46 protein-coding genes and 2 pseudogenes (2 of these 48 only partly in view) are annotated in these 57,671 nt (G+C 61.6%); 17 read left to right on the top strand and 31 right to left on the bottom strand.

Annotated elements, in window-relative coordinates; all coding sequences use genetic code 11:
- From HX812_RS04415 to tssA, 14 genes and pseudogenes are all read right to left on the bottom strand, one after another.
- Positions 1-1,055 (bottom strand): annotated as a pseudogene (locus HX812_RS04415) (RHS repeat domain-containing protein) (its annotated part extends 128 nt beyond the left edge of the window); the annotation flags it as partial.
- Between the two features lie 98 nt (positions 1,056-1,153).
- A complete protein-coding gene (locus tag HX812_RS04410; protein WP_038848487.1) occupies positions 1,154-2,023 on the bottom strand; it encodes a tetratricopeptide repeat protein in 870 nt (289 codons plus the stop codon).
- Between the two features lie 232 nt (positions 2,024-2,255).
- The gene (locus tag HX812_RS04405; RefSeq protein WP_038848490.1) at positions 2,256-2,873 is read right to left on the bottom strand and encodes a hypothetical protein; all 618 of its coding nucleotides are present in this window, start codon (positions 2,871-2,873) and stop codon (positions 2,256-2,258) included.
- Between the two features lie 5 nt (positions 2,874-2,878).
- Complete coding sequence (locus tag HX812_RS04400) at positions 2,879-7,282, bottom strand: RHS repeat-associated core domain-containing protein (protein WP_177128196.1); 4,404 nt, start codon at positions 7,280-7,282, stop codon at positions 2,879-2,881.
- A gap of 12 nt (positions 7,283-7,294) precedes the next feature.
- The gene (locus HX812_RS04395; RefSeq protein WP_038847803.1) at positions 7,295-7,729 is read right to left on the bottom strand and encodes a DcrB-related protein; all 435 of its coding nucleotides are present in this window, start codon (positions 7,727-7,729) and stop codon (positions 7,295-7,297) included.
- A gap of 15 nt (positions 7,730-7,744) precedes the next feature.
- Positions 7,745-9,685 carry a type VI secretion system Vgr family protein gene (locus HX812_RS04390; RefSeq protein ID WP_038847802.1) on the bottom strand — a complete coding sequence of 647 codons (1,941 nt, stop codon included), beginning with the start codon at positions 9,683-9,685 and terminating at the stop codon, positions 7,745-7,747.
- Between the two features lie 3 nt (positions 9,686-9,688).
- A complete protein-coding gene (gene tssH / locus HX812_RS04385; RefSeq protein WP_038847801.1) occupies positions 9,689-12,352 on the bottom strand; it encodes a type VI secretion system ATPase TssH in 2,664 nt (887 codons plus the stop codon).
- Positions 12,345-13,388 carry a type VI secretion system baseplate subunit TssG gene (gene tssG, locus HX812_RS04380; RefSeq protein ID WP_038847799.1) on the bottom strand — a complete coding sequence of 348 codons (1,044 nt, stop codon included), beginning with the start codon at positions 13,386-13,388 and terminating at the stop codon, positions 12,345-12,347. The genes tssH and tssG overlap by 8 nt, the downstream gene beginning before the upstream one ends.
- Positions 13,352-15,211, bottom strand: coding sequence for a type VI secretion system baseplate subunit TssF (gene tssF / locus HX812_RS04375; protein WP_038847798.1), 1,860 nt, complete (start codon positions 15,209-15,211; stop codon positions 13,352-13,354). The genes tssG and tssF overlap by 37 nt, the downstream gene beginning before the upstream one ends.
- On the bottom strand, positions 15,208-15,723 hold the full coding sequence (tssE, locus tag HX812_RS04370; protein ID WP_005792513.1) for a type VI secretion system baseplate subunit TssE: 516 nt from the start codon (positions 15,721-15,723) through the stop codon (positions 15,208-15,210). Before tssE ends, tssF begins: the two co-directional genes overlap by 4 nt.
- A gap of 78 nt (positions 15,724-15,801) precedes the next feature.
- A complete protein-coding gene (locus HX812_RS04365) occupies positions 15,802-16,290 on the bottom strand; it encodes a type VI secretion system tube protein Hcp (protein ID WP_005792512.1) in 489 nt (162 codons plus the stop codon).
- A gap of 151 nt (positions 16,291-16,441) precedes the next feature.
- Positions 16,442-17,938: a type VI secretion system contractile sheath large subunit gene (gene tssC / locus HX812_RS04360; protein ID WP_010207548.1), complete on the bottom strand. Its 1,497-nt coding sequence runs from the start codon at positions 17,936-17,938 to the stop codon at positions 16,442-16,444.
- A gap of 2 nt (positions 17,939-17,940) precedes the next feature.
- Positions 17,941-18,447, bottom strand: coding sequence for a type VI secretion system contractile sheath small subunit (gene tssB / locus HX812_RS04355; RefSeq protein ID WP_010207547.1), 507 nt, complete (start codon positions 18,445-18,447; stop codon positions 17,941-17,943).
- A gap of 54 nt (positions 18,448-18,501) precedes the next feature.
- Positions 18,502-19,512: a type VI secretion system protein TssA gene (gene tssA / locus HX812_RS04350; protein WP_038843485.1), complete on the bottom strand. Its 1,011-nt coding sequence runs from the start codon at positions 19,510-19,512 to the stop codon at positions 18,502-18,504.
- A gap of 394 nt (positions 19,513-19,906) precedes the next feature.
- Between tssA and tagH the strand changes: the two genes are divergently transcribed.
- The 13 genes from tagH (at position 19,907) to HX812_RS04285 (ending at position 37,339) form a co-directional block, all read left to right on the top strand.
- Positions 19,907-21,202, top strand: coding sequence for a type VI secretion system-associated FHA domain protein TagH (gene tagH, locus HX812_RS04345; protein ID WP_038843487.1), 1,296 nt, complete (start codon positions 19,907-19,909; stop codon positions 21,200-21,202).
- A gap of 57 nt (positions 21,203-21,259) precedes the next feature.
- The gene (tssJ, locus tag HX812_RS04340) at positions 21,260-21,769 is read left to right on the top strand and encodes a type VI secretion system lipoprotein TssJ (RefSeq protein WP_038843488.1); all 510 of its coding nucleotides are present in this window, start codon (positions 21,260-21,262) and stop codon (positions 21,767-21,769) included.
- Between the two features lie 18 nt (positions 21,770-21,787).
- Entirely contained in the window at positions 21,788-23,122 is a 1,335-nt protein-coding gene (tssK, locus tag HX812_RS04335; RefSeq protein WP_038843489.1) for a type VI secretion system baseplate subunit TssK, read from the top strand.
- Positions 23,123-23,128: 6 nt separating this feature from the next.
- Complete coding sequence (locus tag HX812_RS04330; RefSeq protein WP_038843490.1) at positions 23,129-24,418, top strand: DotU family type VI secretion system protein; 1,290 nt, start codon at positions 23,129-23,131, stop codon at positions 24,416-24,418.
- Positions 24,415-27,915 carry a type VI secretion system membrane subunit TssM gene (gene tssM, locus HX812_RS04325; RefSeq protein WP_038843492.1) on the top strand — a complete coding sequence of 1,167 codons (3,501 nt, stop codon included), beginning with the start codon at positions 24,415-24,417 and terminating at the stop codon, positions 27,913-27,915. The genes HX812_RS04330 and tssM overlap by 4 nt, the downstream gene beginning before the upstream one ends.
- Positions 27,912-28,565 (top strand): type VI secretion system-associated protein TagF, encoded by a 654-nt coding sequence (tagF, locus tag HX812_RS04320; RefSeq protein WP_038843493.1) that lies wholly within the window; start codon positions 27,912-27,914, stop codon positions 28,563-28,565. The genes tssM and tagF overlap by 4 nt, the downstream gene beginning before the upstream one ends.
- Entirely contained in the window at positions 28,566-29,285 is a 720-nt protein-coding gene (locus HX812_RS04315; protein WP_028618488.1) for a PP2C family serine/threonine-protein phosphatase, read from the top strand.
- Positions 29,282-32,242 (top strand): serine/threonine-protein kinase, encoded by a 2,961-nt coding sequence (locus tag HX812_RS04310; protein WP_038843496.1) that lies wholly within the window; start codon positions 29,282-29,284, stop codon positions 32,240-32,242. The genes HX812_RS04315 and HX812_RS04310 overlap by 4 nt, the downstream gene beginning before the upstream one ends.
- Positions 32,242-32,946, top strand: coding sequence for an ABC transporter ATP-binding protein (locus HX812_RS04305; protein WP_038843498.1), 705 nt, complete (start codon positions 32,242-32,244; stop codon positions 32,944-32,946). Before HX812_RS04310 ends, HX812_RS04305 begins: the two co-directional genes overlap by 1 nt.
- Positions 32,946-34,130: an ABC transporter permease gene (locus HX812_RS04300; RefSeq protein WP_038843500.1), complete on the top strand. Its 1,185-nt coding sequence runs from the start codon at positions 32,946-32,948 to the stop codon at positions 34,128-34,130. The genes HX812_RS04305 and HX812_RS04300 overlap by 1 nt, the downstream gene beginning before the upstream one ends.
- Positions 34,123-35,832, top strand: a complete 1,710-nt coding sequence (locus HX812_RS04295; protein WP_038843502.1) for an SUMF1/EgtB/PvdO family nonheme iron enzyme — start codon at positions 34,123-34,125, stop codon at positions 35,830-35,832. Before HX812_RS04300 ends, HX812_RS04295 begins: the two co-directional genes overlap by 8 nt.
- An 84-nt stretch (positions 35,833-35,916) precedes the next feature.
- Positions 35,917-36,840 carry a type VI secretion system-associated lipoprotein TagQ gene (gene tagQ, locus HX812_RS04290; RefSeq protein WP_038843504.1) on the top strand — a complete coding sequence of 308 codons (924 nt, stop codon included), beginning with the start codon at positions 35,917-35,919 and terminating at the stop codon, positions 36,838-36,840.
- Positions 36,841-36,964: 124 nt separating this feature from the next.
- A complete protein-coding gene (locus HX812_RS04285; protein WP_010207528.1) occupies positions 36,965-37,339 on the top strand; it encodes a hypothetical protein in 375 nt (124 codons plus the stop codon).
- A gap of 132 nt (positions 37,340-37,471) precedes the next feature.
- On the opposite strand, the gene HX812_RS04280 is transcribed toward HX812_RS04285, so the two are convergent.
- The 6 genes from HX812_RS04280 to exbB all read right to left on the bottom strand — a co-directional run bounded on the left by HX812_RS04280 (position 37,472) and on the right by exbB (position 44,246).
- Entirely contained in the window at positions 37,472-38,872 is a 1,401-nt protein-coding gene (locus HX812_RS04280; protein WP_038843506.1) for an aminoacyl-tRNA deacylase and HDOD domain-containing protein, read from the bottom strand.
- Positions 38,873-38,949: 77 nt separating this feature from the next.
- The gene (gene recG, locus HX812_RS04275; RefSeq protein ID WP_038843570.1) at positions 38,950-41,025 is read right to left on the bottom strand and encodes an ATP-dependent DNA helicase RecG; all 2,076 of its coding nucleotides are present in this window, start codon (positions 41,023-41,025) and stop codon (positions 38,950-38,952) included.
- A gap of 8 nt (positions 41,026-41,033) precedes the next feature.
- A complete protein-coding gene (locus tag HX812_RS04270; protein WP_038843507.1) occupies positions 41,034-41,954 on the bottom strand; it encodes a hydrogen peroxide-inducible genes activator in 921 nt (306 codons plus the stop codon).
- A 142-nt stretch (positions 41,955-42,096) separates the two neighbouring features.
- Positions 42,097-42,846 (bottom strand): energy transducer TonB, encoded by a 750-nt coding sequence (locus tag HX812_RS04265; RefSeq protein WP_016975935.1) that lies wholly within the window; start codon positions 42,844-42,846, stop codon positions 42,097-42,099.
- Positions 42,843-43,268 (bottom strand): TonB system transport protein ExbD, encoded by a 426-nt coding sequence (gene exbD, locus HX812_RS04260; protein ID WP_003195519.1) that lies wholly within the window; start codon positions 43,266-43,268, stop codon positions 42,843-42,845. Before exbD ends, HX812_RS04265 begins: the two co-directional genes overlap by 4 nt.
- Positions 43,269-43,274: 6 nt before the next feature.
- Positions 43,275-44,246, bottom strand: a complete 972-nt coding sequence (exbB, locus tag HX812_RS04255; RefSeq protein ID WP_038843510.1) for a tonB-system energizer ExbB — start codon at positions 44,244-44,246, stop codon at positions 43,275-43,277.
- A gap of 187 nt (positions 44,247-44,433) precedes the next feature.
- On the opposite strand from exbB, the gene HX812_RS04250 reads away from it, so the two are divergent.
- A complete protein-coding gene (locus HX812_RS04250) occupies positions 44,434-45,291 on the top strand; it encodes an SDR family oxidoreductase (RefSeq protein WP_038843512.1) in 858 nt (285 codons plus the stop codon).
- A gap of 31 nt (positions 45,292-45,322) precedes the next feature.
- Here HX812_RS04250 and HX812_RS04245 read toward each other — a convergent pair whose 3' ends face one another.
- The 6 genes from HX812_RS04245 to HX812_RS04220 all read right to left on the bottom strand — a co-directional run bounded on the left by HX812_RS04245 (position 45,323) and on the right by HX812_RS04220 (position 50,617).
- Positions 45,323-46,066, bottom strand: coding sequence for a hypothetical protein (locus HX812_RS04245; RefSeq protein WP_038843514.1), 744 nt, complete (start codon positions 46,064-46,066; stop codon positions 45,323-45,325).
- A 56-nt stretch (positions 46,067-46,122) separates the two neighbouring features.
- Entirely contained in the window at positions 46,123-46,503 is a 381-nt protein-coding gene (locus HX812_RS04240) for a RidA family protein (RefSeq protein ID WP_003176922.1), read from the bottom strand.
- Positions 46,504-46,525: 22 nt separating this feature from the next.
- Positions 46,526-48,631, bottom strand: coding sequence for a bifunctional GTP diphosphokinase/guanosine-3',5'-bis pyrophosphate 3'-pyrophosphohydrolase (gene spoT / locus HX812_RS04235; protein WP_016975931.1), 2,106 nt, complete (start codon positions 48,629-48,631; stop codon positions 46,526-46,528).
- Between the two features lie 60 nt (positions 48,632-48,691).
- Positions 48,692-48,955 carry a DNA-directed RNA polymerase subunit omega gene (gene rpoZ / locus HX812_RS04230; protein ID WP_003176920.1) on the bottom strand — a complete coding sequence of 88 codons (264 nt, stop codon included), beginning with the start codon at positions 48,953-48,955 and terminating at the stop codon, positions 48,692-48,694.
- A gap of 167 nt (positions 48,956-49,122) precedes the next feature.
- Entirely contained in the window at positions 49,123-49,743 is a 621-nt protein-coding gene (gene gmk / locus HX812_RS04225; protein ID WP_033901130.1) for a guanylate kinase, read from the bottom strand.
- A gap of 10 nt (positions 49,744-49,753) precedes the next feature.
- Positions 49,754-50,617: a YicC/YloC family endoribonuclease gene (locus tag HX812_RS04220; RefSeq protein WP_038843515.1), complete on the bottom strand. Its 864-nt coding sequence runs from the start codon at positions 50,615-50,617 to the stop codon at positions 49,754-49,756.
- Positions 50,618-50,802: 185 nt separating this feature from the next.
- Between HX812_RS04220 and rph the strand changes: the two genes are divergently transcribed.
- On the top strand, positions 50,803-51,525 hold the full coding sequence (gene rph, locus HX812_RS04215; protein ID WP_016975928.1) for a ribonuclease PH: 723 nt from the start codon (positions 50,803-50,805) through the stop codon (positions 51,523-51,525).
- Positions 51,526-51,547: 22 nt separating this feature from the next.
- Entirely contained in the window at positions 51,548-51,916 is a 369-nt protein-coding gene (locus HX812_RS04210) for a DUF4870 domain-containing protein (RefSeq protein WP_038843516.1), read from the top strand.
- Between the two features lie 58 nt (positions 51,917-51,974).
- Here the strand turns inward: HX812_RS04210 and HX812_RS04205 are convergent, their stop codons facing one another.
- Positions 51,975-52,754 carry an exodeoxyribonuclease III gene (locus HX812_RS04205; RefSeq protein ID WP_003195493.1) on the bottom strand — a complete coding sequence of 260 codons (780 nt, stop codon included), beginning with the start codon at positions 52,752-52,754 and terminating at the stop codon, positions 51,975-51,977.
- Positions 52,755-52,836: 82 nt separating this feature from the next.
- Here HX812_RS04205 and pyrE point away from each other — a divergent pair, with 82 nt between their 5' ends.
- Positions 52,837-53,481: an orotate phosphoribosyltransferase gene (pyrE, locus tag HX812_RS04200; protein ID WP_010168197.1), complete on the top strand. Its 645-nt coding sequence runs from the start codon at positions 52,837-52,839 to the stop codon at positions 53,479-53,481.
- Between the two features lie 94 nt (positions 53,482-53,575).
- Here the strand turns inward: pyrE and HX812_RS04195 are convergent, their stop codons facing one another.
- The 4 genes and pseudogenes from HX812_RS04195 to HX812_RS04180 form a co-directional block, all read right to left on the bottom strand.
- Positions 53,576-54,445 (bottom strand): hypothetical protein, encoded by an 870-nt coding sequence (locus tag HX812_RS04195; protein WP_033902217.1) that lies wholly within the window; start codon positions 54,443-54,445, stop codon positions 53,576-53,578.
- Entirely contained in the window at positions 54,433-55,491 is a 1,059-nt protein-coding gene (locus tag HX812_RS04190; RefSeq protein ID WP_177074908.1) for a type IV toxin-antitoxin system AbiEi family antitoxin, read from the bottom strand. Before HX812_RS04190 ends, HX812_RS04195 begins: the two co-directional genes overlap by 13 nt.
- 195 nt (positions 55,492-55,686) lie before the next feature.
- A complete protein-coding gene (argB, locus tag HX812_RS04185) occupies positions 55,687-56,592 on the bottom strand; it encodes an acetylglutamate kinase (protein WP_016975925.1) in 906 nt (301 codons plus the stop codon).
- 19 nt (positions 56,593-56,611) lie between these two features.
- Positions 56,612-57,671 (bottom strand): annotated as a pseudogene (locus HX812_RS04180) (phosphomannomutase/phosphoglucomutase) (its annotated part continues 356 nt past the right edge of the window); the annotation flags it as partial.

The raw sequence follows: 57,671 nt of genomic DNA, 5'->3' as shown, positions 1-57,671 counted from the left end.
TGTAGTGAAGCCCCGTCTCCCGATCCAGGTACTGCCCCTGGAACCGCAGGTTCTGCTCTTCAATGTAATAAGGCTCACGCACCTCTTCCAGCGTGTTGCCCCACACCCGGTAAGTCGCCTGCCAGACGCTTCGCCCATCGGCCTCTGTCAGTTGTTCCGGCAACCCATTTAGATCGTTGTGGTAGTAACGAATCTTCTGCAACGGGCCCATGCCGTCGACGCGGGCCAGCGGTTCATAGCCGTCATCGTCGTATACATAGAGGCTGGTCTGGCTGTGTTTATGCTCCTGCAACAATCGCAGTCCATCCCACACAAACTGCGTTTCTCCCAGCGGATACCCGTCACTGCCATGCTCGGTTTTTTCGATGCGTCGGCCCAGCGGGTCGTAGGTCATTCGCACGACGCTGCCGTCATCGTTACGCACTTCAATCAAGCGGCTTTCAGCATCGTAGGCAAACCGCTGCACGCCCCGTTTGGCGCTGCGTTTTTCGATCATCCGCCCAAACGCATCGTAGCGATAACGCTTGTCCTGATAGGTCAGCAGCTTGTTATGCACCACCAGCCCGGCACCCGCCTGCGGGCCGTCCAGCAGGTTGGCGGTGCTGCGCGGCGGGTTGTTGGTCGAGTTTGCCGATCAGGTTGTCGGCGGGGTCGTATTCGAACTGCTTTTGCGCAGCCGCCGGCATCAACGATGGCTGACTTGCCAAGCGGCGTTGGCGCGAACGCAGGCGGCCACTGCGGTCGTATTCGCTGCGGGTGCTGAGCTGACCCTGGGTACGTAGTACTTCGCGGTGCAGGCTGTCGCGTTCGAAATCGCTGATGACCTGACCATCGAGGTTGATCTGGTGCAGATGGCCGCTGACGTAATACAGGCGGTTGAGCCACCGGCCGTCCGGCAGTTGGGTTTGGATCAGGTTGGCGAGTTCGTCGTAGCGGTACTCGGTGTGGCCATCGTCCGTGGTTTTGGCTACCAGCCGGCCAACCGCATCACGTTCGAGTCGATGCACGATAGGCGCGGGTGGCATGTCGGGCACCAGCGCCAGGCCATTGCCGTAAAATAGTCAAAAAAGCGCTCGTAATTTTCCGCGCCCAACAACGGGCTGACTTCCTTGTTGAGTAGCTTCACAAACTTGCTGGAACGCTCATCTTTTTGCTATTTCTTGCTATTCATAACAGGATCAGCCAGGTTTTCATCACCGTTAAGCATACGTTGCAAAAGCTTGACCGCCCGCGAGAAGCCTTGAGCGGCAGCACGCTCCAGCCACAGTCGGGCTTGTTCAAAGTCTTGTTCGACTATCCATCCATCAATGTACATTTTTGCCAAATCAAACTGACCATGAGCGTCATTGGACTCGGCTCTAGGATAGTGGAATATCACTTCTCGAGAGCTTGTATCAATTTCCCAGTAGTCACGTTTGTTTGTCTGATAGAGACGGACAGTTTTTTCGTTGACCCATTCAACTGGGCCTAACAGGGACTCGAAAAGTCCGAGGGAGATGCCGATGCGTGTAGCAGTGAAAAACTCGTGAGGGGTGTCTTTGGAGCGTTGGACCAGCACGCCTATATTGATGTACTGGTCCGTGTTCCAGGCTGCCGACGCGGTGAGCGTGTTAGACGGGTTTTTCAGTGGGCGTCCTGACGTACCTGAAAACTGATACTCACGTTTGACGATTTCTGCGTGAAGCTTATGTATTGGATCGGTATCCCAACCCTTGAGCGTCGCCAGTGATATGAGCGATTCATTGATGTCGTCGATTAAGCACTCGCGGATAGTGGCGTCTGTGGCCCCCGCTGGAAGGCTCTGCAAGCGCTTGAACGGATGAGCGTAGGAGCAAACATTTGTGTGTGTTTGCTCTGCTTCCACGGGCGCTTGCTGGAGAATCACTTTGGCAATTCCACCGGTAAGCAGCTTGCACTTGGTGGTAAGCAGATAAATGTAAAGTACCGCGGCCTTTCGAACGCGGTGAGCCTGTAGGTGTTCCGTGGAGGGCACGATTTCCAATGTTGTCAGATATTTGCTCATCAGAATCTCTATCTCGTCGCGTTTGGCAGTGAGTTGCCCACGGGGTTAATCCCGGCTTTTGAAAGCGAAGGAGTTTGACCGGCCCTCTGAGCGGCCACTGAACAGCCATTGACTCTACCCTGTTCTACTTTGAGAGCCTTAGACCTTGTGACATTTTTTCTGATTACGACCTAAGGGGTCAGATTTATTTGTAGTCCCTATCCGGATTAAATAGATCCGTCCCCCTTCATCCTTAACTCAATATGTTGCTCGCTAACGCCAGATCGAACTGCTTGTTTCCAAAAATAGATTTGGTTGCGAGTGTTTTTTTGAATACGCCCGAATCCAGGCTGATATTGTTTTTATAGGCCGCAAAGACGATGGTGAGAAACGGGAATGCGTAATTGTCAGGCTCAGCCAATACATCATCAATTAGTGCAGTTCTGCCAAGAATGCAGTTCTCCGCCTTTGACAGATAAAAAGTTTTCAACCGGTCAGATATTTTTTTTACAGCCTGGTTTGTTTCTTGCGGTGCCGGCGTTTTAATGATGCCACCCAGCTCGTCGCCGAACTGTTTTGTCTCTTCTGATAAGGATGTCTTCGAACAAAATGACGCGTTCAACAGTCGGCTCTTATAGGGGGGGGATTGGCTTAGGCAGAAGCTGAATGCCTCACACGTATAAATTTCCATTCCCGCGTAGTAACCGTCGGCTTTGGTCAAATGTTGGAGGTAAATTTCTGCAAGTTTCTCCTTCGCTGAAAATAGGCTAAGTTTGTTTCTGCTCACCTTCATGTCGACATGGGGAGACGCAATTTGCTTCAGCTCCGTCAGTAACTCCACTTCCAAATTTTTACGAATTTCTAGGCTCATGTTATTCACTTGTAGATCAGAAGATTGAAGGTTGCGTTGTGCTTTGCGCCTTTTCCGCCTAACGGTACCCCTGGCTTTCCTTTGGTATCAACTTTGAACGATCCTTTTGTTCCGGCGGAGGGCTTGATTGTGCCTCCGCCTAAGTGTTGAGTGGTATTGGCTGGCTTAGTCATGTCGAAGACCCCAGAGCCAGTTTGGTTCGGGGTCAGCTTTCCGGTTCCGTGCTTCACTTCAAATACATGTAATTTCCCGTTGCGGTCCTTGGCTACGAAGTCGGCCCGGATACGTTTTCCGTTCACCTTCATAGTGACTTCTTCGGCGACGACCTTGAACCCATTCTTCTTCAGGTCATGAATCGCCTTGGTTCGGCCTTTATTGCCACTGACTGCACTTTTGCAAGCCCAGCCCCATGGGTCAATCCAGGTCAGGGGATTTGGTGCGTATTGATAGAGGTTCAGGCCACCCAGCAACCCAATCGGATCGGGAGTCGTGAAGCGTCCGATATCCGGATCATAAAACCTGAACGTATTGAAATGCAGCCCCGTCTCCCGATCCAGATACTGCCCCTGGAACCGCAGGTTCTGCTCTTCAATGTAATAAGGCTCACGCACCTCTTCCAGCGTGTTGCCCCACACCCGGTAAGTCGCCTGCCAGACGCTGTGCCCATCGGCCTCTGTCAGTTGTTCCGGCAACCCATTTAGATCGTTGTGGTAGTAGCGAATCTTCTGCAACGGGCCCATGCCGTCGACACGGGCCAGCGGTTCATAGCCGTCATCGTCGTAAACATAAAGGCTGGTCTGGCTGTGTTTATGCTCCTGCAACAATCGCAGGCCGTCCCACACAAACTGCGTTTCTCCCAGCGGATACCCGTCACTGCCATGCTCGGTTTTTTCGATGCGTCGGCCCAGCGGGTCGTAGGTCATTCGCACGACGCTGCCGTCATCGTTACGCACTTCAATCAAGCGGCTTTCAGCATCGTAGGCAAACCGCTGCACGCCCCGTTTGGCGCTGCGTTTTTCAATCATCCGCCCAAACGCATCGTAGCGATAACGCTTGTCCTGATAGGTCAGCAACTTGTTATGCACCACCAGCCCGGCACCCGCCTGCGGGCCGTCCAGCAGGTTGGCGGCGGCGTCGTAGGCGAAGGTTTCGCGCTGGCCGTGCAGGCTGTCCTGGCTGGCGATGATGCGGCCGGTGGCGTCGTAGTGCAGCAGTTGGCGGTGCTGCGCGGCGGGTTGTTGGTCGAATTTGCCGATCAGGTTGTCGGCGGGGTCGTATTCGAACTGTTTTTGCGCAGCTGCCGGTATCAACGATGGCTGACTTGCCAAGCGGCGTTGGCGCGAACGCAGGCGGCCACTGCGGTCGTATTCGCTACGGGTGGTGAGCTGGCCCTGGGTGCGCAGTACTTCGCGGTGCAGGCGGTCGCGCTCGAAATCGCTGATGACCTGGCCGTCGAGGTTGATCTGGTGCAGGTGGCCGCTGCCGTAATACAGGCGGTTGAGCCAGCGGCCGTCCGGCAGTTGGGTCTGGATCAGGTTGCCGAGTTCGTCGTAGTGGTGTTGCAGGTTACCCGCCGAACTCTGCTCGCAAAGCAGTTGGCCGAGGGCGTCGTAGGCAAAACCCAGGGCTTGGGAGTTGCCCTGCGAGTCGGTGAAGGTGACCGCCGTGAGCTGGTCCACGGCGTCGTAGCTGTAGTCGGTGCTGCCATCGTCGGTGGTCTTGGCAATCAGCCGGCCCACCGCATCGCGTTGCAATCGATGGACGATAGGCGCGGGCGGCGTTTCGGGCACCAGGGCCAGGCCATTTCCGTAAGGCGCTGGCACGGCAGTCACCGCCGTGATGTTATCCAGCGGGTCATAGCGGTAGTGCTTGGCGCTGCCGTCGAGGTCCTGCTGTTCAGTCAGCCGATCCCCGGCGTCCCACGCAAAACGATAACGCTCGCCGTTCTCGTTGATCAGCGCTTGTAGCCGTCCATAGCTGTCATAGCCGAACTGCACCTGCCGGCCATGGGCGTCGGTGCGTTGACGGACTTGGCCACGGCGGTTGTGTTGGTAGAGCGTGGTGTGTCCGGCTGGGTCTGTGTAACCCACCAGCTGACCGCTGACATCACGCTGATAGTGCTCGGTACGGCCGTCTGGCAATTGGGTGGTGAGCAAACGCCCCTGGGCGTCATAGCTGAATTGGGTACGCTCACCCAGGGCATCGGTGATGAGCTGCAGATAGCCGCGCTCGTCGTAGCTGAACCGGGTGGGGTAACCCGAGCAGTCGATGTGCTCGGCCAATTGCCCGAAAGGGTTCCAGCGCAGTTTTTTGCTTTTACCGGTGGCGTCGATGATTTCCACGACCTGGCCGTGGTCGTCGTAGCGGTAACGGGTGATATGCCCCAGCGGATCGGTTTCAGCGATGCAGTTGCCGCGTGAGTCATAGCGATAGTGCTGGCTGTTGTCGGCGGCATCGGTTTCCACCAGTGGCAGCGCCCAATGCTCCAGCCATAAAGTCGAATCGCTGCGACCCAGCGGGTCGGTTTCACCGATCAGGTTGCCGGCCTCGTCGTAGCTGTACTCAAAGCGCCCGCCCAGCGGGTCGGTGGCGCTGAGCAACTGGCGCTCGTCGTTCCAGTCGAACAGCCAGGTGTGGCCGAGGTTGTCGCTGTACCGAATGATCTGGTGTTGGGTGTTCCAATGCCGGGTACTAACGCGTTGCAAGCCGTCGGTAATACGGGTGATACCGGCCTGCAAGTCATAGTCGAACTGGTAAGCGTCGCCCTCATCGGTCCAGTGCCGGACCACGCGCCATTCCACACCTTCAACCAGAGACCATTCGTAGAAGCAACGCAGCCCGGTCGGCAGTTGATGCTCCACCATCCTGCGACCGCTGTCGTAGGCAAAACGACGCTGAACCTGGCCCGTCGCATCGCGCACTTCAGCCAAGTTGCCCTGCGCGTCGAAGCCATAGCTGACCAGCACTTCTCGGCGCTGATCAGGGAACAGGCGTTCGATGCGCGCCAACTGGCCCTGATCACGGATCAACTCAACCTGCACCAGGTCGAATGTGTCGCGTAGCCGCACCATGTGCCCGGCTTCGTCATAATCGATATAGATGCGGTTGTCGTTTCGGTCGCCCAATTGAGTCAGGCGCAACAGCGACGGGTTGGCGGAGGGTTCAAGCAAGCGATAGAGCCCGTCATCGCTCTCGATCAACAGCTGCCCATTGAGATGCCGCCGCACGGCCAGCCCTTCACCGGCGCTGAACACCGCGCCGCCCAAGGGAATCGAGCCCATGTCGATACGCCGACCTTGCTCATCGGTATAAATCAGCGTTTCACCGCCCTCTGAATGGGGCAGGATCTCGACGCACACTTCATAGGGCACGCTCCAGCCTGCGCCGAACATTGCGCCCGAGCGCTCATCGCGGCTGTTGTAGAAGCGCTGCCAGTCTATCGGCAGGATGCCGGGCAGTACGAAATCCAGCTCCTCGGTATCGCCCAGCACCTTTGCGCCTGTGGCCGCATGCACCGGGTTCGACGAGCCCATCGCGGCGTTCGCCACGGCCCCCATCGCGCTGCTGACCGCCATCGACGTGGCCCCGCCGATCAACATGCACGGCAACTTGCTGAAGAACTTGCCCTTGCCACCCTTGAGCATCAACAGCGCCGTGACCGCCAGCCCCACGCCCGGCGTCTTGCCACTGCGGATCTCGCGCACGACCACCGAGCCGCCGCCAATGGTCACGTTGGAGGAAATCAGGCCGGACGACACCACTGTTGCATCGCAGGTGCTGCGATCACCGCTGCGCACGGCCGGTTGGCCGTTGATCGTGACCTTATCCGAGCCCTCGGCCAGGAACTGCGGCGGCATAGGCGGGTGCTTCATGCACACCACCAAGTCCAGCGGCTTGGGTACGGCGCCGGGCGCGGGCGTCGCGACCGTGGGACGCCACATCTGCGAGAAGAAACTCTCGGCCATGTCCAGGTAGCTGGGTTCTGCTTCAGGCGTGGGTTCTTCCAGCTCGGTGCCGGCTGGCGCGACATGGGAGCTGATCGCCCCAGCGGCGCGGGCAGCCGGGATGGAATTGGTCAGAGTGTCCGTAGAGCCTGTGAGAATATTGGCCTGCACTGTGGGTGGGAACAGTGCGTTGGCGAAGGTGTCGCATAAATTCGTCAGGCCCTTGTCCGCCCCGGTCTTGCTCATGGCCAGGCCGACAATCGTGCCCACCACGGCACCCAACAGGAAGCAGCCAAGCCCGCCGGTCGCGACGGTAATCCCGGTGGCGGCAACGACGGCGGCGGTCGCCACTGCGGTGATCGCGATATTGGCCGCCACCTCCAGCACGCCGCCAAGGATGTCCGCCATCATCGAAGTGTGCGAGAGCGCATCGCCCATCCGGGCGGCCCATAACGCGTCAGACATGCAGGCCGCTCATCAAGAAATAGCGTCGAACGAAAGTGAGTTCTTAATCGTCGCCCAGTGCGCCGCCTCGGCGTCCCCGAGCTTGTCTGCCTTCACATAACTCAACGCGAGCATCTTGCGCGTACCCGGCAGCACCAGCGCCAACTGGTACTGGAACACCTTGTCATTGCCCTTGTTGAACTGGCTGCGCAGCTCGATGCCTTCCACTTCTTGAGCCGCGCCCAGGCGCACGTCCACGCCCGGCTGATAACGCAGGTCCTGCACCTGTTTTTCCAGGCGCTGGAGTTGGTCATTGAAGTTGCTGTGCAGGGTTTCACCCTCGGCGAGCAGGCTGCGGCTGACGATCAGGGAGGTGCCCAATTCAGGAAACTTGAGGATATTGATCGTTGCGTCCTGCAGCTCACTGGCGGGTAGTTGAAACTGGAATTCGTTGATCCGGTACGTCATGGCAAACAGGTCTCGTCAGGAGCTTTTAGGCGCGGGGAACGCGGCTTTGATATTGGCGTCGATGGCGGCTTTCTGGCCCTGGCCATCGGGCGTGGCGCCGGGGCCGCCGCCGTTGTTCAGGTGCAGCACGCCGCCGGTGTTGAACTCGGCATCGCCGCTGGCATAGAAGCTGATTTGCACGCCCGTGAGGTTGATCTGCCCGCTGGCGTTCAACTCCAGGATGCTTTCGCCGCAGACCAGGCGCAGGTTTTCACCGACTTCGATGACATAGCTCTGGCTGATGCTGTCGGTCTTCCTCTGGCCTACCGAAAGGATGTCTTCCTGCTTGACGATGCGCAGACGGTTGTTGCCGATGGTCACCGTCTCGTTATGGCCAATGCTCTTGTTGCGGTCATGTCCCACCGAATGGCTCTCATCCACCTCGACCACGATGTCCTGATTGCGCTCGGCATGGATGTACAACTGCTCCAACCCCTTCTTGTCCTCCATGCGGATTTCATTGAAGTTGGCCGGTGTGCCGCCCTTGCTCGAACGGCTTTTCATGCCGCTCTGGGTCGCGTTTTCCGGCAGGTCGTAAGGCACGGTCTGTTCGGCGTTGTAGACCCGCCCGGTGATGATCGGCCGGTCGGGGTCACCCTCAAGAAAGCTCACGATCACTTCCTGGCCGATCCGTGGAATCTGCATCGAGCCCCAGTTTTTGCCGGCCCAGGATTGCGACACGCGAATCCAGCACGAGCTGTTCTCGTTGGATTGGTCGTGACGGTCCCAGTAGAAGTGCACCTTCACGCGGCCGTACTGGTCGGTCCAGATTTCCTCGCCTTTGGGGCCGACCACCAGTGCGGTCTGCGGGCCTTTGACGATGGGCCGGTGGGTGTTGGCCAGCGGGCGGAAGCTCTGCTGGGCGTCGATGCAGGTGAGGCTGCTTTCGAACTGTGCCGAGCCCGAACCGCCGCCGCTTTCAAGGCTTTCCTGGACGATGTAGTAGCGGCAGCCGACGATCAGGTATTCACGGTTCTGGTCCTGACGACTGAAGCCGGTCAGGCTGAACAAATGCCCCGAGCCCAGGCCGCGAGCATTGCCGCTGAACTCGATTTGTTCATGCAGGGTTTGCAGCGCTTCGATGCGGGTGCGCGCGTAGTGCTCGCCGTCTTCGCTTTGCACATAGGTGCCGGGGTAGTCGTACAGCGGATAGTCGCCGGCGGTGTGCGGGCGAGGCATGGCCGAGCGCACGTCGATGCTGGCGCTGGGGCGCTGGAAGTCGTAGTCGTTGAGCTCCAGCGAACCGGGCTGCACTTCGTGCGCCAGGTGCCAGTTGTGCATATGGTCGCGTTCGCGCTGCTGCTCGTCCTTGGGGTAGTACGGGATCGACGCGTAGCCCGGCACCGTGGTGTGGGCGCCGTAGGCATCGGCCAGCACCAGCACATGGCGGTCCTGCTCATGGCGGAAGAAGTAGTAGATGCCTTCCTGCTCCATCAAGCGGCTGACGAAATCAAAGCTGGTCTCGCGGTACTGCACGCAGTATTCCCACTCGCGATAGGGCCGGCTCAGGGCGTCTTCGAAGTCGGAAAAACCCAGGTCGCGAAACACCTGCTTGATGATCTGCGGGATGCTCAGGTTCTGGAAAATCCGGCAGTCCGACGTGCGGCTGAGCAACCAAAACCACGGGCGCAGCGTCACCTGATAACTGGCGAACTGGCCCTGGTCGATATTCTGGCTGCACCGCGCGACGATGCCGTGGAAGTGCCGCTCGCCACCGTCCGCCAGTTGCAGGCCCACGCTCATGGGTTTGCCGAGTAACTGGTTGAGGTCGATGTTGGCGTCCAGCGACGTCAGTTGCAGCTCGTAATTGAACAGCCTGCCCAGCTCCTCGCCGCCGCCCATTTCATTGAGCAGCAGCACATCCGGCCCGAGGGGGCTGGTGATTTTGGCCAGGCGTGAGGCTTGGTTGAATGGCATCGTTTAGGCCGCGTCGCTGAAGTCGTAGTGCAATTCGTTATCCCGGCTGCTGATGCGCACACCCGCCAGCGGCTTGCCTTCGAGCATGCGCGTGAGGAACTCACGGCTCATGTCCGGCAGTAGGCTGTTGGTCAGAATGGTGTCGATCATGCGCCCGCCGCTTTCGGTCTCGGTGCAGCGCGAGACGATCAGGTCGACCACCGCGTCGTCGTAATCGAACGCCACCTTGTGCGTGCTCTCTACGCGCTTCTTGATGCGGCCCAGTTGCAGGCGGGTGATTGCCTTGAGCATCTCGTCGCTGAGCGGGTAGTAAGGGATGGTCACCAGACGGCCGAGCAGCGCCGGCGGGAAGATCTCCAGCAGCGGCTGGCGCAGGGCCTTGGCGATTTCTTCCGGTTGAGGAATGTTCGCCGGGTCTTTGCACACCTGGGAAATCAGCTCGGTGCCGGCGTTGGTGGTCAGCAGGATCAGGGTGTTCTTGAAGTCGATCACCCGGCCTTCACCATCCTCCATCACGCCCTTGTCGAACACCTGGAAGAAGATCTCATGCACGTCCGGATGGGCTTTTTCCACCTCGTCCAGCAGCACCACGCTGTAGGGCTTGCGCCGCACGGCTTCAGTCAGCACGCCGCCTTCGCCGTAGCCGATATAGCCGGGAGGCGCGCCCTTGAGGGTCGACACCGTGTGGGCTTCCTGGAATTCGCTCATGTTGATGGTGATGACGTTCTGCTCACCGCCGTACATGGCTTCGGCCAGGGCCAGGGCAGTTTCGGTCTTGCCCACCCCGGAGGTGCCGGCCAGCATGAACACGCCAATCGGCTTGCTCGGGTTGTCGAGGCCGGCGCGGGAGGTCTGGATGCGCTTGGCGATCATCTGCAAGGCATGGTCCTGGCCGATAATGCGTTTTTTCAGGTGCTGGTCGAGGTTGAGCACCGTCTCCAATTCATTGCGCGCCATGCGGCCCACTGGGATGCCGGTCCAGTCAGCGACCACCGAGGCCACGGCCTGGTAATCCACGGTCGGCAGGATCAGCGGGGTTTCGCCCTGCAGGGCGCTCAGGCGTTGTTGTAGGTCGACCAGTTGGGCGCGCAATTCATCGTTGCCACTGTCCACCACACCGGCTTTTTCGCGCAAGGTTGCACGGGTGGCGAGCAGTTCATCCACCAGGGTTTTCTCTTCGGCCCAGCGGCTTTCCAAGGTCGCCAGACGCTCACGCTCAGCGCTCAACAGCGCCTCGGTGTTGGTTTGGCGCGCACCAATCGCAATGCCGATGGCATGCTCACGGGCGATGATTTGCAACTCGGTTTCCAGCGCCTCGATGCGACGGCGGCTGTCGTCCACCTCCGCCGGCACCGCGTGCAGGCTGATGGCGACGCGGGCGCAGGCGGTGTCCAGCAGGCTCACGGACTTGTCCGGCAACTGGCGCGCCGGGATATAGCGGTGGGACAGCTTCACCGAGGCTTCCAGGGCTTCGTCGAGGATCTGCACCTGGTGGTGTTTCTCCATGGTCGACGCCACGCCACGCATCATCAGCAACGCCTTGTCTTCCGACGGCTCGGCCACCTGCACCACTTGGAAACGGCGGGTCAGGGCCGGGTCTTTCTCAATGTGCTTCTTGTACTCGGCCCAGGTGGTCGCGGCGACGGTGCGCAGGGTGCCGCGAGCCAATGCAGGTTTGAGCAAGTTGGCTGCGTCGCCAGTCCCGGCGGCGCCGCCAGCACCGACCAGCGTATGCGCTTCGTCGATGAACAGGATGATTGGCTTGGGCGACGCCTGGACGTCTTCGATGACCTGGCGCAAGCGCTGTTCGAACTCGCCTTTCATGCTCGCGCCGGCTTGCAGCAGGCCGACGTCGAGGCTGCGCAGTTCCACGTCTTTCAGGGCTGGCGGCACGTCACCGGCGACGATGCGCAGGGCGAAACCTTCGACCACGGCGGTCTTGCCCACGCCGGCTTCACCGGTGAGGATCGGGTTGTTCTGGCGGCGGCGCATGAGGATGTCGACCAGTTGGCGGATCTCTTCGTCACGGCCAACAATCGGGTCGAGTTTGCCGCTGCGCGCCTGTTCGGTCAGGTCAACGGTGAAGCGCTTGAGCGCTTCCTGCTTGCCCATTGCGCTCGGCGCCATGGCACCGCTGGCTTCACCGGGCACGGCACCGGCATTAAAACCATCGCTGGCGCTCAGCGCGTTCTCCGGCGAATCACCGACGTACTCGTCGAAACGCTCGCTCAGGGCTTCGGCCTTGATCTTGTCGAACTCGGCAGACAAGCCCAACAGCGCATGGCGCAGGCTTGGCGTCTTCAGGATACCGAGCACCAGGTAGCCAGTGCGCACCTGGCTTTCACCAAACATCAGGCTGCCGTAGACCCAACCGCGTTCCACGGCCTCTTCCACATGGGAGGACAGGTCGGTGATCGACGTCGAGCCACGCGGCAAACGGTCCAGCGCTTCGGTCAGGTCACGGGCCAGGCGCGCCGGCTCCACGTTGAACTGACGGATGATGCGGTGCAGGTCCGAGTCCTGCAGTTGCAGCAACTGGTGGAACCAGTGGGCCAGTTCCACATACGGATTGCCCCGCAGTTTGCAGAACACGGTGGCGGCTTCGATGGCCTTGTAGGCCACGCTGTTGAGTTTGCCGAACAGTGCGGCGCGACTGATTTCACCCATGCTCTGGATTCCTTGAGGTGGTGGCGTGATCGGCGTAATGCCGGGCCAGGATTAGGTCGTTGGCGTCATGCTCGGGCTTGCCGAGCCAGGTGTTGAAGCCCAGGCGGAACTGGCCATTGAGTTGCAGCGCCGGCACTTCGGGTTGTTGCAAAACCAGGTTGAGGTCCCAGTCCAGTTCATGGCCCAGGTACTCGGCCACCCACGCCACCAGCTCGTTGAACGGCGGGTGGCCAGGCAGCATGCCCATGTAGTCATCCAGCGTGAGCGGGCCCAGGCGGATGCGGAATTTGTGCTGGCGGTCCCACACGAAACTGCCCAGGCAAAAGTCCAAGCCCAGGCGGTTGGCGCTCACGTTGACGCGGCTGCGCTCGGGCAACTCCAGCCATTGGCCGACGTATTCTTCAATCTCCACCGGCAGGCCGAAGTATTCGCTGAGAATGGCTTTAAGGCCGTCTGGATAGCGGGTTTGCGCCGACAGATGGCCGCTGTAATGCAATTTCGCAGTGTCCGGGATGAGGCCCTGATTCAGCAGGCTCGGCATGCCCCGTCCACTCAACGCAGCGAGGCGCGCGGACCAGTAATCATCATCCGGTCGGTCGTGGCTGACCGTCGGCCGCGCCTCGGCCCAGGCCCGGTAAAACAAGCTGAGCAGGCGATGGTGGAACACATCCAGGAACTGTTTGCTGGTGCTGTCGGCATTGTTGCGCTGACGCTCGCGCACGTATTCGGTGATGTGCAGCGGCAGCGGGCCATTGGGGCCGCCAAGGCCAAAGAAGAATTGCTCCAGCCGTGCCGGCTTGCCCTCACCACCGGGATCGACCGAGGCCAGGGTGGCCGGCGCAAAGGTGCAATCAGCCTGTTGCCCCAGGCGCAGCGGGTCATCCGCCAGGCGCAGGGAATGGCCCAGGCGCGGTAGCTCCGGCGATTCGCACTCGATACGCCGCAGCGCCTGGAAGAAATCGTATTCCCAGGGCTCCTGATGCATCGCATCCAGTGTGTTCACAGGGTCGGACGCCGTCCGGGCTTGGCTTTCCATCGCATGATCTCGCCGCGTTCGGTGGTACGGATCACCGTCTCGGTAAAACTGTTGATCGACACGTAGCGTGCCAGGAAGCGTTCCAGCACCGCACCGAGCAGGAACACGCCGGTACCGCGAAACGCGTTTTCATCAAACTCCAAGGTGATTTCCAGGCCACGGCCAAACACGATCGGGCCGGGCATCGGCAAACGTCGGGTCACGGCTTTGCTGCTGACCTCGCGCAGGCCTTCGATCTGCAATTGCAGGGCGGCGTCGTTGCTGTCGCCGTACAAGCGCAGCAGTTCGCGCAAGGCTGCCGCGCCTTGTCCCTGTTCGCTCAGGGACAGGTAGTTCAGCGACAACTGGCTGATCAAGCGCCAGGCCTTGGCGTCATGGGCATGGCTGGCGCGCGGGCGGCTCGGGCCAGCCACGCAACGTACAGACAGCACCGGGGCGCTGTCGGCCAGGGTGAAGTCGGTCTTGCCGTTGCCGATGCTCATGAACAGGGGCAAATCGCGGTTGGTGCACAGCGCCGTCACGCCGAGTTGGCGCAGGTCATGGCCGTAGGGCGCTTGGCGGCTGTCCACCAGGCTGACAAAGGTCTCGCTGCCCACATAGGTGGAGCGTGGACCGTTGCGGCGCTGGTCGCTGGACAGCACGCGCGGCTCGCGGCGTACCGTGTAATAGGCCTGATCACGGCCATAGCGCGACGGATCACGCACCGCATAGAACGGCAAAAACGGTTGCTCCGGCCCTGTGCCGTGACCGGTGATGCCGCTCAAGGAGTGAATCTCGAAGTCCATCGGCCGCGTGCGGTCAGCGATCACATGGTGTTCGTTGACCCGGTCGGACAAGTGGATACGGTCGACGCGCTTGGGGAACAGGTTGATTGCCGGCGTGCAGAACGGCAGGAACTGCGCCGCGCCGACGCTGCCTTCCAGGCTCGGCTCATGGCGGTCAAACAACACGATCAGCTCCAGCTCCTGGCCGTCGCAACGCTTGACCGCACGGCTCAGCTCGGCGAACTCGACGAACAAGTAACGGTGGGGCAGGGCGAAGTATTCCTGCAACAAGCGATAGCCCTGGAACGCGCGTGCGACCACCGGCATGGCGGCGTCGGCATCGTCAAAACCACGGGAGCGCAGTGCATCCTGCGGCAGGCGCTCGACCCAATCGCCACCCGGTTGGCGTGCAAACACCGCGCAGGCATTGCCCAGCAGTTGCTCGTAAAGGCGGAAGGGTTGCTCGTCGGCACCGCTGAGATAGAGCGGCAGGTTATCCAGGTCGAGGCTGTTGAACGGTAATTCGGCGCCGGTGCGCAGGGTCAGGCGCAGGCCGGCCTTGGCTTTCGGCTCACTGGCGGCCAGGCGACCCAACACGGCGGCGGGGTTGCCGAAGTATTCGGCGTTGCTCACCTGCAACGGCCACAGCGTCACCGGATGCGCGGTGCGGTACTCGCAACAGGTCTGGGTTTCGCGGCCCAGCGCGGCGCGCAAAACGGTGTCGCGGGGCAGCGGGAAACCACTGGCCAGGGAGCCCTCGTCCGGGTCGGTCTGCAATTGCACCACGGTCATCGATGGCGTGGGCGCCAGGTAATGCGGGTAAGCAATTTCCAGCAGGTTGTGGGTGAAGGTCGGGTACTCGGCGTCGAGCTTGAGCTGCACGCGGGCCGTGAGGTAGGCAAAGCCCTCAAGCAAACGTTCGACATACGGGTCGGCGCAGTCCATACCGGACAGGGTCAGCCGACTGGCGATTTTCGGGTATTCCTTGGCGAACTCGGCGGCGCTTTCGCGCACGTGGTGCAGTTCCTGGTTGTACAGCTCCAGCAGGCGCGGGTTCATGGGCGTCTCCGCTGGTCGGCATTCACGACACGCACGTGGCCGGACTCCAGGTCGAGATCGGTTTGCAGCAGCAGGCGCAACGGCACCGGCTGTGCCCACAGGTCGCCTTCGATCTCGAAACTCAGCGCGTTATGGTTCATCTCGCCATGGCCGACGCGGGCTTTTACACGCAAGGTGTGGCGCAAAATGCGCGGTTCAAAGGTGGCGATAGCCTGGTAGATCAACGCTTCCAGCGCCTTGATATCCACACTGGAAACACTGTTGCCCGCCAGCGCCGGCAGGCCGTAGTTGACCACCGAAGTACCGGCCGGGGTGTGCAACGTGGCATCGGCATCGAGCAACGACGTGGTGTTGAGCAGCCACGCCAGGTCGCGCAGCACCGAGGCTTTCAATTGGGTCAGGGACAGCACGCGTTTGTCGGCGCTTTCCTTGGGATTGGTTGGATCGTCGTCGGTCAGCCGGTCCAACAGGGACGGTTGCAGACGGTCGCGGGAAGCGATTTCAGTGACCACCAAAGCGGCTCCACGGACGGGGTGTGAGAGGGACAAGTGGGCTGTGGCCGTGGCGCGAAGCCACGGCCTCAAGGGCTATCAGCGCTTGGTGTTGGAACGGATGTTCCAGCCAAACTTGATCGCGCCGCCGTCTTTGGTGCCGTCGGCTTTCTGCGGCTGGTAGTCAACCATCACTTGGGCGAAGTTCAGGGTGACGTTCTCGGTCAGGCGGTCATCGGTGCCCGAACCGCCGGTGCTCAGGGAGGTCACCAGCACTTCTTCCAGGTTGATCACCATGTACTCGACCTGGCTTTCGCCGCCGGCCTTGCGCACGGTCAGCTTGACCTTGTCGATGTGCTTGCCGCTGGCGCAGTGCATCATCAGGTTCGGCGACGCCTTGTCGACGTACTTGGTCAGCGACAGGTCCTGGATATTCACCTTGCCCGCGCCGCCGCCACCGCCCACGTGCATGTTGCCGGACTGGGCCATGCCCCAGCTCCAGTTCAGCACGTCGATTTCGTCCTTGTGGGCCTTGTCCATGGACTCGCCCTTGATGTCGCCGATCTTGATGAAAATATCAACAGCCATGTTTTCTCCCTGTGTGGCCCGAGCCACTCGATGTGTTTTGTGTGGGAGCGGGCTTGCTCGCGAATGCGGTGGGCCAGTCAATATATCTGCTGACGGACACACCGCATTCGCGAGCAAGCCCGCTCCCACAGTAGAGCGAGTTCGCTGTTACTTACGCGCTTTTCGCCGAAGGCAGCTTCGATACCAGGCGCAACGACACCGTCAGCCCTTCAAGCTGATAGTGCGGGCGCAGGTAGAACTTGGAGTTGTAGTACCCCGGGTTGCCTTCGACTTCTTCCACGATCACTTCGGCAGCCGCCAATGGGTGCTGGGCCTTGGTGGTTTCGGTGGAGTGCGCAGGGTCACCGTCCACGTAGTTGAGGATCCAGTCCTGCAACCAGCGCTGCATTTCGTCCTTCTCTTTGAAGGAACCGATCTTGTCGCGCACGATGCACTTCAAGTAATGGGCGAAACGGCAGGTGGCAAACAGGTACGGCAGGCGCGCGGCCAGGTTGGCGTTGGCGGTGGCGTCCGGGTCATCGTATTCGGCCGGTTTCTGCAGCGACTGGGCGCCAATGAACGCAGCGAAGTCAGTGTTTTTCTTGTGCAGCAGCGGCATGAAACCGTTCTTCGCCAGCTCCGCTTCACGGCGGTCGCTGATGGCGATTTCGGTCGGGCACTTCATGTCCACGCCACCGTCATCGGTCGGGAACGTGTGCGCCGGCAGGTTTTCCACTTCACCGCCAGACTCGATACCACGAATGCGCGAGCACCAGCCGTAGTGCTTGAACGAACGGTTGATGTTCACCGCCATCGCGTACGCGGCGTTGGCCCAGGTGTACTTGGAGCTGTCGGCACCGTCGGTGTTTTCTTCGAAGGCGAACGCTTCCACCGGGTCGGTCTTGGCGCCGTACGGCAGGCGTGCCAGGAAACGCGGCATGGTCAGGCCGATGTAGCGCGAGTCTTCCGATTCACGCAGGGAACGCCAGCCGGCGTATTCCGGGGTGGTGAAGATCTTGGTCAGGTCGCGCGGGTTCGACAGTTCTTGCCACGAGCCCATGCCCATCACGGTCGGCGAGGCCGCAGCGATGAACGGGGAGTGCATGGCGGCGCAGACTTTCGACAACTCGCCCAGCAGTTCCACGTCCGGTGGCGACTGGTCGAAGTAGTAGTCGCCCACCAGGCAGCCGTAAGGTTCGCCGCCGAACTGGCCGTATTCTTCTTCGTACATCTTCTTGAAGATCGGGCTCTGGTCCCACGCGGTGCCCTTGAACTTCTTCAGGGTCTTGTGCAGGTCCGGCTTGGAGATGTTGAGCACGCGGATCTTCAGCTGCTCATCGCTCTCGGTGTTGTTGACCAAGTAGTGCAGGCCACGCCAGGCGCTTTCCAGCTGCTGGAAATCCTGATGATGGATGATCTGGTTGACCTGGGCGGTCAGCTTGGCGTCGATGGCAGCGATGATCGATTCGATCGACTTGATCGCGTCATTGGACACCAGGTCGGTCTGCGCCAGGGCTTGTTCGGCCAAGGTGCGCACAGCGGTTTCCACGGCTTCGCGGGCACGTTCGGTCTTGGGCTTGAACTCTTGCAGCAGCAGGTTGGCGAACTCGCTGGCTTCTTCGGTGGCACCCAGGATCTGGCTGCCTTCGCGGGCGGTATTGTCGGTCATGATTACTGATCCCCTGCAGGCTTCGGCGCGCTGGCAAGTGCCTGGAGCAGTGCCGGGTCCTTGATCGCCTTCATGATGATTTCTTCAGCGCCAGTCTTGCCGTCCATGTAGGTCAGCAGGTTGGCCAGCTGGGTGCGGGCTTCGAGCAGTTGGTTCAGCGAGTCGACCTTGCGGGCCACGGCGGCCGGGCTGAAGTCGTCCATGCTTTCGAAGGTGATGTCCAGGCTCAGGTTGCCTTCGCCGGTCAGTTCGTTCGGTACGTGGAACGCCACGCGCGGCTGCATGGCCTTGAGGCGTGAGTCGAAGTTGTCGACGTCCACTTCAAGGAACTTGCGGTCGGCCACCGGCGCCAAAGGCTCGGCGGGCTTGCCGGCGAGGTCGGCCATCACGCCCATCACGAAGGGCAGCTGGACCTTTTTCTCGGCGCCGTAAAGCTCGACGTCGTACTCGATCTGCACTCGAGGCGCACGGTTGCGCGCGATGAATTTCTGAGAACTTTGCTTCGCCACGTTGCTGCTCCTGGTCGCTTGAGCGACGGTGTTGTTACTGCACAGTCGGGCGGTTTACTCGCCGTCCGGGCCGCGCAGGTTTTCAAATTGGGACATGCCGTCGGGAATCAGATTGCGCACGATGGCCGCGAAGTCGGCGTGCACCAGATGCTTGGCCCGGTTCAACAGCACCGGCAGCGGGCTCGAAGGCTCGTACCGGGTGTAGTACGCAAGGATCTTGTCGAGGCTGCGCAGCACGTCGTCGCGGCTGGCGATATCGCCCACCGGGCGTGGTGCTGCGGGGGCGGCGGCGTATTCGACCGAGGGGGCACTGTCTTCACTGACGGCCTCGGGAACGCTGCTGCCGGGCACCGCTTGATTGAGTATTTGCAACGCTTGTTTGAGCGGTTGCTTCAAGGCACTGAGGTCCACGCCCTGGGCGGAACCGACCTGATCATTGACCTGCCGTTCGATGGCTTCACACGCCCCATGCGCCGCCATCAGCGCGTCGCGGGTGGCTTGCAGGTGCTCGGGGTCGCTGTCGAGGAACGCGGCGTTGAGCTGCTGGGCGCCGAGTTGCTCGTCGGGGAAGCTCAACAGGCCGCTGGCGTTGAGCGCCGCGCGCAGGCTCACGGGGCCGAAGGTGCGCGAACGCGTGAGGATGCTTTCGCGCAGCAAGCGAATGTTGGTGTCGCAGGTCAGGCCGGTGAGGGCGTTGATGCGCACGGTGGGGTCGTTGTCGTCGTCGGCATCCAGGCGCGGGTGCAGGTCGGCCCAGTAATCGCGCAGCAACGCGTCGATCAGCGTCAGTGCTTCGGCCAGGCCAGCGACGCCTTGGAGGGCGAGGGCGCTTTGCAGCAGGAAATGGGTGATGCGCAGGTCTTTGCTGCGCGCGAGCAAGTCGAGGCTTTGCTGCTGGATACTGCGCCATTCCGGCGGTTCAGCGGGCAGGATGGAGTCGCCCATGCTGCGCTCGGGTTGGCCCTTGGCATCACGCTCCAATTGCAGAAATTGCGCGTCATATTCCATGTCTTCGCCACACGGCGAAGTCGCGGAAACGGCGGTGAGCAGCAACGGCACATCCACTGAATTTGATCTCCCTATCAGCCCGTTAGATGGCGGGCAATTCATGCATTAGTTGCGCGAGGAACTTTGCATGTTTTCTTGGTCATATAAGCAAGATGCCACTAATGTGCCATCACTGGTATTCAAGAAGTTGTGCATTTTTGGTGTAGTACTTACGCCTTGTCAAGGTAAGCTATTCGCCCTCTGTGACAGATGTGCGGTGCTTAACAACCTGCGCGACTGGTGGGTCGAACGACGCACCGGGACAGGATTTTTGTCATAGAGCCCAGTTAAGATCAGCGATCATGCTGGCATTGGCAGGTTTTAGACGGTCGATTGCTCGACCTGATGGCGATATCCCGGGAGGCGCTGTCCTGAGAATCGACCGCGCGCGAAGTATCAGCAAGGAGGCAAGATGTCGCTGTGTTTGACTATCACTAGTTATCACAAGATTACCCCTGGGCAGTGCTCCGAAAAGTCCTTGAATCAGGGCTCGATGGCTATTGGCCGCAGTTCCGATAATGACTGGGTATTGCCTGACCCAGAGCGCCTGGTCTCCTCGCAACATTGCGTTATTCAATACAAAGATGGTCGTTATTATCTAACGGATAACAGTACAAACGGAGTGGAGTTGGTTAACGCCGGTATTCGTTTGCGTAGAGGTAATAGCGAGCTGTTGCAAGATGGCGAGTTGATCCGCATCGGCGATTACGAGATCCAGGCGCGTATCGACTTCAACGTGCAGGCCGTCGACAGCCAGCCGTTTGCCGGCGACTCACCGAACAGCTTTGAAGCGCTGATGGGCGCCGTGGCGAACACGCCCACACCGGTGCCAGTGATCGCGCCGCAGTTCCAGGGCGCTTCGTCGATGGACACGCTGCCGGACCTGTTCGACTTCCTCAGCCCCACCGCCGTACCGCCGCCGACCGTGGCGGACCATGTACCTTCCGAACAACACGACTTCCGGCCACCAACGCCGGTTGCGGTCGAGAAACCCGTGGTTTCAGGCTCGGTGATTCCCGAAGATTGGGACCTGTTTGGCGACACGCCCGCGCTCATCGCGCCACCGCCCGTGCCGGTCATTGCGCCGCCACCTGCGGTCGAGCCTGTGACAGACGCTCAGCAACCCGACCTGCTGCAGGCCTTCTTGCGCGGCGCCGGCCTCGATCAGCTGCGCCTGGACAAAGCCCAGGCCGAGGCCCAGATGGAAAATATTGGCCGCAGTTATCGCCTGATGGTCGAAGGCCTGATCGATGTGTTGCGTGCCCGCGCCAGCCTCAAGGGCGAGTTCCGCATGCAGCAGACCATGATCCAGCCCGCTGAAAACAATCCGTTGAAATTCGCCCCGAATGCCGACGAAGCGTTACTGCTTTTGCTTCGCCACGGTAACCAAGCGTTTATGGCGCCGGATGCCGCCGTGCGTGACAGTTTCAACGACCTGCGCGCCCACCAACTGGCGGTGATGGCAGGCGTGGAAGCGGCGATCAAACACCTGCTCACGCGCTTTGAGCCAGCACAACTGGAAGAGCGCATGGGCAAGCCTGGCGGGCTCTCGAGTATTTTCAACGGCTCACGCCAGGCCCAGTACTGGCAGCAGTTCACCGAGCTCTACAGCAATATTTCCCGCGAGGCCCAAGAAGATTTCCAGGACCTGTTCGGCCGCGAGTTCAGCCGGGCCTACGAAGAACACAGCGCACGACAGCGTCGGTAAACCCGCGCCGCAACACATGGATTAACGGATAGCTAAGTACGTCATTGAGGACGCAGGATGATTCCCAGGTTTTTACTCGCAGCCGCTACCTTGCTGCTGCTGACAGCGTGTGCCAAAGACGCCGCCAAACCCGAAACCGCCGCCGAGGCCGAAGCGGAGACGGCCGCCGTCGAGCTGCACTTTCATGCGATCAACGGGCTCAACCCCGGCGCCAACGGCCAGGCCGCGCCAGTGCGGGTACGCATCTTCGAACTGAAAAACGCCGCCACCTTCGCCCGCTCCGATTACTTCGCATTGGCCGACCGTGCCCAATCCACCCTGGGCCTGGACCTGCTGGACCAGGACGAAGTGATGGTGCAGCCCGGCGAGCAACTGAGCATTCAGCGCGACCTCGACCCGTCCACGCGCCAGATCGGTTTGCTGGTGGGCTATCGCGAGTTGGACCGCGCGCAATGGCGCACGGTGATCAACGTGCCCGCGCGCCAATACACCGAATACCAGATCAGCCTCGATGTGCGTGCCGTGCGCGCCGACGTCGTGGTCACCCCATCCAGCCCTGCCCAATAAGAAGCAATCGGAGCCCCCATGTCCTGGAACAATCGCGTGGTCTGGTCGGAAGGCATGTTCATCGGAACGCAGCACTTCCAGCAGCATGACCGTTACCTGGAAAACCTGATCGATGCCCGCAGCCGCCCGTTGTCTGCCGGGGCCTGGGGCTTTTCCGAACTGCTGATCGACCAGGGCCTGCTGGCCCAGGGCAAGCTGGCGATTGTCTCGGCGCGTGGCCTGTTGCCCGACGGCACGCCGTTCAACATTCCCCAGGACGACCTGGCGCCGAGCCCGCTGAACATCGATGACAACCTGCGCGACGGCCTGGTGTACCTGGCGCTGCCGCTCAAGCGTGCCGGCGCCCGCGATACCGTGGAGGAGGGCGAAGCGCTGGAAGCGGCGCGTTATGTGAGCCAGGTTCGCGAGGTGCGTGACGACAACGCACCCTTCGAAAACCGCGCCCCGGTGGCCGTGGGCGCCCGCGCCCTGCGCCTGCTCACCGCCCAGGATGGCATCAGCGATTACGCCGCTATTGGCCTGGTGCGCATCAAGGAAAAACGCGCCGACCGCGCGCTGGTCATCGACGACACCTACATCCCGCCCGTGCTGGACGTGGCGGCGAGCAAACCGCTGACGGCATTTCGCAGCGAACTGCTCGGCCTGCTCCATCAGCGCGGCGAAGCCCTGGCGGGGCGCGTGGTCGCTTCGGGCGCCGGTGGCGCGTCGGAGATTGCCGATTTCATGCTGCTGCAACTGGTCAACCGCGCCCAACCGCTGATCCAGCATTTGAGCCAGTTGAGCCCGCTGCACCCGGAGCGCTTCTTCAGTGAATTGGTCAGCCTGGCGGGAGAGTTCTCGACCTTCTCGACCTCAGGCCGGCGTCCCCAGGAATACCCGCAGTACCAGCACGACGACCTGGCCCTGAGCTTTGCCCCGGTGATGGCCGCCCTGCGTGAAGCGCTGTCGATGCTGATCGACAGCAAGGCCACGCCGATCCCGATTGTGGAGAAAGCCTACGGCGTCCATGTGGCGATGCTGGCCGACAAGACCCTGCTCGACAACGCCAGCTTCATCCTCGTGGTGCGTGCCGATGTTCCCGGCGAAACCCTGCGCGCGCGCTTCGGCCAGCAGAGCAAAGTCGGTTCGGTGGAACACATCCGCGACCTGGTCAACCTGCAACTGCCGGGCATCACCCTGTTGCCTCTGCCCGTGGCGCCGCGCCAATTGCCGTACCACGCAGGTTCCACCTACTACGAGCTGGATCGCGGCAGCGAGGCCTGGCAACAGCTGGGCAACTCCGGCGGTTTTGCCTTCCACATCGCCGGGCAGTTCCCGGGCTTGAACCTGGCCTTCTGGGCGATCCGAGGATAATCCGCGATGCATCCCAATGATGATGACCGCACCCAGTTCATGCCGCGTCCGGGTGGCCGGGCGCCGGAACCTGCACGTGCCGAACCTTCGCCGCTGGCCATGCCAGCAGCGCCGATGCTCACCGGCAAGAGCCAGGGCCTCAACCCGCTGGAAAGCGCCGCCGGCCCGTTGTTGGCCCTGCTGACGCGCTTGCGCAACACCATCGCCCACCCGGCGCCGGCCAGCCTGCGCGCGCAGTTGCTGGCCTATCTGCGCCAGTTCGAAGAGCGCGCCGAAGCGGCCGGTGTCGCCCGCAACGAAGTACTGCTGGCGCGTTATGCGCTGTGCACTGCGCTGGATGAAGCGGTGTTGAGCACGCCTTGGGGCAGCACCAGTGACTGGGGCAAGCAGAGCCTGTTGATCACCGTGCACAACGAAGCCTGGGGCGGCGAAAAAGTCTTTCAGTTGCTCGACCACTGCCTGCAAAGCCCCCGGGAACGCCTGTACCTGCTGGAGCTGTTGTACCTGTGCATGTGCCTGGGTTTCGAAGGCCGCTATCGCGTGATGAATGACGGTCGCAGCCAGTTGGAAACCCTGCGCGAGCGCACGGCCGCCGCCATTCGCAGCGCCCGGGGCGAACACGAACGTGAACTGTCGCCACACTGGCGCGGCGTGACCGTGGCGCGGGATCGCCTGGCGCAATTCATGCCGCCGTGGATCGCCGTGGCCATCGGCCTGGCGTTGCTGCTGGCGCTGCTGTTTGGTTTGCGCATGAAGCTGGCGTCGGATGCCGAGCCGGTGTTCAAGAACATTCACGCGTTGGGCGAAATTCCGGTGCAGGCCATCGACCGCCCGGTGGCACAACCCAAAGTCATCGAGCGTCCGCGCCTGGCGGGCTTCCTGGTGGAAGACATCAAGGCCGGGCGCGTTGCCGTGGAAGATGCGGTCGACCGTTCGGTGGTGACCATCCGTGGCGACGAGCTGTTCGCGTCCGCCAGCTCCAGCATTGTCGATGACTACCAACCGCTGATGCTGCGCATCGCCGACGCCATCCGCAAAGTCAAAGGCCAGGTGCGCGTGACCGGGCACAGTGACAACCGCCCGATTGCCACGCTGCGTTTCCCGTCCAACTGGGCGCTGTCCGAGGCGCGGGCCAAGTCGGTGCTGGACATCCTCGCGGCCAAGACCGGCCAGGCGGAGCGCTTCAGCGCAGAAGGGCGCAGCGACACCGAGCCGGTGGCGACCAACGCCACCGCAGAAGGCCGCGCCCGCAATCGTCGGGTTGAAATCACCGTATTGGCGGAGGGCGTCGAGTGAAGGCGTTTTTCAGTTTCATGATTCGCTGGGTGATCCCCGTGCTGGGCCTGATCGCCCTGAGCCTGATCATCTGGTTTGTCGGGCCGTTGCTCGACATGCTGGTGCCGGAAGGTCGCCGCTGGGCGCTGATTATCCTGGTGTTCGCGGTGTGGATCGCCTACCGCGTGTTCCGCATCATCCAGGCGCGGCGTCAGGCTGCCGAAGTGATGCGCAGCCTGGCCGCCGAAACCCCGGCAGACCCCAACAGCGTCGCCACCGCCGAAGAGCTCACCACCCTGCGCCAGCGCATGGACGAGGCCCTGGCGCTGCTGAAAAAGGCCAAGCTGGGCGGTGACGAACGTCGCAATCTCTACGAGCTGCCGTGGTACGTGATCATCGGCCCGCCGGGCTCGGGCAAGACCACGGCGCTGGTCAACTCCGGCCTGCATTTCCCGTTGGCCGCGCAGTTGGGCGCGGGTGCCGTGCGGGGTGTTGGCGGTACGCGCAACTGCGATTGGTGGTTTACCGATCAAGCCGTGTTGCTCGACACCGCCGGCCGCTACACCACTCAGGACAGCAACTCCACGGTGGATAAAGCCGCCTGGCTGGGCTTCCTCGACCTGCTGAAAAAGCAGCGCTCGCGCCGCCCCATCGATGGCGCCTTTATCGCCATCAGCCTGTCGGACCTGTTGCTCGGCACCGACGCCGAGCGCGTCGCGCATGCCGCCGCCATCCGCCTGCGGATCCAGGAGTTGTACACCCAACTGGGCGTGCGTTTTCCGATCTACCTGATGCTGACCAAGCTCGACCTGGTGCCGGGCTTCATGGAGTTCTTCGACAACCTGAGCAAGGAAGAGCGCGCCCAGGTGTGGGGCATGACCTTCGCCCTGGACGACGGCAAAGACAGCGACAGCCCGCTGGCGCACCTGCAAAGCGAGTTCGCCGGCCTGGAACAGCGCCTCAACGAACGCCTGGTCGAACGCCTGCAACAGGAACGTGACCCGGCGCGGCGCGACCTGATCTACGGCTTCCCGCAGCAGTTCGGCGCATTGAAGGATTGCCTGCAAAGCTTCCTCGAAGGTGTGTTCAAGCCCAATGCCTTTGAAGAACGCGTGCTGCTGCGCGGTGTGTATTTCACCAGCGGCACCCAGGAAGGCAGCCCGATCGACCGCCTGATCGGCGCAATGGCCCAGAGCATGAACCTGGACCGCCAGCACCTGGCGCGCCAGAGCGGCACGGGCCGCAGTTACTTCATCGAAAAACTCTTCACCGCCGTGGCGTTTGCCGAGCGCGGCTTGGTTGGGGTGAACCCCAAGGTCGAGCGCCGACGCAAGTGGATTGCACGCGGCGTGCTGGCCGCCACCGTGGCGACTGTCGTGGTGGTCAGCGGTTTGTGGTGGGTGAGTTACCGCGCCAACCAGGCGTATATCGCTCAGGTCGACCAGAAGGTCGCGCCGCTGGGCCAGACCGTGCAGAACCTGAGCCCGGCGCAGCGTGACATTCTCGCGGTATTGCCATTGCTTAACGCTGTGAAGAACCTGGCCGGCGACTCGCCGAGCTGGTCCGAAGGCCTGGGCTTGTACCAGGGCGACATGCTTGAAGCCGAGTCCGCCAGCGTCTACCGCAAGCTGTTGATCGCCGTGTTCGCGCCACGCCTGGTGACGCGCATCGAAGAACAACTGCACGGCGGCGGCAACTCCGACTTCCTCTACGAAGGCCTCAAAGCCTACCTGATGCTCGCCGATGCCGAGCATTACGACCCGGACTTCATCAAGGCCTGGATCGCCCTCGACTGGGACCGCAACCTGCCGCGCGACCTGCCGGCCGATCAACGCCAGGCACTGGCCGGGCACTTGCAGTCGTTGTTCGAACGCCATCCGCCCAATGCGCGCCTGGATCCGCGACTGATCGATGACCTGCGTCGTCAGCTGCAACAGTTGCCGGTGGCCCAGCGCGTGTATGACCGGGTCAAGCGCCAGAAACTGCCTGAAGGCATCCCGGATTTCCGCCTCAACGAAGCCGCCGGCCGTGATGCGGCGCTGGTGTTCAGCCGCAAAAGTGGCAAGCCGCTGGGCGAGCCGTTGAGTGGGTTCTTCACCGCCAAGGGTTATCGCCAGGCGTTTTTGCTGAGCAGCCTGAACCAGACCGGCACCCTGGCCGAAGAGCAATGGGTGCTGGGCCATGAACAGGCCGACCAGCAGAATGTGGTGAGCCTGGCCGCCGACGTACGTCGCCTGTATTTCCAGGACTACCAGCGCCAGTGGGACGCCTTGCTGGCGGACATCGACTTTGTGCCGATCACCAGCGTGGCCCAGGCGGCCGACGTGTTACGGGTGATATCCGGCCCGACTTCTCCGCTGAAAAAACTGCTGGTGGCGGTGGCCAAGGAGACCGACCTGCAAGCCGAAGAGCGCCAATTGGCCGCTAAAGGCGTGCCGGTGGAAGGGGGCGTCGACAAGCTCAAGGAGCGCCTGGGCAGCCTGCTTGGCCAGGAACAACCGACCGCCAATGCACCTGCTGCTGCGGATGATCCGGTGACCGCACACTTTGCCGAACTCAACAGCATCGTCAGCAAGCATGAAGGCGAGCCAGCGGCCATCGATGGCCTGCTCACCGACATGAATGCGCTGTATGTGCAGGTCAGCGCCATGGTCGGCGCCAGCGGTGATGCCTTGCTCGGTGAGGCGAAGAACCAGGCGGCCGCTGCGGCCACGCGGGTCAGCCTGAATGCCGAACGCCAGCCGCCGCTGGTGCAGGGCATGGTCAAGTCGGTGGTCAATTCCACCACCAACAGCATGATGGGCGGGGTGCGCAATCAACTGAACGCGGCCTGGGCCAGCGAAGTGGTCAACGTGTATCGCCAGTCCCTGGCCGGCCGCTACCCGATGTCGCCGGGCAGTGCGCGGGACGCGACCCTGGATGACTTCGGCCAGTTCTTCGGCGTGGGCGGGGTGATGGACAACTACTTCCGCAAATACCTGCAGCCTTACGTAGACACCTCCGCGCAGACCTGGCGCTGGCAGCCGGGCGCGGCGCAGAAGCTCGGCATTGCTCCGGGCGTGCTGCAAACCTTCCAGCGCGCAGCGACGATCCGCGATGCGTTCTTCCGCTCGGGTGGCACCCAGCCCATCGTGCGTTTCGAACTCAAACCGGTGTCGATGGACCCGACCATCACCCAGTTCCTGCTGGACCTGGACGGTCAGCAACTGAGCTACGACCACGGCCCCAGCCGCCCAGTGGCGATGCAATGGCCAAACCCCGGCAGCATTGGCGTGGTGCGCATCTCCATCATGCCGCCCGCCGCCAGTGGCCGTTCCGGCGTGACCCTGGACGGGCCGTGGGCCTGGTTCCGCCTGCTTGAGCAATCGGACCTCACCGCCGGAAACTCGCCGGACCGTTTCAACCTGCGCCTGCGCGTGGACGGTGCGAGCATCGCCTACGAGTTGCGCGCCAACAGCGCGTTCAACCCGTTCAAGAGCCGCGTACTCAGTGGTTTCAGCCTGCCGGAGCGGCTATGACGACCTTGGGTTTCTACGGCAAGTTGGCCAGCCGTGGCGACTTCGTCAGCCGCGCGTTGCCCCAGAGTTTCATCGGTCCGTGGGACAGCTGGTTGGCGGCGGGTCTGCTTGCCAGTCAGAACAGCCTCGGCGGCGATTGGCTCAACACCTACCTGGTCAGCCCGTTGTGGCGCTTTGTGCTGGCGCCGGGTGTGTGCGGGCCGGACGCGGCGGCGGGTGTGGTGATGCCAAGCATCGACCGGGTCGGGCGTTATTTCCCGCTGGCGGTGGTGACGTTGCTCGATCACGACACCAATCCCGCGTCCCTGGTCGGCGGGCCGAACACCTGGTTCGAGCAGGCCGAAGCGTTGCTGCTCAGCACCCTGGATGCCGGTGCTACCTTCGAAGGCTTCAATGAAGGCCTCGATGGCCTGGGTTTCCCGGCGAGCGAACCGCGTACCGTGGGCTGCCGTTTCGCCGGCCTGCAACGGGTGGCTACCACCGTGCCTCAGGGGCGTCTGACCGCCCTGGCCGAACAGGCCTGCGAAGGCGCGAGCCTGTGGTGGGGCCGTGGTTCGCAGACGATTTCCCCTGGTTTGTTGCGGTGTCAGGGCCTGCCTGCCGCTGGCGATTTTGCGCAGTTTTTGCTCGGACAAGAAGGTGTGGTGTAGATGGGGTCGACGTACAAATCCGCGAGCAAAAGCCATGTGGGCATGGTGCGCCAGGTCAACGAAGACGCCTGCCTGGACCTGCCGGAAAACCGCCTGTGGGTGGTGGCCGACGGCATGGGCGGGCATGCGGCGGGGGACTATGTGAGCAGCCTGATCGTCGACAGCCTGCGCAGCGTGCCGGTGGGCCGCTCCCTGGATGAGTACACGGCGGCGCTGCGCAACGACCTGCTGCGCATCAACGCCGCCGTGCGCGAAGAAACCGCCCACCGTGGCGTGACCATGATGGGCAGCACCGTGGTGCTGTTGGCCGCCCGTGGCCTGCGCGGGGTTTGCCTGTGGGCTGGCGACAGCCGCTTGTACCGCCTGCGCGACGGTGTGCTCGAAGGCATCTCCCGCGACCACAGCTACGTGCAAGACCTGCAAGACAGCGGCCTGCTCAGCGAAGCCGACGCTCGCACCCATCCACGCGCCAATATCGTCACCCGTGCGATCGGCGTGGAAGCGCACCTGGAACTGGCGGTGGTCGACCTGCTGATCGCTCCCGGTGACAGCTACTTGCTGTGCAGCGACGGCCTGAACAAGACCGTCGAAGACCATGAGATCCGCGAAGTCCTCGGCCACGACACGCCGGATGAAATCGTGCGCAGCCTGGTGCACCTGGGGCTCAACCGGGGTGCGCCGGACAACATCACCGCCATCGTTGTGAAGGTATCGGCATGAACATCGTCATTCCCGGTTATGACATCGAGGGCGAGATCGGTGAAGGCGCCATGGCCAGCGTGTACCTGGCGACCCAGCGTTCCCTGGAGCGCAAGGTGGCGTTGAAGGTGATGGCGGCGGCATTGGCGGCTGACCCGAGCTTCTGCGAACGCTTCCTGCGTGAGGGCAAGACCCTGGCGCGCTTGTCGCATCCGCACACGGTGACCATCCATGACATCGGCAATGTCGGTGAGTTGTATTACATGGCCATGGAATACCTGCCCAACGGCACGCTCAAGGAGCGCATCGCCGCCGGCATGACGCCGGAGCAGGGCGTGACGCTGATTCGCCAGATCGCCTCGGCGCTGGGCTATGCCCATGCCCAGGGCCTGGTGCACCGCGATGTGAAACCGGCGAACATTCTGTTCCGCGCCGACGGCACGGCGGTGCTGTCGGATTTCGGTATCGCCAAGTCCCTGGATGATCGCACCCAGTTCACCCAGGCCGGGTTTGCCGTGGGCACGCCGAGCTACATGAGCCCGGAGCAGGCGCGGGGCCAGGAGATTGATGGTCGCGCCGACTTGTACGCGCTGGGCGTGGTGCTGTACGAGATTCTCGTCGGCAAGCTGCCTTATACCGGCACCGATGCGCTCTCCACGGCGCTCGCGCACCTGACTGAACCATTGCCCGAATTGCCGGTGCACCACGGCCGGTATCAGGAGGTGCTGCGCAAGCTGTTGGCCAAGGATCCGGCGGAGCGTTTCGCGGATGCGGCGGCGTTGTTGCGGGCGTTGGATAACCTGCCGTCGGAATCGCCAGAGGCTACCTTGGTGCGGCCGTTGCCGATCCCCATGAATTTTGATCTGGCCGGCATCACCCCGGAATCCATCGAGATCCCCACCGAGAAACCCCAGCCGGTGCGCCAACCGGTGGTGCCGCCGTCCCAGCACAGCGAGCAGCGCCGTGGGCCGGTGTTGGCACTGGCCGCGGTTGCGGTGGCGGTTGCGTTGGCCATTGGTGGTGCGAGTTATTGGTGGTTGAGCGGCAGCGATGAACCTGTGGTCAAACCCCCGGCTGCGGTGGTTGTGCCGCCAGTGGCGCCGGCTGTGGCAGAAGTGGATGGCGGCCAGCGTCCGTTGCTGATGGCGGGCAAGAAAACCCTGTTCCAGCGCGTCCTCAGCAAACCTGGCGCCAAGCTTTCAACGGACGCCGGCAGTGCGCCGGGCAAGGCCTTGCCGGCGTTTTCCGTGCTCTACGTCTACCAACGCAAGGATATCGAAGGCAGCCCATGGGTACGCGTCGGCGCCGCCACCGATGGTCGCAGCGACGGCTGGTTGCCTGCGTCCCAGGTCAGCGACTGGAAGCAGAGCCTGGTCTTGAAGTTCACCGAGCGTTCGGGTCGGGCGCCGGTGATGTTCCTGCGCCAATCCGCTGAAGTGGAAAAACTGCTGGCTGACCCGACCGCCGCCAAAGGCGTACTGGCCAAGGCGCAGAAAAACAGTGAAGACAACAGCCAGATCCTGGCCCTGGAACCAACCGCCAGTGCGGTGCCGCAAAACCAGTTCTACCTGCTGCCGATCTTCGATTCCAAAGAGACCTTCGACGAAAACGGCCAGCCAGTGCAGTTGCTCAATGTGGCCTCCATCGACCCCGGCATCAGCGCGGCCGCCAAGCCCTCGACGCCGGTGATCAAGGCCAACGCCGACGCCTTTCGCACGGCGGTTGTGCTGGTGGTGGATACCACCGTTTCCATGCAGCCCTACATCGACCAGATCCGCGACGTGGTGCACGAACTGCAAACCCGCATCGGCGAACGCGGCGAGTTGGACAGCGTGAGCTTCGGCATGGTCGGCTTTCGCAGCAGCATCAAGAAAACCCCTGGCCTGGAATACGTCGCCAAGACCTTGATCACCCTCGACCAGGGCCGCGACCCGCAACGTTTCCTCGACATGGCGCGGCAGGTCAAGGCGTCCACCGTGTCCAGCCATTCGTTCAACGAAGATGCGTTCGCCGGGGTGATGCAGGCGGTGGACGGCATGGATTGGTCGGGCTATGGCGGGCGCATCATCCTGCTGGTCACCGATGCCGGCGCGCTGCGCAAGAACGATCCGTTCGCTGCCACCCAGATGAACGAAGCCGAGGTACGCCAGGCCGCGCTGGGCAAGCAGATCAAGATCTACGCCCTGCACTTGCGCACCGACGCCGGCAAGAAAACCCATGCCGGTGCCGAGAGCCAGTACCGCATCCTCACCGCTGACGCCAACCCGCAGATCGGTGACCTGTACACGGCGGTGCCCGGCGGCGATGTGCGCAAACTCGGTGAACGTGTGGATGAGATCGGCACGGTATTCGCCAACCTCGTGCATCAAGTGCGCAGCAACACGCCACAGCCGGTGCCGTTGCTGAGCAGCGCGCCGAGCCTGGCGGATAAGTCCGCTGCCGTCGGTTATGCCATGCACATGGATTTCCTCGGGCGTAAAACCGCGAGCCAGGCGCCACAACTGGTCAGCGCCTGGACCGCCGACCGTGACCTGACCAACCCGGCACTGCCGGCGTTCCAGGTGTGCGTGATGCTGACCAAGTTGCAGCTCAACGACCTGCAGCAGTCGCTGAAACTGATCGTCGATGCAGCGCGCAAGACCCAGACCTCACCGAAAGACTTCTTCCAGGAAATCGCCAGCGCCTCCGCCTATATGAGCCGCGACCCACAGGCCCTGCGCAAGGGCGGCAACCTGGCCGACGGCGGCATCTTGGGTGAATACCTGGAAGGCCTGCCGTACCGCAGCAAGTCGCTGAACATGACCCAGGACCTGTGGTTGTCGTTGAGCGTGGCCGAGCAGGAAGACTTTATCGACGAGCTGGACTCGAAGATCCGCCTCTACGAAACCTTCCACAATGACCTGGCCAACTGGGTCCGCTTCGGCGATGCCGAGCCGGGCGATGCGTTGTACCGCGTGCCGTTGTCGACCTTGCCGTGATGCTGAACCTGAACGCGGTGCACAAGAGCCGGGGCGTCGGCAGCCAGCGCTACAGCCTGGTGATTCCGGCGCTGACGCTGCGTGCGGGTGAGCAATTGGCGATTGTCGGGCCCAGCGGTAGCGGCAAGAGCACCTTGTTGGATCTGCTGGCGTTGGTATTGGCGCCGGATCAGGTCGGGCAGTTTGAATTTCATCAGCAGGACATTGCCGGGTTGTGGCGCACCGATCAGCAATCCACGCTGGCCGCGCTGCGTAGCCAGCACCTGGGGTATGTGCTGCAAACCGGCGGCTTGCTGGGGTTTCTCGATGTGCGCGGCAATATCGCCCTGTCCCGGCAACTGTTGGGCTTGAAGGACGACGGCAGCGTGGCGCGCCTGGCCGAGCAGTTGGAGATCAGCGACCAGTTGGCCAAGAAACCGGCAGCGCTCTCGGTGGGTCAACGCCAGCGTGTCAGCTGTGCCCGCGCCCTGGCTCATGCGCCGCAACTGGTGCTGGCGGATGAACCGACGGCGTCCCTCGACCCCTTGAACGCCGAGCGCGTGATGCAGGCGCTGCTGGCCCAGGCGCGCGAACACCGTGCCGCCTGTGTGATCGCCACCCATGACGAACCCCTGGCCCGCGCCAGTGGCTTGCAGGTGCGGCGTATCAGTTGCCGTCGCGACACCGACGGCGGCGTCACCGCGACCCTCGGGGAGGTGTGCTGATGCGCATGGGTCTGGTGGCGTCGCTGGCCTGGCAGGACTATCGCAACGATGCCTGGCTGTCGGCCTGTTCGGTGCTGGCGCTGGTCGCGGTCATTGCACCGTTGCTGGTGTTATTCGGCCTGAAATTTGGACTGGTTAGCAGTTTGACCGAACGTTTACAGACCGACCCCGCCACCCGTGAAATTATTCCGCTGGGCGGTGGTCGATTCAGCAGCGCCTTTATCGAGCAACTCGGCCAGCGCAGCGATGTGGCGTTTGCACTGCCGCGCACGCGACAGATTGCGGCGACCGCGCAGGTGGGCGCCTTGGCCCTGGAAATGCTGCCGAGCGCTTCGGGTGATCCCTTGCTGGTGGGTCTGCCGGTGCCCAAGGGCCTGGACCAGATCGTGCTGAGCCACACCGCCGCCGAGAAGCTGGCGGCACGGCCGGGGGATTGGCTGGAGACCCGTTTTGCGCGGCAAGTAGCAGGGCGCTTCGAGGCCCAGCGCACGCGCTTGCAGGTGCTGGCGGTATTGCCGCTGGAAGCTTTTGCCCGTGACGGTTTGTTTGCCGATTTGAAATTGCTGGAAGCCGCAGAAGATTACCGTGATGGCCGCGCAGTACCGGCCTTGGGCTGGGAGGGTGAAGCGGTCGGTGTGAGTGAACAACGCGTGTACCCGGCATTTCGCCTGTATGCGCGCAGCCTCACCGACGTAGAACCTTTGCGGGTGTTTTTCGCCGGGCAGAACCTGCTGGTGTCGACCCAGGCGCAGACCATCGCGCAGGTGCAGTCGTTGAGCCGCAACCTGTCAATCGTGTTCTGGGTGATCTGCGGGTTGGCGTTGGCGGGAGGGTTTGCGGCGATCTTCGCTGGGGCGTTGGCCGCCGTGGCGCGCAAGCGTCGGGAATTGTCGGTGTTGCGCCTGTTGGGTTTTTCCACCGGTGGGCTGTTGCTGTTTGTGGTGGTGCAGGCGCTGTACAGCGCAGGCTTCGCCGCCGTGCTCAGTGCTGGTCTGTATGGCTTGGCCGAGGCGGCGTTGAATCAGTTATTCGTGCAGGTGCCGGGCGAACACGCCAGCCACCTGTTGGCGCGTCATTACGGCCTGGCCCTGGTTGCAGTCATGGGCGTCAGCGCCGTGGCGGCGGCCTGTGGCGGTTGGCGAGTGGCGCGGATCCAGGCTTCTGAAGGAATCAGAGATGTATAAGTTACTGGGCGCCTGTGTGGCGCTGACCTTGGCCTCCATGGCCTGGGCCGATGAAGCGAGTGACAAACTCGATAACCCCAAGCCGCTGGAAGGCGACGTCAGCCTGCCGCTGCCGTGCGAAGGCAACATGGTGTTCCGCTATGCCTACGTGCTGGCCCAGGGCACCCTGGATGACCGCGAGATCAGCCTCGGCTACCCCTTTGCCGAAGGCGAGGCGGGCTATCAGCAGTCATTCATTTCCGGCTACCGCCGCGACTTCATCAATGGCCAGTTCACCCTCAAGGACCTGCCCAAAGACTGGAACAAAATCATCGCACCCTTGATGCCGAAGACCGACGCCAAGACCCCGCTCAAGCCGATGCTGTACTTCATCGGCAAGTACGAAGTGACGGCACGCCAGTACGCCCAGGTAATGTCCCAGGCGCAGTCCCTGGCCAACGGCGAACCGGCGCCGGCGTGTGACGCGCCTACCGGCATGGCCGGGCGCTTGCCCAAGGTGAAGCTGTCGCGTTTTGAGGCCGAGCGTTTCTCGGCGGTGTACAGCGCCTGGTTGATGAAATACCACCGCGACTTGCTGCCGGTCAGTGGTCGTGGCTCTTCGGCGGATGACGGCGGCCTCGGTTTTGTGCGCCTGCCCACTGAAGTGGAGTGGGAGTTCGCCGCGCGCGGTGGCCATGCCGTGAGTCGCCAAGACCTGGAAGGGCGCCTGTTCCCCCGCCGCGTCGAAGGCAGTGACAGCGACGGCCCGCTCGGCGATTACGCCGTGTTCAACCAGGTCGCCGGCGGCACCGGCCAGGCCGCGCGCCTGATGCCCATCGGCACCAAATTGCCCAACCCGATCGGTCTGTTCGACGTGATCGGCAACGCCGCAGAGATGGTCCAGGAATCCTTCCAGCTGGTGCACGCCGGGCGTCGTCAGGGCACCTACGGCGGCTTTGTGGTCAAGGGTGGCAACTACCTGGAAGGCGAGAGCACGCTGTTCACCGGCATGCGCCGCGAGTACCCGCTGTTCGCCGCCGACGGCACCGAGCAAAGCAACGAAACCACGGGTTTTCGCGTGGCGATCGGCGCCTTGTCGGCGCCGCGCTCGCGCTACAAGGAGCTGTTCGCCCAGTGGCAGAAAGAAGGCCGCCTGGCCTCACTGACTGACGCCATCGACGACGCCCAGGACCCGACCAAACGCCTGGACAGCATCATCGCCGCCAGCGTCGACCCCAAGCTGCAAGCCGAGCTGGGGCTGGTCAACGAAGAGCTCAAGCGCAACGTCTCGCTGATCGCCCAGCAACGCGAAGAGGCGGCGGGCAACCTGATCCAGTCGGCCGCGTTGGTGGCCGAGACCATCGCCAACTACAACATCCGCCTGGCCAACCTGCAGAAGAGCCGCCAACAGTCCCTGGACAACAAGGACGAGGCCAGCGCGCAGCTGTTCGACATGGCGATTGCCAATGGTCGTAGCGCCCTCGATGGCGCGGTGGCGATCTATATCGACAACCTGGCCACCGGCACGCGTTACACCGATGCGGTGATCCAGGCGCAGTTTCAACGGATCAAGGAAGAGTTGGATCGCAAGCCAGTGCTCGGCAAGAGCCTGGTGACGCGCGCAACACTGTTCGTTCGCCATGTCGGCAACTACCGCAAGCAACAGCGGGCCGACCCGGCAACGATCTTGAAGGAATTGCTCGCAGCGAGCGGTCAGCGATGAGCGCTGGCTGTATGGCGAGCTTGGAAGGGACTCAGGCGGCGGTGGGCCGTGCTGGGCAAGTCAAACTTAAACGAGAACACACCTATGCTTTTTTCCCGTAAGGCGGTTTCCAAGCGTCACTTGCTGCTGATCGCGGCCGGTTTCAGCACTGTGTTGACCGGTTGCGCCACGTCGCCGGCCTCCAAGGTCGCGTCGAGCACCAAGGTCGAGTACTACCCGAACTGCTACGAGCCGGTGCAGCACCTGCGCGCGACCGATTCGGACATGACCAAGTCGGTCGTGACCGGCGCGGCCATCGGCGCTGCTGGCGGTGCCCTGCTGGGCGCGCTGACCGGCGACTCCGACAAGCGTGGCCGTAACGCGGCCATCGGTGCTGCGGGCGGCGCATTGGCCGGCGGCGCGGCGGGTTACTACACCGAGCGTCAGAAGCAGATCAGCGATGACAACCAGCGCATCGCCTCTTACTCCACCGACTTCAACAAAAGCGCGTCGGACATCGACCGCAGCACCGCCTACGCCAAAGCGTCGCAGCAGTGCTACCAGAGCGCATTCACCAAGCTGGTGGCTGACCGCAAGGCCAAGACCGTCAACGACACCGAAGGCCGCAAGCGCCTGGCGGAAATCGTGTCCGGCCTGAAGGAATCCAATGACCTGATCGTCGCGGTCAACGGCAAAGCCAGCGAAGACCTGAACAACTACACCCAGGCCTATGAAAAAGACCTGCAGCAAGTGGGTGTGCAGCGTAACGACGTGGTGACCGTGGCCCAAGCGGACACCGCACCAGTGGTTGCGCCAGCCAAAGGTAAGAAACCGGTGAAAGTCGCGAAGAAGAAGGACCTGCCGGTTGTGCCGAAAGAAGCGGTGACCACCGAGAAGAGCATCCAGACCGTGCAGGCCAAGCAAGCTGAAAGCAAGCAGGTTGCCAGCGCCGGTAAGGCGCAGATCGAAGGCACCTGCCGCGATCCTAACCTGGCCGACTGGGCGCCAGTGCCTTGCCCGAACGTTTAAGCAACATGCTGCTATAAGCGTCAAACGCCAGCCGATCTTCCGCTAATGCGCAAGATCGGTGGCGTTCTTTTTGCAAATCGTTAAACTGCTGCGGCCACTCAATAAATACACCGAGGCCGTGTGCATGAAATTTCGTCTTCTCCTGTGGGTGCTGGGCCTGATGATGGGCAAAGCCAGCCGCACCAATCCTGCCTTCCAGCAACAGTTGGGCGATAAAGACCTGGCGTTCCAGTTGCAGACCCTCGACGGCAAGGTTGCCCGTCACTTCATCGTCAAAGACCAGCGCATCACCAGCCGCTCGGGTGTTCACCCGTCGCCGGCGTTCGCCATCGCCTTCAAAGATGCCGCCTACGGCTTCGCCACGATGCAGGCGAAGAACAAGCAACTGGCATTCATGACGGGGATTCAGGACAAGTCGATCCAGATCAAGGGCAACCCGGCGCTGGTGATCTGGTTCCAGGGGTTGACCAAGTATTTGAAGCCGAAGAAAAAGAAGTAAGGTTTTTCAGGTAGACCGAGGTAGGTTCATCGCAGGCAAGCCAGCTCCCACACTAGACGGCATTCCAACGTTGGAACTCGGTCAAGTGTGGGAGGTGGCTTGCCTGCGATAGCGGGCTAACAGACTAAAGATTCAGCCTTGGCTGAACTGCGAGGCCAGCTCACGCAACAACACCTCGGCATCCAGCACTTTGCCCACCACTTCCTCAGCCTTGTCCCGCGTCAGCCCCAGGCGCTCAAGCAGCGCATCCGGAATCGCCTCATCCGGCCCGGAGCCAATCCCACGGCTGCGCAACAAGCGCACCGCCAGGCACACCAGGTTCGGATACTCCGCGTACTGACCATCGTAGGTCGGATCATGCTGGAAGCGCAGCGCAGTGGACAACTCATCCGGCATGTCCCAGTAGCGCATCAGCCACGCACCGATCTGCTCGCGGCTGATACCCAGCAAGTGTTGCTCGACATAGCTGTGGCACAGGTGCGGGTTGACCTCCAGGTGACGGCAGATCAGCGAGAAGTGCGGCGGGAACACGTGGGCCAGCAGCAGGTAACCGAAGTTGTGCAGCAGACCGGCCAGATAAGTCAGGCCGGCTTCCGGGCGCTGGGCGCGCGGCATGGCGCGGGTCAGGCCTTCGATCACGGCGGCGGTGTAGATCGACTGGTGCCAGTACGGCGTGGACTGGTGCGGGTGGTCCTTGGGCAGGCTCAAGGTCTTGCCCAGGGCCAGGCCCAGCGCCAGGTTGATCACCAGATCGAAGCCCAGCACGCGCACGATGGCGTCTTCCACGGAGCGGATCTTGCCTGGCGATGCGTAGTAGGGCGATGCCGCCCAGCTCACGACTTGCGCAGCCAGGGCGGGATCGGTTTCCACAACGCCGGTGATGTCGTCGATGGTGGCGTTGGGGTCGACACGCAGCTTGATGATCTTCTGCGCCGTGTCGGCCAGCGGTGGAATCTCGATGGTCGCTTCCAGGCGTTGCTGGATGCGGCGGGCGGTGAACGCCTGCATCGCCTGGGTGATTTCCTCGCGGTCATCATTGGGGCGGTCGAGGTTGGGGCGGATGTTGCTCAACGGCTCGCCGAAGTGGCCGGCGCTGGCCTTGGTGAGCATCGTCTTGAAGGCGTCGGTCGGTATTTCCAGCAGCAACCCGGCTTCACCCGAATGCACCAGCAGGCTCGGCTCGTTGAGCAGGCTGCCTTCGTACAAGCATGGGGAACTGGTGAGGGGCGGCAGGCCCGGCAGCAGGCTGAGTTCGTGCTTGCCCAGCATGCGTTCGACGCGATCTGGCGACACCGCCGTGAGGCGTCGACCGGTGAGCTCGGCGAGGCGGTTGAGGTCGAGCAACTGGTTCTGCGGGAACAGCACCATCAGTGCGCCCACCGCGTCTTCCAGCAGCACGGCCTGGACCTTTCGTGCAGGATTCAGGCCCGGTAGGTCGGTGACTTCCGTGTAGGGGATGGCGAGTTTTGCGAGCAGAGCCCGAATGACCGGCGGGGCGGTCAGTGGGGCTGTGGCGAGGGCAACTTCTGACATGGCCTGATCCAATTTCTTACAGTCCACGAAGTATAACCAGCTTGATACAACTGTTGGTCGACTAAGTGAGTCAGGCGTCACACTTGGCCGTATTGCTGCCCATGGCGTAGCCATCGATCCAGCAAAGGGCTGACATGATCCGGCCAACGTTCGAGCAACGCTTGCGCCGCATCCCGCACGGCCGGCAGCAGGTCAGCGTCGCGCATCAGGTCGGCGACCTTGAATTGCAGCAGGCCGGTCTGGCGCGTGCCGAGCATTTCACCGGGGCCACGCAGCTCCAGGTCTTTTTCGGCGATGACAAACCCGTCGTTGGTTTCGCGCATGATGCCCAGACGTTGGCGTCCGATCTGCGACAGCGGCGGATGGTAGAGCAGCACACAATGGCTGGCTGCGCTGCCCCGGCCAACCCGGCCGCGCAACTGGTGCAGTTGCGCCAGGCCCAGGCGCTCGGGGTTCTCGATGATCATCAGGCTGGCGTTGGGTACGTCCACGCCGACCTCGATCACCGTGGTTGCCACCAACAGTTGCAGGTTGCCGGCTTTGAATTCGGCCATCACGGCGGCTTTTTCAGCGGGCTTCATGCGGCCATGGATCAAGCCGACCTTGAGCTCGCCCAAGGCGCTGGTGAGGTCCTCAAAGGTGGTTTCGGCCGCCTGGCACGTCAGCTCTTCGGACTCTTCAATCAGCGTGCACACCCAGTACGCCTGGCGCCCTTCGGCGCAGGCGCCGCGCACACGCTCAATCACTTCGACACGCCGGGTGTCGGTGACCAGCACGGTATTGACCGGCGTCCGGCCGGGCGGTAGTTCGTCAAGGATCGAGGTGTCGAGGTCGGCGTAGGCGCTCATCGCCAGGGTGCGTGGGATCGGCGTGGCGGTCATGATCAACTGGTGTGGGTTCATGCGTCCGCCCACGCCTTTCTGGCGCAGGGCCAGGCGTTGTTGCACGCCGAAGCGGTGTTGCTCGTCGATGATCACCAGCGCCAAATTCTTGAATTGCACTTCATCTTGGAACAGCGCGTGGGTGCCCACTACCATGGGAGCGCCGCCGGCAATCTGTTCGAGTGCCGCTGCGCGTACCTTGCCCTTGAGCTTTCCGGCCAACCACGCCACTTCCAGGCCCAGTGGTTCAAGCCAGCGCTTGAAGGTGATGAAGTGCTGCTCGGCAAGAATCTCGGTGGGCGCCATCAACGCCACCTGGTAACCGGCTTCCAGCGCTTGCAGGGCGGCGAGGGCGGCGACCACGGTCTTGCCCGCGCCTACGTCGCCCTGGATCAGCCGTAGCATCGGCTCTTTCTGACTGAGGTCGTAGGCGATTTCATTACCGACGCGCTGTTGGGCACCGGTCGGCGCAAAGCCGAGGTTGGCCAGGTACTGCGCAGGCAAACGCGTGGCCTTGGGCATGGCCGGCGCGCGCAGGGAGCGCATGCTCTCGCGCAGGCGTTGCTGGGACAGTTGGTGGGTCAAGAGTTCTTCGAAAGCCAGGCGATGCTGGGCCCAGTGATGACCGAGAGCCAGCTCGTCGACATCGGCATCGGCAGGCGGGTGATGCAAGTAGCGAATCGCGTCGTCCAGCGACGCCAGTTGGTAGTCGCGGGCCAGCTCCAGCGGCAGCCAGTCGGGCAGGCTTTTCGGGCCGAGCATCGTCAGCGTCTGCATGCACAACTGGCGCAGGCGTTGTTGGGTCAGGCCTTCGGTGAGCGGGTAAATCGGAGTGAGCGTCGTGTCGACTGGCGGCGGCTCGTCGCCGGTGATGGCGCGGTATTCCGGGTGGTAGATTTCCAGGCCTGAGGCACCAGGCCGCGCTTCGCCGTAGCAGCGCACGCGGGTGCCGCGCTTGAGCCCTTCCTTCTGCGCGTTGCTGAAATGGTAGAAGCGCAGGCTCAGGCCACCGGTGCCGTCCTGCAGGCGCACCACAAGGCTGCGGCGCTTGCCCATCACCACATCGGCACCGCTCACTGTGCCTTCGACCACCGCATCCTGCCCAGGGCGCAATTGGCCGATGGGCACGACGCGGGTGCGGTCCTGATAGCGCAGGGGCAGGTGGAACAACACGTCCTGGAGGTTTTCCAGGCCGACCTTGGCCAACTTCTCGGCCATGGCTTCACCGACACCCTTGAGTGCCGTCACCGACACCTGCGACAGCTCAGTCATACCGTTGCTTAGCTCACAGCCGTCGGCTTGGCCACCGAGCACAGGCGGATCGAATCGGCGAGGATCTCAATCGCTTTTGGCCGTGGGAAGCTGGCGCGCCAGGCGATCGCCACGGTGCGGAACGGCACCGGCGGCGTCAGTGGGCGCACTTCGATCACGCCAGGGGCGTAGTGATGGCTGTCCACTGCCGACAGCGGCAGGATCGAAATACCCAGGCCGGACGCGACCATGTGCCGGATGGTTTCCAGGGAGCTGGATTCCACGGTGGTGTGCTTGGCGCCGTCGTTGCCCTTGGTCAGGGTCGGGCAGGCTTCCAATACCTGGTCGCGGAAGCAGTGGCCTTCGCCCAGCAGCAGCAGGCTCTTGTCGTTGAGCAGGCCGGCGTCGATGGTGTCTTTTTGCGTCCACGGGTGGGAAGCGGGCATCAAGACGTAGAACGGCTCGTCGTACAGCGGCAGCGTCAATACGTCCGCTTCATTGAATGGCAGAGCGATGATGATCGCGTCCAGCTCGCCGTTGCGCAGTTTGTCGCGCAGCACGTGGGTGAAGTTTTCTTCGATATACAGCGGCATCTGCGGCGCGACGCGGTGCAGTTGCGGGATCAGATGCGGGAACAGGTAAGGGCCGACGGTGTAGATGGCGCCGACTTTGAGCGGTGCAGTCAGCTGGTTCTTGCCGGCCTGGGCCAGTTCGCGAATGCTCTGCGCTTGCTCCAGCACCTTCTGGGCCTGGGCCACAATGCCTTCGCCCACAGGCGTCAGGCGCACGGCGCTCTTGCTGCGCTCGAAAATCAGCACACCGAGTTCGTCTTCAAGCTTTTTCACGCCCACCGACAGCGTCGGCTGGCTGACATGGCAACGCTCGGCCGCGTGGCCGAAGTGCTGCTCTTGGGCGAGGGTAACGATGTAGCGTAATTCTGTAAGAGTCATAGCGGGCGTCCATGAGGTTGCGGGCCAAGCATACCGGCTGCAATCGATAGACGCACGTTATCAGAACTTTGCTGGGGATTGAGCGGGGAGTTACGCAGATTTTGCTGAAGGTGGTGAGGATTGCCCCTCACCACCTTCATTTTCAGCGACGACGCTTCTCGATGTTGTACACGAACGGTGCAACGATCTCGATGCTGCCGCCTTTGAGCATGTCTGCCGGCGGCTTGGGCAGCGGCTGGGCACGACGGATCATGTCCAGCGTGGCGCGGTCCAGGTCGGCGTTGCCGGAGCGGCCCACCAACTCGTAGGACAGCACGTTGCCTTCGGCATCGACCACGAACTTCAGGCGGTTCAAGCCTTCCTTGCCACGGGCCTGGGCGCCTGGCGGGTACTTCTTGTACTTCTGCAGGTGCGCCAGCAGGGTGCCTTCCCAGGAAGCCTTCGCTGCGATCTGCTGCGGAGACGGGCCTGGAACAGGCTGGGCCGATTTTTCAGCCGGTGCCTGGGTCGGCGGAGCGTCGCTCGGCGGGTCCTCGGAGGGTTTCTCCTTGGGCGGCTCGATCTTCTTCTCCACAGGCTTGGGCGGCTGCGGTTTAGGCTTGGGCTTGACCGGCTTGGGCACCTGGATCGTTGGCTTGGGCGCCTCGGCCAGTTTCGGCAGGGGCAGCTCTTCCACCGGTGCAGGCGGTTGCGGCGGCGTTACCACCTTGGGCGGCGCTGGCGGCGGCGGGGCTGGCATCGGTGCCAGGTCGATGACCATGGCAGCCGGTGGCAGCTGCACCGTGCGCGGCGCGGACCAATGAAGCGCGATAGCGATCGCGACGGCATGCACGCCCAGTACGACGGCGAGGCTGGTGCCATAACGCGTCAGTTTGTGGCGCGTCGTGATCATTTCTTGGCTGCCGTCTCAAGTCCGACCAGGCCGACCTTGAGGTAGCCGGCTGCCCGCAGGGCATCCATCACGCTCATCAGGTCGCCGTAGTCCACGCCCTTGTCAGCCTGGAAGAAGATTGTCGTGTCTTTCTTGCCTTGGGTCTTGGCGTCGAGCACCGGACCCAGGGTTTCAGCTTTGACTTCTTCTTCGCCCAGGAACAGGCGTTGGTCCGCCTTGACGCTGAGGAAGATCGGTTTCTCTGGCCGTGGCGCAGGTTTGGCGCTGGACGCGGGCAGGTCGACCTTGATGTCCACGGTCGCCAACGGTGCCGCCACCATGAAGATGATCAGCAGCACCAGCATCACGTCGATAAACGGCGTGACGTTGATTTCGTGGTTCTCGACGAGTTCGTCGTCGCCTTGATTCAAATGCAGGCCCATGGCCGATTACCCCACTTTCACCATGTGCGGTTGCGAGCTGCGCTCGGTAGGCAGGTGATCGAGGTCACGGCTGACCAGCAGCAGGACTTCTGCCGACGCGTCCGATACCTGGGCCTTGTAGCCGGCAATCGAACGAGCGAAGACGTTGTAGATCACCACCGCAGGAATTGCGGCAACCAGGCCCAGGGCCGTTGCCAGCAGGGCTTCGGCGATGCCGGGGGCAACGACGGCGAGGTTGGTGGTCTGGGTTTTGGCGATGCCGATGAAGCTGTTCATGATGCCCCACACGGTGCCGAACAGGCCGACGAACGGCGCGGTGGAACCGATAGTTGCCAGCACGCCGGTGCCGCTGCTCATGTTACGACCGCAGGCCGCCACCAGGCGCTCCAGGCGGAAGGCAACACGTTCCTTGATACCTTCTTTTTCGCGGGTGTTGGCGGACAGGCGCATTTCTTCCAGCGCGTCGTGCACCAGGGTATTGGCCAGGGTGCCCTTCTTGGTCGCGCTTTCGCTGGCTTCCTTGAGGGTGGTGGCCTTTTTCAGGTGGACAATTTCAGTGCGCAGACGACGTTTGGCGCCCAGCAGCTCGAAGCCCTTGGCGATCCAGATGGTCCAGGTGATGATCGAGGCGATGGCCAGGCCGATCATCACGGCTTTTACCACCACGTCAGCGTTCTGGTACATGCCCCACGGCGACAGGTCATGGGCCATGCCCAGGGTGTTGTCTTCTTCCAGCACCACACCGGTGTCGTCGGCGGCGGCTGGGTCAGCTGCCAGGGCGGGGTCGGTGGCGGCGGGCGCTGCGGCCGGTGCCGCGGCGTTTTGCTCAGCGGCAGCTGGGGTAGCGGGTGCGGAGGCATCAGCGAATGCGGCGGTCGGTGCCAGCAGTACGCTGAACAGCAGCGCAGCAATCGCGCGCCAGGCGCGGGATGGGCTGTGAAGCTTGGTTGGCGAAGCGGGGGTTGTATTACGTGTCATGCTGGCCGGACCTGAGAGAAAAAATGAGTGATCGTCCTTCCAGACCCAGAGGGTCGAGGACAAATGGGCGGTTATTATTGCAAGTAATTCTTGTTAACAGAAGTAATACAGTAACTTTATTTGTGCTTTTTCTGGCCGTCTGTCATCTGCGAAGGCTAACCTAGACCTTTCAGTACGGAGTTTTGTGATGTCTGCGCCTTCTGTTGTGATTGCCGGATGTGGCGATGTGGGGAGCCGGCTGGCCAGCCAGTTGCTCGCCTCGGAATGGGAGGTCCATGGCCTGCGCCGCGATATTTCGCGGCTGCCCGACGGGGTGATCGGCATCGCCGGGGACCTGTTCAACAAGGACTGCCCCGACACCTGGCCGATCGGCGGGGTGGATTACCTGGTGTACTGCGCCGCTGCGACAGACCACGACGAAGCCGGCTATCGCGCCGCTTATGTAGAAGGGCTGAAACATGTGCTGGAGTGGCTGGGCGACTACGGCCAGGAGCCCAAACACCTGCTGTTTGTATCCAGCAGCAGCGTCTACGGGCAGCAGAATGGCGAGTGGGTCGACGAAACGTCGGAGACTCAAGCGAAGGGATATTCCGGGCAAGTCATGCTCGAGGCTGAGCAAGTTGCGCTCAACAGCGGTATTCCGGCGAGCATCGTGCGTCTGACGGGTATCTATGGGCCGGGCCGCGAATGGCTGTTGACCCAGGTTCGCCAAGGCTACCGCGTGGCCATCGACCCACCTTTATATGGCAACCGCATTCACGCGGAAGACGCGGCGGGTTTGCTGGCGTTTTTATTGCGGCATGTGGAAAAGGGCGGTTCGCTGGACAAGGTCTACATCGGCGTCGACGATGCGCCGGCGCCGCTGGCTGAAGTGGTGGATTGGTTGCGTGAGTACCTGGGCGTGACCGAATGGGCTGATGACGCGAGTGTGCGGCGTGCTGGCAGCAAGCAATGCAGCAATGCCCGGGCCAAGGCGTTGGGCTGGACGCCGACGTATCCGAGTTATCGGGAAGGCTACGCGGCGATCCTCGAAGGCCAGCGTTAAATGAAAAAGGAGCCCAAGGGCTCCTTTTTTATCACTGCTTTTCCAGCAGCCACTGGCGAGGCCCTGGCGTAAACGAAGGCACCTCATCCGCCTGCGCGGTATTGATCGCCTGGAAGATCTCCAGTTGCTTACCCTTGCGCACAAAAATCCACGGATTGCCTTGGCCGTTCAGTTGCAACCAGATGCTGTCGTAGCCACCGCTCATGGATGCGCAATCGCCCGCCAGGCACAGCGAGTACTGATCGACATTCGGCAGGCCGACAACCTTGCCGTTAGCCTGGAATTGCACGATGGCGCCGCTGCCGAAGCCGTCCAGGATCTTCCAGTCGCCGCCCATATAGGCGGCGTACAGTGCACGCTCGAAGTTTGCGCCCAGTGGCGCGCCTTCCGGTGCGGGCTCTTTGGGGCGGGCGAACAGCTGTTCAGGCTCGTTGTCGTTGGCCACTTGCAACAGTTGCTTGCCTTTACGCTTGAGTTCGGTGGCGGAGCTGCCGTAGAAATCTACACTCCAGGCGCCGGACTTTTCACCCAGCAACTTGCCTTCCGCTACTTCAAAACCGTTGTAGTAGCGTGCCTGCGAGGCCTTGGTATTGACCTCCCATTCGAGGTTCGGGCCAAAGCTCTGCAAGGCTTCACGCAAAGGGCCGCCCTTGGCTGCCGCATCGATGGCGACCTGGTTGATCCAGGTGCCGCTCACATCCCGGTCGGCAGGGTTGCTGGCGCAGCCGCCGAGCAACAGGGCGAGCAGTGATGAGGCTACAAGCGCTTTGCGCATCATGAAATCCTTTTAAAACGAAGTCGGCGCAGCCTATGGGGGCTGCGCCGGGTGTTTTACTCGATGACCAGAATCGCGTCCATCTCAACCTGCGCACCCTTTGGCAGGGCGGCAACGCCGATGGCGGCGCGGGCTGGGTACGGCTGTTCGAAGTACTTGCCCATGATCTCGTTGACCTTGGCGAAGTGGCTCAGGTCGGTGAGGAAGATGTTCAGCTTGACGATGTCTTTGAACGAACCGCCAGCAGCCTCGGCCACCGACTTGAGGTTTTCGAAGACCTGCACGGTCTGTGCTTCGAAGCCTTCAACCAGTTCCATGGTCTTTGGGTCCAGTGGAATCTGGCCGGACATGTAGACGGTGTTGCCTGCCTTGATCGCCTGGGAGTAGGTGCCGATGGCGGCCGGGGCTTTATCGCTGGTGATAACAGTCTTGGTCATGAATGACTCCTTGTAATGTGGCTTAGGCGCGCATGCGAGTGATACGGATCACACCCGTCAAGGCACGCAGTTTCTTGATCACGCGGGCCAGGTGCACGCGGTCGTGAACGCTGACCACCAACTGGACCACGCTGATGCGGCCATCGCGTTCGTCCATGCTGATTTTCTCGATATTGCCGTCGGCCGCGTTGACGCTGCTGGCGAGCAGGGCGATCAGGCCGCGCTGGTGTTCCAGCTCCACCCGCAGCTCGACGTTGAATTCGCCGGTGACATCCTTGGCCCACGAGAGCTGGATGCATTTTTCCGGGTTGTGGCGGATCTCGGTGATGTTGCGGCAGTTGTCCAGGTGCACCACCATGCCTTTGCCCGCCGACAGGTGGCCGACAATCGGGTCGCCCGGGATCGGCGTGCAGCACTTGGCGTAGCTGAGCACCAAGCCCTCGGTGCCACGAATCGCCAGCGGACCTTCCGGGCTTGGCAACTGTTCGCCTTCGCCGAGCAGGCGGCGGGCGACCACGTAGGCCATGCGGTTGCCCAGGCCGATGTCTTCCAGCAGGTCTTCGATGGTTTCCTGGCGGTACTCGTGGAGCATCGCTTGCACGCGCTCTGTAGGAATCTTGTCGAGGGCACTGTCGAAACCGTTGAGCACCTTGTTCAGCAGGCGTTCGCCCAGGCTGATGGACTCGGAGCGGCGTTGCAGTTTCAGGGCGTGGCGGATGTGTGTGCGCGCCTTGCCGGTGACCACAAAGTTGAGCCATGCCGGATTCGGGCGTGCGCCCGGTGCGCTGACGATCTCGACCGTGGAGCCACTTTGCAGCGGTTCGGACAGCGGTGCGAGACGGCGATTGATCCGACAGGCGATGCAGCTGTTACCCACGTCGGTGTGCACGGCGTAGGCAAAATCGACCGCCGTGGAGCCTTTGGGCAGCTCCATGATCCGGCCTTTGGGCGTGAACACGTAGACCTCGTCCGGGAACAGGTCGATCTTCACGCTTTCGATGAATTCCAGGGAGTTGCCGGCACGTTGCTGCATTTCCAGCACGCCCTTGACCCACTGGCGGGCACGGGCATGGGTGCCTTTTGGCTGCTCGTCGCCGCTGGATTTATACAGCCAATGGGCGGCGATGCCGTTGTTGGCCATCTCTTCCATTTCGCGGGTGCGGATCTGGATCTCGATCGGCACCCCGTGCATACCAAACAACGTGGTATGCAGCGACTGATAGCCGTTGGCTTTTGGAATCGCGATGTAATCCTTGAAGCGCCCCGGCAGCGGTTTGTACAAATTATGTACAGCGCCCAGCACGCGGTAGCAGGTGTCGACTTTGTCGACGATGATCCTGAACGCATACACGTCCATGATCTCGTTGAAGGCCCGGCGCTTGCCACGCATCTTTTTATAGATGCCGTAGATGTGCTTCTGCCGGCCGCTGACCTCGCCTTCGATCTCGTCGATCGCCAGGCAATGACTCAGGGACTCTTCGATCTTGTTGACGATTTCCTTGCGGTTACCCCTGGCGCGCTTGACTGCCTGGTAGATGCGCGCCGAACGCATCGGGTGCATGGCTTTGAAGCCGAGGTCTTCGAATTCGATACGAATGGCGTGCATGCCCAGCCGGTTGGCGATGGGCGCGTAGATTTCCAGGGTTTCCTTGGCGATGCGCCGGCGCTTTTCACCGGACAGCACTTCCAGCGTGCGCATGTTGTGCAACCGGTCGGCCAGCTTGACCAGGATCACGCGGATATCGCGGGCCATGGCCATGGCCATCTTCTGGAAGTTTTCCGCCTGGGCTTCGGCCTTGGTCTCGAAGTTCATCTGGGTCAGTTTGCTGACCCCGTCGACCAGTTCGGCCACGGTTTCGCCAAACTGCGCGCTGAGCGCTTCCTTGGCGATGCCGGTGTCTTCGATCACGTCATGCAGCATCGCGGCCATCAGGCTCTGATGGTCCATGTGCATGTCGGCCAGAATGTTTGCCACCGCAAGAGGATGGGTGACATACGCCTCGCCACTGCGGCGGCGTTGGCCGTCATGAGCTTGTTCGGCGTAGAAATACGCTCGGCGGACCAGGTTGACCTGGTCGGGGCCGAGGTAGGCCGATAAGCGATCGGCGAGGGCGTCTATGCTCGGCAAAGTGTGAACTCCTGCCGTTGGCTGTGACCCCGCGCCGTGCTACGTCGACCAGGCATAGGCTTAGACGGCCTCGTTGGACTCGTCCTCGAACGCTGCAAACAGCGGTTCGTCTTCAACGATTTCGGCGTTGGCGATGAACTCGTAGCTCATCAGGCCTTCAGCGATTTCACGCAGGGCTACAACGGTAGGCTTGTCGTTTTCCCACTGGACCAGGGGCTCTTTGCCGCCAGTGGCCAGTTGACGGGCACGCTTGGTAGAGAGCATGACCAGCTCAAAGCGGTTATCCACGTGTTCTAGGCAGTCTTCAACGGTTACGCGGGCCATGGTATTCCTCGGAGCGAATGCAAGATGCGCGCTGCCCGGTTGGGCGAGCGGACTAAACAGTTTAAAAAATCACCAGCGTTTAGGGAAGCGCTGATTTTTCGCAGGCCCTCGCAAAACCGCTACAAGTGCCAATGTAAAGCCCTTGCAGCGGTTTTGGGAAGAGCCAATCAACCGAGCAGTTCGGCCAGTAATTTGCCGAAACGCTGTTGCTGACGCTTTTGCTGGAGCTGATTGGTGCGAAAAATCGCCTTCAAGTCGTCCAGTGCGTGGGCAAAATCGTCGTTGATGATCAGGTAGTCGTAGTCGACGTAGTGGCTCATTTCGCTGACGGCTTCACGCATGCGGCCTTCGATGATCTCGTCACTGTCCTGGCCACGGTTGGTCAGGCGCTGGTGCAAAGCTTCCAGCGAAGGCGGCAGGATGAAGATCGAACGCGCCTGCGGCATCAGCTTGCGGACTTGCTCGGCGCCCTGCCAGTCGATTTCCAGGATCAGGTCGTGGCCTTCATCCAGGGTCTGCTGCAAGTGGCTTTGCGAGGTGCCGTAGAGGTTGCCGAACACTTCGGCGCGCTCCAGGAAGTCGCCGTGTTCGATCATCTTGACGAACTCGGTGCGCTCGACGAAGTGATAGTGCTCGCCGTTCACCTCACCCGGACGCATGGCGCGGGTGGTGTGGGAGACCGAAATGCGGATCTGCTCGTCAGCGTCGGTCAGGGCCTTGACCAGGCTGCTTTTGCCCGCGCCCGAAGGGGCGGAAATGATGTACAGGGTGCCGGTGCTGTGGGTCATGGAGGTTGCCTTACTCAATATTCTGTACTTGTTCGCGCATCTGCTCGATCAACACTTTGAGGTTGACCGCAGCCGTGGTGCTGCGCGGGTCGAACGCCTTGGAGCCGAGTGTATTGGCTTCGCGGTTGAGTTCCTGCATCAGGAAGTCCAAACGCCGACCGGCGGCACCGCCGGACTTGAGCACGCGGCGCACTTCGAGGATGTGGGTGCTCAGGCGATCGAGTTCTTCGGCGACGTCGCTCTTCTGCGCGAGCAGGACCATTTCCTGTTCCAGGCGCGTCGGGTCGAGGTCGGCCTTCATGTCGGTGAAGCGGTCGAGCACCTTCTGGCGCTGGGTGGCGAGCATCTGCGGGACCAGCTCACGCAGGGTGACCACGTCTTCTTCAATGGCGGTCAGGCGCTCGCTGATCAGGCGGGCCAGTTCGGCACCTTCGCGCTCACGGCCGGCTTTAAGCTCCCTCAAGCCCTGGTTGAACAGAGCGAGGGCTTCGGCGTTGAGGGCTTGCGGGTCAGTGGCATCGGCCACCAGCACGCCAGGCCACGCCAGCACTTCCAGCGGGTTGAGCGCGGCCGGCTGCTTGATCAGACCGGCGATGGTTTCGGCGGCGGCGACCAGTTGCGCGGCGCGGTCGCGGTCAATCTGCAGGGCCTTGCCGGTGGTTTCTTCGGTAAAACGCAGGGTGCATTCCAGCTTGCCACGGGAAATGCCCTGGCGCAGCGCTTCACGCACGGCGCCTTCGAGGTCGCGAAACGATTCCGGCAGGCGCAGGTGTGGCTCCAGGTAACGGCTGTTGACCGAGCGCAGTTCCCAGCTCAGGGTGCCTTGGACGCCGGCTTTTTCGACGCGGGCGAAGGCGGTCATGCTGTGCACCATGGAGGTACCTCGCGTTGCAGCCCGCAAACACGGGCTGATGATTAAGAAGGCGCAGGATTGTAGCGCAGTGGGGCGGACACGCCCAAACCCGAGCATTCGTAACCGGATTTTTTAGCAGTGCCCCGAATCGGCTCGCGGCTCTATAATGCTCGGCAGTTTTTCGTCCTCAGTACAGGTGTCTCCCTATGAAACGTCCAAGTGGTCGCGCTGCCGATCAGCTCCGCTCGATCCGCATCACCCGCAACTACACCAAACACGCCGAGGGTTCTGTACTGGTCGAGTTTGGCGATACCAAGGTCATCTGCACCGTCAGCGTCGAAAACGGCGTGCCGCGTTTCCTCAAAGGCCAGGGCCAGGGTTGGTTGACCGCCGAGTACGGCATGCTGCCGCGCGCCACCGGCGAGCGGAACCAGCGTGAAGCCAGCCGTGGCAAGCAGGGCGGCCGTACCCTGGAAATCCAGCGCCTGATCGGTCGCTCCCTGCGTGCAGCCCTGGATATGTCCAAGCTGGGCGACGTGACCCTGTACGTCGACTGCGACGTGATCCAGGCCGACGGCGGCACCCGCACCGCGTCCATCACCGGCGCCATGGTGGCCCTGGTTGATGCACTCAAAGTGATCAAGAAGCGTGGCGGCCTGAAAGGCGGTGACCCGCTCAAGCAAATGATCGCTGCCGTATCGGTAGGCATGTACCAGGGCGAACCTGTGCTGGACCTGGACTATCTGGAGGACTCGGCTGCCGAGACTGACCTGAACGTGGTCATGACCAGCACCGGTGGTTTCATCGAAGTACAGGGCACCGCCGAGGGCGCGCCATTCCAGCCGGCCGAGCTGAACGCCATGCTGGCCCTGGCCCAGAAAGGCATGACCGAAATCTTCGAGCTGCAGAACGCCGCCCTGGCTGACTGAGCCCGTCTCAAGGAGAAGCGCCATGAATGACAACCAGGAACTTGTGCCAATGCCTTCCTATGAAGTGCGGCAGGGGGCAATGTTGTGCCATCTCGCGGCGTTTCTCGGGTTTGTGTTCCCTTTCGGCAGTGTCGTGGGGCCGCTGATCCTGTGGCAGATGAAGAAGGAAAAGGATGCGTTCATTGATGATCAGGGCAAGGAAGCCTTGAACTTCCAGATCACCGTGGCCATTGCCTGGATAGCCTGCATTGTGCTGGCCTTCGCGGTGGTTGGGTTTTTCCTGATGTTTGCCCTGGCGATCGCCACGATCGTGTTGACCATCATCGGCTGCATCAAGGCCAACAAAGGGATCGCCTATCGCTACCCGTTGACCTGGCGAGTGATCAAATAATGAGCGCCCACAAAAAAACCGACAGCGATGTCGGTTTTTTTGTGCCTGGAAAAAGACCTCAGATGGTCAGTGTCCAGTCGTAGTCCACGATCAGCGGCGCGTGCTGCGAGAAGCGTGGCTGGCGCGGCAGGCGTGCACTGCGCACGAACCGGCGCAGACCTGGAGTCAGCAACTGGTAGTCGAAACGCCAGCCAAGGTTGAGCATCTCAGCCTGTTCGTTGTCCGGCCACCAGCTGTACTGGTCGCCTTCGCGGCTGACTTCGCGCAGGGCATCCACATAGCCCATATTGCCGACAATCTCGTCCATCCAGGCGCGTTCCGGCGCCAGGAAACCCGGGGATTGCTGGCTGTCGCGCCAGTTCTTGATATCCAGCTTCTGTTGCGCCACGTACAGCGAGCCACAATAAATGTACTCGCGACGTTTGCGTCGCTGTTTATCCAGGTAACGGGCGAAATCGTCCATTAGCTTGAACTTCTGGTTCAAGTCTTCATCGCCGTTCTGCCCCGAAGGAAGCAGCAAGGTCGCGATGCTGACCTTATCGAAATCGGCTTGCAGGTAGCGCCCGTAGCGGTCGGCTGTCTCGAAGCCGAGGCCGCTGATGACCGCCTTGGGTTGCAACCGCGAATACAAAGCCACGCCACCTTGGGTGGGCACTTCGGCATCGCAGGCATAAAGGAAGTAGCCATCCAGTTGGAAGGCTGGGTCGTCCAGTTCAAAGGCGGAGGCGCGGGTATCCTGCAGGCAGATGACGTCGGCATTCTGGGCTTGCAGCCAACTGAGCAAACCACGCTCGACTGCAGCCTGAATACCATTAACGTTCACACTGATGATCCGCATAAATGGCCCCAAAAATCGCGTGCGTGTATGATACACGCCGTCCACCTAATTAGCTAAATCCGTGGTATCTGAGGCTTTTTTCATGCAGGCGTATCAACGCGATTTCATTCGTTTTGCCATCGATCGCGGCGTTTTGCGCTTCGGTGAGTTCACTTTGAAGTCCGGGCGAACCAGCCCGTACTTCTTCAATGCAGGCTTGTTCAACTCGGGTTCGGCTCTGGCCCAACTGGGTCGTTTCTACGCGGCCGCCATCGTTGAAAGCGGTATTTCCTTCGATGTGCTGTTCGGCCCAGCCTACAAGGGTATCCCCCTGGCGGCCGCGACGGCCGTGGCTCTGGCTGAGCATCACGGGCAGGACCTGCCATGGTGTTTCAACCGCAAAGAGGCCAAGGCCCACGGCGAAGGCGGCAGCCTGGTCGGGGCTCCGCTCAAGGGCGACGTGCTGATCATCGACGACGTGATCACCGCCGGTACTGCGATTCGCGAAGTGATGCAGATCATCGCCTCCCAGGACGGTGCCAAGGCTGCCGGCGTGCTGATCGCGCTGAACCGCCAGGAGCGTGGCAATGGTGAATTGTCGGCCATCCAGGAAGTGGAGCGCGATTTCGGCATTCCCGTGGTGAGCATCGTGTCGCTGAACCAGGTCCTGCAGTTCCTGGAAGATGATCCGCAACTCAAGCAACACCTGCCGGCGGTGAAGGCGTACCGCGAGCAGTTCGGCGTCTGATTTCAGGGCTGCTGTGCAGCCCAGCGGGAGCAAGCTCCCTCGCCACAAATAAAAAGGCCCCGCTCAATCAGATTGAGCGGGGCCTTTTGTTTTATTAGTCCCGAAGTCGTAAGGCGCGCAATAAGGTATCCACCTGCCCAAAAGCATCTTGCTGCCATTGGTCTGGTGTGCGACCTCCCAGAATCTGGCTGTCTTCGACGAATCGTCTTACCGCCGTCGGGCCATAGCCATCATGGGTAGCAAATTTTTCTCCGATGAACTGAAATCCCTGCTCTCCGCTGCCCGTTTCAAGCACTGATCGACATTCCTCTGCGAGCGCTTCGACACCGTCGGGAAAGTTGCGGACGGAGTAGTAGATGTCATAGGCGTCCTTCTGTTTGTGCCTTCCATTCAGCGCATACCCCTTCATTGCCAAGAGTGCGGGGATAGAACATACGGCGACTTCTACGCGATTTTTCCCACCCGTGGGCATGGGACCTTCAATGGCAACCATTTGGTAGAAGCGCATTGCCAAGTCGGCACCGTCAGCACGCTGAACAGCAAAGTCGTTGAGGATAGGAGGTTTGTTCTGGATGATTTCGGCGTCACGCGGCATCAAGAAGTCCACGATCACATCTATCGCCGGTCCGCCGTCCTCCGCGGGCACCTGGCGAACGAGTTGGAATCTGCGAAGCGCTCCTCTCTGTTGATACCCGTTGCCCATCAGTGCTTCGATCAATGTCGCGTATTCGCCATCACCGAGTGCTTCTGCGTTCAGGCTCAAATCGACATCAAGGGTTCCAACGTGTTGCATATCGTCATTCGCAAGCAGAAGCCAAGGCACTGCTCCGCCGATCACTGCAAACTTTCCTTTGAAAGAGCCGAGGATTTGACCGATTTCCACTAACACTGCTTTCACGGCGGTCGTGGTTCTGTCGTCATAATCTGAAGCAGACTGGGGTTCTTGAGGGACTAACGAGACCATGTCAGTTTTTCCTGTCTCAAGTATTCGGCAGCTTCTTTCCCGCGCTCTCCTGCAACAGATAGATCCAGGTAGGTCTGAACCAGGCTGGTACATATGGCACCCGGTGCGGGTTCAATGGCGTCGAGTAGAAGCCCTTCCTCTTTGGGTAAGGTGATCACTACGTTTTCTCCCGTTGATGCGGGAACCAACTGTAATGCTTTGACCAGCCTCTCTAACCCTTCACGGTCGGCGAAAAAGTAATTCGTATTGATACGGGCATAGGGGGCGAGCCATTGGGCGGCAGAAAAAGACGAAAAAAGCGCGTGCCCGCCGCTCATTTCTCCAATGGCGTTACGCGCCGCATTTTCCAATGCTCTACCGTGCAAGGCGGTATAGAAAAATTTACGGTCTCCTGCTGGAGGCTCGTATGTCTCGGCCCAAGCGTCTAGGAGAGATTGAGGGTCGGATAGGTTTACGCCATCGTTTGTCGTCCGGGCCCATTCTCTATTCAGGAGTGCAGTTCGGACATTACTGACTTGCCCCAGGCTCGCTCCGGCAGCTTCGGACAGTTCGACCACGCGCCAGGCTCGGCCCGGATCTCGAAGCATCGTGCGTATGATCTGTGCTGACTTTGGTTTGAAGAAAGACTTCAGCTCTCTGCGTTCTGAGGACGGCTTGCCAGCGACTTGATGGTCAATGGATACGCCACCGAACGAGATCCACGCATTGCCCTCCAGATCCAGATACCCCACCTCTCTTTCCCGGCATGCCTGTCTGGCAATGGGCGACAGATAAGGCGCGACCACAACGGGCGTTGCCTGTGTCCGCTGTTTGTTCAAGTAGTCGCGAAGCCGAAGTATCGCCGCACTTATAAATCTGGGTTGGCCGCTTGCTATTACCTCGCAGACCAGAGCATGCGACCTTCCCGAGACGGTTATCTCGACAATGCAGTCGGGCGTCCACCCCTCTGAAGGTGAAGGCAGTTTCAGGTTTTCAATCTTGAGGATCGGCACTTTGCTCAGGAGATTTCGCAGTGCATCCCTTGAGCGGATTTCGAACTCTTTCATTGATCTCACCTTTTTCAACAAGTGCTGAAAATAGTCAAAGCAGTGAAATCTGTCGAGAATTTTCACTGAAATTAATAGTTTCAGCGAATGTTGAAAATCGATTAGTAGTGAAATCAATCAGATTTCGATAACGCCTGCCACAAATAAAAAGGCCCCGCTCAATCAGATTGAGCGGGGCCTTTCGTGTTCTGACGCTTAAGGACGCTTGCGGTTACTGATCAGCGTGCCCATGCCGGTATCCGTGAAGATCTCCAGCAATACCGCATTCGGTACCCGGCCATCGATGATCAACGAGCTGCCAACGCCGCCTTGCACCGCTTCCAGCGCGCAACGGATCTTCGGCAGCATGCCGCCGTAGATGGTGCCGTCGGCAATCAACTCGTCCACTTGTTGCGTGGTCAAGCCGGTCAATACCTTGCCTTCCTTGTCCATCAGGCCGGCGATGTTGGTGAGCAGCATCAGCTTTTCAGCTTTCAGCGCTTCGGCCACTTTACCGGCCACCAGGTCGGCGTTGATGTTGTAGGACTCGCCATTGGCACCCACGCCGATCGGCGCGATCACCGGAATGAAGTCGCCTTTGACCAGCAGGTTCAGCAGGTCGGTGTTCACGCCAACCACTTCGCCCACTTGGCCGATGTCGATGATTTCCGGCTGGGTCATTTCCGGCGTCTGACGGGTCACGGTCAGTTTTTTCGCACGGATCAGCTCTGCATCCTTGCCGGTCAGACCGATGGCGCTGCCGCCGTGGCGGTTGATCAGGTTGACGATGTCCTTGTTGACCTGGCCGCCGAGGACCATCTCCACCACGTCCATGGTCTGCGCGTCAGTGACGCGCATGCCATCGATGAAGTGACTCTCGATCGACAAGCGCTTGAGCAGGTCGCCGATTTGCGGGCCGCCGCCGTGCACCACCACCGGGTTGATCCCCACGGCTTTCATCAACACGATGTCGCGGGCAAAGCCGGTTTTCAGCTCGTCGCTTTCCATGGCATTGCCGCCGTACTTGATCACCAGCGTCTTGCCGACATAGCGTCGGATGTAAGGCAACGCTTCGGACAGGACCTTGGCAGTGTTGGCAGCGGCTTCGCGTTCGAGGGTCATTCAGGGCTCCGGTAAAAAATCAGAACGGTAATTGGAGATCAGGGGCAACACGTTTCAACTGGGCGTGGAACACGTCCTTGATGCGCTGCAACTCAGCCTCGGTATCCGCCTCGAAACGCAGGACCAGCACCGGTGTGGTGTTGGACGCGCGAACCAGGCCCCAGCCTTTGGCGTAATCGACTCGCACACCATCAATGGTGGTCAGGTTGGCGCCTTCGCCCCATTGCGCATCGTGCAGTGCGTCAATGATGCTGAATTTGCTCTCCTCGGTCACATGGATATTGATCTCTGGCGTAGAAATATCGTTCGGGAAGGTCTGGAACAGCTCTTCAGCCGTGGATTTTTCCTTGCTGAGGATCTCCAGCAACCGCGCGGCGCTGTAAATACCGTCGTCAAAGCCGAACCAGCGCTCCTTGAAGAACACGTGGCCGCTCATTTCGCCGGCCAACAGCGCGCCGGTTTCCTTCATTTTCTTTTTGATCAACGAGTGACCGGTCTTCCACATTAGCGGGCGACCGCCATATTCCTTGATCAGCGGCGTGAGGCGGCGGGTGCACTTCACGTCGAAGATGATCTCGGCGTTGGCGTTGCGCGCCACCACGTCGCGGGCAAACAGCATCAGCAGGCGATCAGGGAACACGATCTGGCCGGTCTCAGTCACCACGCCGACGCGGTCGCCGTCACCGTCAAAGGCCAGGCCGACGTCAGCCCCGGTTTCCTTGACCTTGGCGATCAGGTCCACCAGGTTTTCCGGCTTGCCTGGGTCCGGGTGGTGGTTGGGGAAGTGGCCGTCGACCTCGCAGAACAATGGGATCACTTCGCAGTTCAGGGCTTCAAGCAGCTGCGGGGCGATCACGCCAGCCGCGCCGTTGCCGCAATCCACCACCACTTTGAGGCGGCGCGCGAGCTTGACGTCACGGGTGATTTCATCAGAGTAGCGTTGCAGGATGTCGACTTGGGTGATGGTGCCCTTGCCGCTGGTCAGATCGTTGTTTTTCAGGCGGTCGTGAAGGGCCTGGATCTGTTCATTGGCCAGGGTGTCGCCAGCGATGACGATCTTGAAGCCGTTGTAGTCCGAC

Source organism: Pseudomonas sp. IPO3749 (assembly GCF_013386605.1).
Taxonomy (GTDB): Bacteria; Pseudomonadota; Gammaproteobacteria; order Pseudomonadales; family Pseudomonadaceae; genus Aquipseudomonas; species Aquipseudomonas azotoformans_A.
The sequence above is the reverse complement of the archived record's forward strand: the minus strand, read 5'-3'. Positions and strand labels throughout refer to the sequence as shown.

Excerpts from the sequence above, each read along its gene's own strand:
- HX812_RS04205 (WP_003195493.1), bottom strand. The coding sequence starts at position 52,754 with ATGCGGATCATCAGTGTGAACGTTAATGGTATTCAGGCTGCAGTCGAG.
- HX812_RS04295 (WP_038843502.1), top strand. The coding sequence starts at position 34,123 with ATGTATAAGTTACTGGGCGCCTGTGTGGCGCTGACCTTGGCCTCCATG.
- HX812_RS04400 (WP_177128196.1), bottom strand. The coding sequence starts at position 7,282 with ATGTCTGACGCGTTATGGGCCGCCCGGATGGGCGATGCGCTCTCGCAC.
- HX812_RS04220 (WP_038843515.1), bottom strand. The coding sequence starts at position 50,617 with ATGGTGCACAGCATGACCGCCTTCGCCCGCGTCGAAAAAGCCGGCGTC.
- tagH (WP_038843487.1), top strand. The coding sequence starts at position 19,907 with ATGTCGCTGTGTTTGACTATCACTAGTTATCACAAGATTACCCCTGGG.
- HX812_RS04305 (WP_038843498.1), top strand. The coding sequence starts at position 32,242 with ATGCTGAACCTGAACGCGGTGCACAAGAGCCGGGGCGTCGGCAGCCAG.
- gmk (WP_033901130.1), bottom strand. The coding sequence starts at position 49,743 with ATGACCCACAGCACCGGCACCCTGTACATCATTTCCGCCCCTTCGGGC.
- tssH (WP_038847801.1), bottom strand. The coding sequence starts at position 12,352 with ATGGGTGAAATCAGTCGCGCCGCACTGTTCGGCAAACTCAACAGCGTG.
- HX812_RS04195 (WP_033902217.1), bottom strand. The coding sequence starts at position 54,445 with ATGGTCTCGTTAGTCCCTCAAGAACCCCAGTCTGCTTCAGATTATGAC.
- HX812_RS04410 (WP_038848487.1), bottom strand. The coding sequence starts at position 2,023 with ATGAGCAAATATCTGACAACATTGGAAATCGTGCCCTCCACGGAACAC.
- exbD (WP_003195519.1), bottom strand. The coding sequence starts at position 43,268 with ATGGGCCTGCATTTGAATCAAGGCGACGACGAACTCGTCGAGAACCAC.
- HX812_RS04390 (WP_038847802.1), bottom strand. The coding sequence starts at position 9,685 with ATGCCATTCAACCAAGCCTCACGCCTGGCCAAAATCACCAGCCCCCTC.
- HX812_RS04300 (WP_038843500.1), top strand. The coding sequence starts at position 32,946 with ATGCGCATGGGTCTGGTGGCGTCGCTGGCCTGGCAGGACTATCGCAAC.
- HX812_RS04310 (WP_038843496.1), top strand. The coding sequence starts at position 29,282 with ATGAACATCGTCATTCCCGGTTATGACATCGAGGGCGAGATCGGTGAA.
- HX812_RS04245 (WP_038843514.1), bottom strand. The coding sequence starts at position 46,066 with ATGCGCAAAGCGCTTGTAGCCTCATCACTGCTCGCCCTGTTGCTCGGC.
- rph (WP_016975928.1), top strand. The coding sequence starts at position 50,803 with ATGAAACGTCCAAGTGGTCGCGCTGCCGATCAGCTCCGCTCGATCCGC.
- HX812_RS04265 (WP_016975935.1), bottom strand. The coding sequence starts at position 42,846 with ATGATCACGACGCGCCACAAACTGACGCGTTATGGCACCAGCCTCGCC.
- HX812_RS04240 (WP_003176922.1), bottom strand. The coding sequence starts at position 46,503 with ATGACCAAGACTGTTATCACCAGCGATAAAGCCCCGGCCGCCATCGGC.
- exbB (WP_038843510.1), bottom strand. The coding sequence starts at position 44,246 with ATGACACGTAATACAACCCCCGCTTCGCCAACCAAGCTTCACAGCCCA.
- HX812_RS04285 (WP_010207528.1), top strand. The coding sequence starts at position 36,965 with ATGAAATTTCGTCTTCTCCTGTGGGTGCTGGGCCTGATGATGGGCAAA.
- HX812_RS04250 (WP_038843512.1), top strand. The coding sequence starts at position 44,434 with ATGTCTGCGCCTTCTGTTGTGATTGCCGGATGTGGCGATGTGGGGAGC.
- tagF (WP_038843493.1), top strand. The coding sequence starts at position 27,912 with ATGACGACCTTGGGTTTCTACGGCAAGTTGGCCAGCCGTGGCGACTTC.
- tssJ (WP_038843488.1), top strand. The coding sequence starts at position 21,260 with ATGATTCCCAGGTTTTTACTCGCAGCCGCTACCTTGCTGCTGCTGACA.
- tssG (WP_038847799.1), bottom strand. The coding sequence starts at position 13,388 with ATGGAAAGCCAAGCCCGGACGGCGTCCGACCCTGTGAACACACTGGAT.
- HX812_RS04315 (WP_028618488.1), top strand. The coding sequence starts at position 28,566 with ATGGGGTCGACGTACAAATCCGCGAGCAAAAGCCATGTGGGCATGGTG.
- HX812_RS04395 (WP_038847803.1), bottom strand. The coding sequence starts at position 7,729 with ATGACGTACCGGATCAACGAATTCCAGTTTCAACTACCCGCCAGTGAG.
- pyrE (WP_010168197.1), top strand. The coding sequence starts at position 52,837 with ATGCAGGCGTATCAACGCGATTTCATTCGTTTTGCCATCGATCGCGGC.
- HX812_RS04280 (WP_038843506.1), bottom strand. The coding sequence starts at position 38,872 with ATGTCAGAAGTTGCCCTCGCCACAGCCCCACTGACCGCCCCGCCGGTC.
- rpoZ (WP_003176920.1), bottom strand. The coding sequence starts at position 48,955 with ATGGCCCGCGTAACCGTTGAAGACTGCCTAGAACACGTGGATAACCGC.
- recG (WP_038843570.1), bottom strand. The coding sequence starts at position 41,025 with ATGACTGAGCTGTCGCAGGTGTCGGTGACGGCACTCAAGGGTGTCGGT.
- HX812_RS04270 (WP_038843507.1), bottom strand. The coding sequence starts at position 41,954 with ATGACTCTTACAGAATTACGCTACATCGTTACCCTCGCCCAAGAGCAG.
- HX812_RS04405 (WP_038848490.1), bottom strand. The coding sequence starts at position 2,873 with ATGAGCCTAGAAATTCGTAAAAATTTGGAAGTGGAGTTACTGACGGAG.
- tssF (WP_038847798.1), bottom strand. The coding sequence starts at position 15,211 with ATGAACCCGCGCCTGCTGGAGCTGTACAACCAGGAACTGCACCACGTG.
- HX812_RS04210 (WP_038843516.1), top strand. The coding sequence starts at position 51,548 with ATGAATGACAACCAGGAACTTGTGCCAATGCCTTCCTATGAAGTGCGG.
- tssC (WP_010207548.1), bottom strand. The coding sequence starts at position 17,938 with ATGACCGACAATACCGCCCGCGAAGGCAGCCAGATCCTGGGTGCCACC.
- argB (WP_016975925.1), bottom strand. The coding sequence starts at position 56,592 with ATGACCCTCGAACGCGAAGCCGCTGCCAACACTGCCAAGGTCCTGTCC.
- HX812_RS04190 (WP_177074908.1), bottom strand. The coding sequence starts at position 55,491 with ATGAAAGAGTTCGAAATCCGCTCAAGGGATGCACTGCGAAATCTCCTG.
- tssK (WP_038843489.1), top strand. The coding sequence starts at position 21,788 with ATGTCCTGGAACAATCGCGTGGTCTGGTCGGAAGGCATGTTCATCGGA.
- tagQ (WP_038843504.1), top strand. The coding sequence starts at position 35,917 with ATGCTTTTTTCCCGTAAGGCGGTTTCCAAGCGTCACTTGCTGCTGATC.
- HX812_RS04330 (WP_038843490.1), top strand. The coding sequence starts at position 23,129 with ATGCATCCCAATGATGATGACCGCACCCAGTTCATGCCGCGTCCGGGT.
- HX812_RS04365 (WP_005792512.1), bottom strand. The coding sequence starts at position 16,290 with ATGGCTGTTGATATTTTCATCAAGATCGGCGACATCAAGGGCGAGTCC.